The sequence below is a fragment of the Actinoplanes sp. NPDC051861 genome, from assembly GCF_040681145.1.
Taxonomy (GTDB): Bacteria; Actinomycetota; Actinomycetes; order Mycobacteriales; family Micromonosporaceae; genus Actinoplanes.
In genome coordinates, this window is sequence record NZ_JBFAYE010000001.1 from 461,224 (window position 1) to 516,873 (window position 55,650).

At 70.8% G+C, this 55,650-nt stretch carries 56 protein-coding genes and 1 pseudogene (1 of these 57 only partly in view); 26 read left to right on the forward strand and 31 right to left on the reverse strand.

Annotation, left to right across the window (positions count from 1 at the left end; genetic code table 11):
* The 3 genes in view from AB0M02_RS02430 to AB0M02_RS02440 are tightly spaced (at most 35 nt apart) and all read left to right on the forward strand, a layout consistent with a single transcriptional unit that may run on beyond the window.
* Positions 1 to 186, forward strand: the end of a protein-coding gene (locus tag AB0M02_RS02430; RefSeq protein ID WP_364220200.1) for a TetR/AcrR family transcriptional regulator. The gene continues 540 nt to the left of window position 1, outside the view; 186 of the gene's 726 nt are visible here — the last part of the coding sequence; the start codon falls outside the window, past its left edge; its stop codon occupies positions 184 to 186.
* Between the two features lie 35 nt (positions 187 to 221).
* Positions 222 to 1,004, forward strand: a complete 783-nt coding sequence (locus tag AB0M02_RS02435; RefSeq protein ID WP_364220203.1) for a methyltransferase domain-containing protein — start codon at positions 222 to 224, stop codon at positions 1,002 to 1,004.
* On the forward strand, positions 991 to 1,905 hold the full coding sequence (locus AB0M02_RS02440; RefSeq protein WP_364220206.1) for a MerR family transcriptional regulator: 915 nt from the start codon (positions 991 to 993) through the stop codon (positions 1,903 to 1,905). Before AB0M02_RS02435 ends, AB0M02_RS02440 begins: the two co-directional genes overlap by 14 nt.
* On the opposite strand, the gene AB0M02_RS02445 is transcribed toward AB0M02_RS02440, so the two are convergent.
* The gene (locus tag AB0M02_RS02445; RefSeq protein WP_364220209.1) at positions 1,869 to 2,420 is read right to left on the reverse strand and encodes a helix-turn-helix domain-containing protein; all 552 of its coding nucleotides are present in this window, start codon (positions 2,418 to 2,420) and stop codon (positions 1,869 to 1,871) included. The two genes, AB0M02_RS02440 and AB0M02_RS02445, sit on opposite strands and share 37 nt — an antisense overlap.
* 39 nt (positions 2,421 to 2,459) lie before the next feature.
* Between AB0M02_RS02445 and AB0M02_RS02450 the strand changes: the two genes are divergently transcribed.
* Entirely contained in the window at positions 2,460 to 2,963 is a 504-nt protein-coding gene (locus tag AB0M02_RS02450) for an N-acetyltransferase family protein (RefSeq protein ID WP_364220212.1), read from the forward strand.
* Between the two features lie 51 nt (positions 2,964 to 3,014).
* Here the strand turns inward: AB0M02_RS02450 and AB0M02_RS02455 are convergent, their stop codons facing one another.
* From AB0M02_RS02455 to AB0M02_RS02485, 7 genes are all read right to left on the reverse strand, one after another.
* Positions 3,015 to 4,007, reverse strand: a complete 993-nt coding sequence (locus tag AB0M02_RS02455) for a succinate dehydrogenase/fumarate reductase iron-sulfur subunit (protein WP_364220215.1) — start codon at positions 4,005 to 4,007, stop codon at positions 3,015 to 3,017.
* Positions 4,007 to 5,902 carry a fumarate reductase/succinate dehydrogenase flavoprotein subunit gene (locus tag AB0M02_RS02460; protein WP_364220217.1) on the reverse strand — a complete coding sequence of 632 codons (1,896 nt, stop codon included), beginning with the start codon at positions 5,900 to 5,902 and terminating at the stop codon, positions 4,007 to 4,009. Before AB0M02_RS02460 ends, AB0M02_RS02455 begins: the two co-directional genes overlap by 1 nt.
* 10 nt (positions 5,903 to 5,912) lie before the next feature.
* Positions 5,913 to 6,701, reverse strand: a complete 789-nt coding sequence (locus tag AB0M02_RS02465) for a hypothetical protein (RefSeq protein ID WP_364220220.1) — start codon at positions 6,699 to 6,701, stop codon at positions 5,913 to 5,915.
* Positions 6,702 to 6,905: 204 nt separating this feature from the next.
* Positions 6,906 to 8,366, reverse strand: coding sequence for a metallopeptidase TldD-related protein (locus tag AB0M02_RS02470; protein ID WP_364220223.1), 1,461 nt, complete (start codon positions 8,364 to 8,366; stop codon positions 6,906 to 6,908).
* Between the two features lie 34 nt (positions 8,367 to 8,400).
* A complete protein-coding gene (locus tag AB0M02_RS02475) occupies positions 8,401 to 9,837 on the reverse strand; it encodes a TldD/PmbA family protein (RefSeq protein ID WP_364220226.1) in 1,437 nt (478 codons plus the stop codon).
* Positions 9,838 to 9,868: 31 nt separating this feature from the next.
* Positions 9,869 to 10,396, reverse strand: a complete 528-nt coding sequence (locus tag AB0M02_RS02480) for a Uma2 family endonuclease (RefSeq protein WP_364220229.1) — start codon at positions 10,394 to 10,396, stop codon at positions 9,869 to 9,871.
* A 36-nt stretch (positions 10,397 to 10,432) separates the two neighbouring features.
* Positions 10,433 to 12,175: a prolyl oligopeptidase family serine peptidase gene (locus tag AB0M02_RS02485; protein ID WP_364222490.1), complete on the reverse strand. Its 1,743-nt coding sequence runs from the start codon at positions 12,173 to 12,175 to the stop codon at positions 10,433 to 10,435.
* A gap of 112 nt (positions 12,176 to 12,287) precedes the next feature.
* On the opposite strand from AB0M02_RS02485, the gene mshB reads away from it, so the two are divergent.
* The 3 genes from mshB to AB0M02_RS02500 all read left to right on the forward strand — a co-directional run bounded on the left by mshB (position 12,288) and on the right by AB0M02_RS02500 (position 14,232).
* The gene (gene mshB, locus AB0M02_RS02490) at positions 12,288 to 13,196 is read left to right on the forward strand and encodes an N-acetyl-1-D-myo-inositol-2-amino-2-deoxy-alpha-D-glucopyranoside deacetylase (protein WP_364220232.1); all 909 of its coding nucleotides are present in this window, start codon (positions 12,288 to 12,290) and stop codon (positions 13,194 to 13,196) included.
* Positions 13,193 to 13,702 (forward strand): hypothetical protein, encoded by a 510-nt coding sequence (locus AB0M02_RS02495; protein WP_364220235.1) that lies wholly within the window; start codon positions 13,193 to 13,195, stop codon positions 13,700 to 13,702. Before mshB ends, AB0M02_RS02495 begins: the two co-directional genes overlap by 4 nt.
* A gap of 62 nt (positions 13,703 to 13,764) precedes the next feature.
* Complete coding sequence (locus AB0M02_RS02500; RefSeq protein ID WP_364220237.1) at positions 13,765 to 14,232, forward strand: hypothetical protein; 468 nt, start codon at positions 13,765 to 13,767, stop codon at positions 14,230 to 14,232.
* A 1-nt stretch (position 14,233) separates the two neighbouring features.
* Here the strand turns inward: AB0M02_RS02500 and AB0M02_RS02505 are convergent, their stop codons facing one another.
* A complete protein-coding gene (locus AB0M02_RS02505) occupies positions 14,234 to 15,193 on the reverse strand; it encodes a GNAT family N-acetyltransferase (RefSeq protein WP_364220240.1) in 960 nt (319 codons plus the stop codon).
* Positions 15,194 to 15,278: 85 nt separating this feature from the next.
* Between AB0M02_RS02505 and fdxA the strand changes: the two genes are divergently transcribed.
* From fdxA to AB0M02_RS02525, 4 genes are read left to right on the forward strand one after another with little or no spacing between them, the layout of a single operon-like run.
* Positions 15,279 to 15,605, forward strand: coding sequence for a ferredoxin (gene fdxA, locus AB0M02_RS02510; RefSeq protein WP_364220243.1), 327 nt, complete (start codon positions 15,279 to 15,281; stop codon positions 15,603 to 15,605).
* Positions 15,602 to 16,708, forward strand: coding sequence for a succinyldiaminopimelate transaminase (gene dapC, locus AB0M02_RS02515; RefSeq protein ID WP_364222493.1), 1,107 nt, complete (start codon positions 15,602 to 15,604; stop codon positions 16,706 to 16,708). Before fdxA ends, dapC begins: the two co-directional genes overlap by 4 nt.
* Positions 16,709 to 16,712: 4 nt before the next feature.
* Positions 16,713 to 17,372: an SIMPL domain-containing protein gene (locus tag AB0M02_RS02520; protein ID WP_364220246.1), complete on the forward strand. Its 660-nt coding sequence runs from the start codon at positions 16,713 to 16,715 to the stop codon at positions 17,370 to 17,372.
* Between the two features lie 50 nt (positions 17,373 to 17,422).
* Positions 17,423 to 18,670, forward strand: a complete 1,248-nt coding sequence (locus AB0M02_RS02525) for a DUF4407 domain-containing protein (protein ID WP_364220249.1) — start codon at positions 17,423 to 17,425, stop codon at positions 18,668 to 18,670.
* A gap of 98 nt (positions 18,671 to 18,768) precedes the next feature.
* Here AB0M02_RS02525 and AB0M02_RS02530 read toward each other — a convergent pair whose 3' ends face one another.
* The 10 genes from AB0M02_RS02530 to AB0M02_RS02575 form a co-directional block, all read right to left on the reverse strand.
* The gene (locus AB0M02_RS02530) at positions 18,769 to 19,788 is read right to left on the reverse strand and encodes an SDR family oxidoreductase (RefSeq protein ID WP_364220251.1); all 1,020 of its coding nucleotides are present in this window, start codon (positions 19,786 to 19,788) and stop codon (positions 18,769 to 18,771) included.
* Positions 19,789 to 19,825: 37 nt separating this feature from the next.
* Complete coding sequence (locus tag AB0M02_RS02535; protein ID WP_364220254.1) at positions 19,826 to 20,425, reverse strand: hypothetical protein; 600 nt, start codon at positions 20,423 to 20,425, stop codon at positions 19,826 to 19,828.
* Positions 20,426 to 20,763: 338 nt separating this feature from the next.
* The gene (locus AB0M02_RS02540) at positions 20,764 to 21,372 is read right to left on the reverse strand and encodes a hypothetical protein (RefSeq protein WP_364220257.1); all 609 of its coding nucleotides are present in this window, start codon (positions 21,370 to 21,372) and stop codon (positions 20,764 to 20,766) included.
* On the reverse strand, positions 21,369 to 21,653 hold the full coding sequence (locus AB0M02_RS02545) for a hypothetical protein (protein ID WP_364220260.1): 285 nt from the start codon (positions 21,651 to 21,653) through the stop codon (positions 21,369 to 21,371). The genes AB0M02_RS02540 and AB0M02_RS02545 overlap by 4 nt, the downstream gene beginning before the upstream one ends.
* A 20-nt stretch (positions 21,654 to 21,673) precedes the next feature.
* Positions 21,674 to 21,805 carry a hypothetical protein gene (locus tag AB0M02_RS02550; RefSeq protein ID WP_364220263.1) on the reverse strand — a complete coding sequence of 44 codons (132 nt, stop codon included), beginning with the start codon at positions 21,803 to 21,805 and terminating at the stop codon, positions 21,674 to 21,676.
* The gene (locus tag AB0M02_RS02555) at positions 21,795 to 22,250 is read right to left on the reverse strand and encodes a hypothetical protein (RefSeq protein ID WP_364220266.1); all 456 of its coding nucleotides are present in this window, start codon (positions 22,248 to 22,250) and stop codon (positions 21,795 to 21,797) included. Before AB0M02_RS02555 ends, AB0M02_RS02550 begins: the two co-directional genes overlap by 11 nt.
* Positions 22,251 to 22,360: 110 nt before the next feature.
* Complete coding sequence (locus AB0M02_RS02560) at positions 22,361 to 22,852, reverse strand: hypothetical protein (protein ID WP_364220269.1); 492 nt, start codon at positions 22,850 to 22,852, stop codon at positions 22,361 to 22,363.
* Between the two features lie 438 nt (positions 22,853 to 23,290).
* A complete protein-coding gene (locus AB0M02_RS02565; RefSeq protein WP_364220272.1) occupies positions 23,291 to 24,040 on the reverse strand; it encodes a methyltransferase in 750 nt (249 codons plus the stop codon).
* A gap of 113 nt (positions 24,041 to 24,153) precedes the next feature.
* Positions 24,154 to 25,245, reverse strand: a complete 1,092-nt coding sequence (locus AB0M02_RS02570) for a MerR family transcriptional regulator (RefSeq protein ID WP_364222496.1) — start codon at positions 25,243 to 25,245, stop codon at positions 24,154 to 24,156.
* Between the two features lie 46 nt (positions 25,246 to 25,291).
* Positions 25,292 to 25,891, reverse strand: coding sequence for a LysE/ArgO family amino acid transporter (locus AB0M02_RS02575; RefSeq protein WP_364220275.1), 600 nt, complete (start codon positions 25,889 to 25,891; stop codon positions 25,292 to 25,294).
* Positions 25,892 to 25,962: 71 nt separating this feature from the next.
* Here AB0M02_RS02575 and AB0M02_RS02580 point away from each other — a divergent pair, with 71 nt between their 5' ends.
* The gene (locus AB0M02_RS02580; protein WP_364220278.1) at positions 25,963 to 26,784 is read left to right on the forward strand and encodes a LysR family transcriptional regulator ArgP; all 822 of its coding nucleotides are present in this window, start codon (positions 25,963 to 25,965) and stop codon (positions 26,782 to 26,784) included.
* Position 26,785: 1 nt separating this feature from the next.
* On the opposite strand, the gene dapD is transcribed toward AB0M02_RS02580, so the two are convergent.
* Positions 26,786 to 27,733, reverse strand: a complete 948-nt coding sequence (gene dapD, locus AB0M02_RS02585; RefSeq protein ID WP_364220280.1) for a 2,3,4,5-tetrahydropyridine-2,6-dicarboxylate N-succinyltransferase — start codon at positions 27,731 to 27,733, stop codon at positions 26,786 to 26,788.
* 48 nt (positions 27,734 to 27,781) lie between these two features.
* Between dapD and dapE the strand changes: the two genes are divergently transcribed.
* Positions 27,782 to 28,855, forward strand: coding sequence for a succinyl-diaminopimelate desuccinylase (dapE, locus tag AB0M02_RS02590; RefSeq protein WP_364220283.1), 1,074 nt, complete (start codon positions 27,782 to 27,784; stop codon positions 28,853 to 28,855).
* A 2-nt stretch (positions 28,856 to 28,857) separates the two neighbouring features.
* Here dapE and AB0M02_RS02595 read toward each other — a convergent pair whose 3' ends face one another.
* Entirely contained in the window at positions 28,858 to 29,076 is a 219-nt protein-coding gene (locus AB0M02_RS02595; RefSeq protein ID WP_364220286.1) for a hypothetical protein, read from the reverse strand.
* A 173-nt stretch (positions 29,077 to 29,249) separates the two neighbouring features.
* Between AB0M02_RS02595 and AB0M02_RS02600 the strand changes: the two genes are divergently transcribed.
* The 4 genes and pseudogenes from AB0M02_RS02600 to AB0M02_RS02615 form a co-directional block, all read left to right on the forward strand.
* Positions 29,250 to 30,029 (forward strand): TIGR00730 family Rossman fold protein, encoded by a 780-nt coding sequence (locus tag AB0M02_RS02600; protein WP_364220289.1) that lies wholly within the window; start codon positions 29,250 to 29,252, stop codon positions 30,027 to 30,029.
* A gap of 1 nt (position 30,030) precedes the next feature.
* Positions 30,031 to 30,582 (forward strand): TIGR00730 family Rossman fold protein, encoded by a 552-nt coding sequence (locus AB0M02_RS02605; RefSeq protein WP_364220292.1) that lies wholly within the window; start codon positions 30,031 to 30,033, stop codon positions 30,580 to 30,582.
* A 29-nt stretch (positions 30,583 to 30,611) separates the two neighbouring features.
* A complete protein-coding gene (locus AB0M02_RS02610) occupies positions 30,612 to 34,412 on the forward strand; it encodes an ATP-dependent DNA helicase (protein ID WP_364220295.1) in 3,801 nt (1,266 codons plus the stop codon).
* Positions 34,413 to 34,446: 34 nt separating this feature from the next.
* A pseudogene (locus AB0M02_RS02615) lies at positions 34,447 to 38,244 on the forward strand (ATP-dependent DNA helicase); the annotation flags it as partial.
* A 23-nt stretch (positions 38,245 to 38,267) separates the two neighbouring features.
* On the opposite strand, the gene AB0M02_RS02620 reads toward AB0M02_RS02615, so the two are convergent.
* Entirely contained in the window at positions 38,268 to 38,672 is a 405-nt protein-coding gene (locus AB0M02_RS02620) for a pilus assembly protein CpaE (RefSeq protein WP_364220298.1), read from the reverse strand.
* A 224-nt stretch (positions 38,673 to 38,896) separates the two neighbouring features.
* On the opposite strand from AB0M02_RS02620, the gene AB0M02_RS02625 reads away from it, so the two are divergent.
* Complete coding sequence (locus AB0M02_RS02625) at positions 38,897 to 39,100, forward strand: cold-shock protein (protein ID WP_030442529.1); 204 nt, start codon at positions 38,897 to 38,899, stop codon at positions 39,098 to 39,100.
* 304 nt (positions 39,101 to 39,404) lie between these two features.
* Here AB0M02_RS02625 and AB0M02_RS02630 read toward each other — a convergent pair whose 3' ends face one another.
* Entirely contained in the window at positions 39,405 to 40,121 is a 717-nt protein-coding gene (locus AB0M02_RS02630) for a lysophospholipid acyltransferase family protein (protein WP_364220301.1), read from the reverse strand.
* Between the two features lie 100 nt (positions 40,122 to 40,221).
* Here AB0M02_RS02630 and AB0M02_RS02635 point away from each other — a divergent pair, with 100 nt between their 5' ends.
* On the forward strand, positions 40,222 to 41,061 hold the full coding sequence (locus AB0M02_RS02635) for a hypothetical protein (RefSeq protein WP_364220303.1): 840 nt from the start codon (positions 40,222 to 40,224) through the stop codon (positions 41,059 to 41,061).
* Here the strand turns inward: AB0M02_RS02635 and AB0M02_RS02640 are convergent.
* Genes AB0M02_RS02640 through AB0M02_RS02655 form a run of 4 tightly spaced genes read right to left on the reverse strand, consistent with a single transcriptional unit; the run spans position 41,058 to position 44,201 of the window.
* Positions 41,058 to 41,915: an ABC transporter permease gene (locus tag AB0M02_RS02640; protein WP_364220306.1), complete on the reverse strand. Its 858-nt coding sequence runs from the start codon at positions 41,913 to 41,915 to the stop codon at positions 41,058 to 41,060. The genes AB0M02_RS02635 and AB0M02_RS02640 overlap by 4 nt on opposite strands.
* Positions 41,905 to 42,696 carry an ABC transporter ATP-binding protein gene (locus tag AB0M02_RS02645; protein ID WP_364220309.1) on the reverse strand — a complete coding sequence of 264 codons (792 nt, stop codon included), beginning with the start codon at positions 42,694 to 42,696 and terminating at the stop codon, positions 41,905 to 41,907. The genes AB0M02_RS02640 and AB0M02_RS02645 overlap by 11 nt, the downstream gene beginning before the upstream one ends.
* 21 nt (positions 42,697 to 42,717) lie before the next feature.
* Positions 42,718 to 43,779: an ABC transporter substrate-binding protein gene (locus AB0M02_RS02650; protein WP_364220312.1), complete on the reverse strand. Its 1,062-nt coding sequence runs from the start codon at positions 43,777 to 43,779 to the stop codon at positions 42,718 to 42,720.
* 8 nt (positions 43,780 to 43,787) lie between these two features.
* On the reverse strand, positions 43,788 to 44,201 hold the full coding sequence (locus AB0M02_RS02655) for an Rrf2 family transcriptional regulator (RefSeq protein WP_364220315.1): 414 nt from the start codon (positions 44,199 to 44,201) through the stop codon (positions 43,788 to 43,790).
* Between the two features lie 198 nt (positions 44,202 to 44,399).
* Between AB0M02_RS02655 and AB0M02_RS02660 the strand changes: the two genes are divergently transcribed.
* From AB0M02_RS02660 to AB0M02_RS02675, 4 genes are read left to right on the forward strand one after another with little or no spacing between them, the layout of a single operon-like run.
* A complete protein-coding gene (locus AB0M02_RS02660) occupies positions 44,400 to 45,710 on the forward strand; it encodes a pitrilysin family protein (RefSeq protein ID WP_364220318.1) in 1,311 nt (436 codons plus the stop codon).
* Positions 45,707 to 47,026, forward strand: coding sequence for a pitrilysin family protein (locus AB0M02_RS02665; RefSeq protein WP_364220320.1), 1,320 nt, complete (start codon positions 45,707 to 45,709; stop codon positions 47,024 to 47,026). Before AB0M02_RS02660 ends, AB0M02_RS02665 begins: the two co-directional genes overlap by 4 nt.
* Positions 47,023 to 48,018, forward strand: coding sequence for an NAD(+) diphosphatase (gene nudC / locus AB0M02_RS02670; RefSeq protein WP_364220323.1), 996 nt, complete (start codon positions 47,023 to 47,025; stop codon positions 48,016 to 48,018). The genes AB0M02_RS02665 and nudC overlap by 4 nt, the downstream gene beginning before the upstream one ends.
* A 58-nt stretch (positions 48,019 to 48,076) precedes the next feature.
* The gene (locus tag AB0M02_RS02675) at positions 48,077 to 48,958 is read left to right on the forward strand and encodes a phytanoyl-CoA dioxygenase family protein (RefSeq protein ID WP_364220326.1); all 882 of its coding nucleotides are present in this window, start codon (positions 48,077 to 48,079) and stop codon (positions 48,956 to 48,958) included.
* 49 nt (positions 48,959 to 49,007) lie between these two features.
* Here AB0M02_RS02675 and AB0M02_RS02680 read toward each other — a convergent pair whose 3' ends face one another.
* The gene (locus AB0M02_RS02680) at positions 49,008 to 49,250 is read right to left on the reverse strand and encodes a mycoredoxin (protein ID WP_106316107.1); all 243 of its coding nucleotides are present in this window, start codon (positions 49,248 to 49,250) and stop codon (positions 49,008 to 49,010) included.
* An 83-nt stretch (positions 49,251 to 49,333) separates the two neighbouring features.
* Between AB0M02_RS02680 and AB0M02_RS02685 the strand changes: the two genes are divergently transcribed.
* The 3 genes from AB0M02_RS02685 to AB0M02_RS02695 all read left to right on the forward strand — a co-directional run bounded on the left by AB0M02_RS02685 (position 49,334) and on the right by AB0M02_RS02695 (position 52,398).
* On the forward strand, positions 49,334 to 51,469 hold the full coding sequence (locus AB0M02_RS02685; RefSeq protein WP_364220330.1) for an ATP-dependent DNA helicase UvrD2: 2,136 nt from the start codon (positions 49,334 to 49,336) through the stop codon (positions 51,467 to 51,469).
* Positions 51,470 to 51,584: 115 nt separating this feature from the next.
* Positions 51,585 to 51,896, forward strand: a complete 312-nt coding sequence (locus AB0M02_RS02690) for a hypothetical protein (protein WP_364220333.1) — start codon at positions 51,585 to 51,587, stop codon at positions 51,894 to 51,896.
* 139 nt (positions 51,897 to 52,035) lie between these two features.
* Positions 52,036 to 52,398, forward strand: coding sequence for a WhiB family transcriptional regulator (locus tag AB0M02_RS02695; protein ID WP_364220336.1), 363 nt, complete (start codon positions 52,036 to 52,038; stop codon positions 52,396 to 52,398).
* Positions 52,399 to 52,689: 291 nt separating this feature from the next.
* On the opposite strand, the gene AB0M02_RS02700 is transcribed toward AB0M02_RS02695, so the two are convergent.
* From AB0M02_RS02700 to AB0M02_RS02710, 3 genes are all read right to left on the reverse strand, one after another.
* Entirely contained in the window at positions 52,690 to 54,036 is a 1,347-nt protein-coding gene (locus tag AB0M02_RS02700; RefSeq protein ID WP_364220339.1) for an AarF/ABC1/UbiB kinase family protein, read from the reverse strand.
* Between the two features lie 27 nt (positions 54,037 to 54,063).
* Complete coding sequence (locus tag AB0M02_RS02705; RefSeq protein ID WP_364220342.1) at positions 54,064 to 55,170, reverse strand: hypothetical protein; 1,107 nt, start codon at positions 55,168 to 55,170, stop codon at positions 54,064 to 54,066.
* A gap of 208 nt (positions 55,171 to 55,378) precedes the next feature.
* Positions 55,379 to 55,540, reverse strand: coding sequence for a DUF5679 domain-containing protein (locus tag AB0M02_RS02710; protein ID WP_360204814.1), 162 nt, complete (start codon positions 55,538 to 55,540; stop codon positions 55,379 to 55,381).
* Between the last annotated feature and the right edge of the window lie 110 nt (positions 55,541 to 55,650).

The window sequence follows — 55,650 nt, forward strand, 5'->3', positions numbered from 1 at the left end:
GCCCTGGCCAAGAGCCTGGAGCCCTACCTGGAGAAGACCGCGCCGGACTACCCCGCCTACGACCGTTGGCGGCAAGAGACCGAGCAGATCAACACCGATCCGTACGTGGTGTTCCAGGAGGGCTTCGCCTTCGGGCTCGAGCGCATCCTGGACGGCCTGGAGTTGTGGCTCACCAAACGGGCTTGACCTGGACCCTTGGGTACACCTTTAGCGTCGCCGTCATGACGACCGCGCTCGCTGGTGACTTCGACTACGACACCCACGGCCGGGGCTACGCGCTCCAGCGCCGCCCCGACCCGCGCATCGCCGGCCTGGTCCACGCCGCGCTCGGCGACGCCCGCACGGTCCTCAACGTCGGGGCGGGCGCCGGTTCTTACGAGCCCGCCGATCGCTACGTCCTGGCCGTCGAACCCTCCGCCGCCATGCGGGCCCAGCGCCCGGCTGCCGCGGCACCGGCGGTGGCCGCGGCGGCCGAGGACCTGCCCTTCGACGACGAGTCGTTCGACGCGGTGATGGCCACGGTCACCGTGCATCAGTGGCGGGACGTCGGGCGCGGCCTCGCCGAGCTGCGCCGCGTGTCCTGCGGCCCGGTCGTGGTGCTCACCTTCGACGGCGACGAGTTGGACCGGCTGTGGCTCGCCGAGTACGCCCCCGAGCTCATCGACGCGGAGCGGCGCCGCTATCCCGCGATCGCTCGCATCGCGGAGGCGATCGGCCCGGCCACGGAGGTGATCGAGGTGCCGATCCCGATCGACTGCGTGGACGGGTTCACCGAGGCGTACTACGCCCGTCCCGAGGCCTTTCTCGACCCTCGGGTTCGTGCGGCGCAATCGGCCTGGGGCTTCGTCTCGGCGGCGGCCACCGAGAGGGCGATCTCGTCTCTCTCGGCCGACCTGGCCTCCGGCGAGTGGGAGCGCCGTCACGGCCACCTGCGCGAGCAGCCCTGGTTCCTGGGATCGCTGCGGTTGTTGGTGGGCTTAGGGTCGCGGCATGCGGGTGGGTGAGTTGGCGCGGCGTACCGGGACGACGGTGCGGGCGCTGCGGTATTACGAGGCGGCGGGGCTGGTGGTGCCGAGGCGGCTGGGCAACGGTTACCGGGAGTACGAGCCGGTGGCGGTGCGCCTGGTCCAGCAGATCCGGGAGCTGACCGCGCTCGGGCTGAGCGTCGAGGAGACCCGGCCGTTCGTGGAGAGCCTCGCCGAGGGGAAGGACGCGGACGTCTGCGGGGCGGCGGTCGCCACGTACCGCAGTGCGATCGACGCCCTCCAGGAGCGGATCGGCAAGCTCACCGCGCAGCGCGACGGACTGAACGAGCGGCTCGCGTCGGCGGCCGGGCGGGTGCGGCCGCCGGTCGCCGGTCGGGCCAGCGCTGATCCGGGGGAGCTGGTCGGCGTACGCGTCCCGCCGCTCGACTTCTTCGCTACCGACGGCCGACGGGTGGACCTCGGCGCGCTCGGCCCCGGGCGCAGCGTCGTCTTCGTGTACCCGCTCACCGGCCGTCCCGGCGTCGACCTGCCGGACAGCCTGCTCAACATCCCCGGCGCGCGGGGCTCCACCGAGCAGGCTTCCTGGTTCCGTGACCACCACGCCGAGCTGCTGACGGCGGGCGCCGAACGGGTTTTCGGGCTCTCCGCTCAGTCGTCCGGTTATCAGCGCGAGCTCGTGCATCGCCTGCGTCTTCCGTACCCCTTGATCCCGGATCCCCGGATGGCCCTGGCCGCCGCACTCGGCCTGCCCACCTTCGGCGCCGGCGACATGGTCCTCTATCGGCGCCTCACGCTGGTCATCAGCGACGGCCGGGTGGAGCACGTCTTCCATCCGATCGCGAAACCGGCGATGCACGCGCAGGAGGTCATGCGCTGGCTTTCTCAGCGCGACCGGCGCGGGCTGAGAACGACCAGATAGCGACACGGCCGGTCGGTCACGTTCTCATAGGCGCACGGGACCGGCGCCCCGAGCTCCAGGCAGTCGCCCCGCTCGAGGTCGTGCCGCACGTCGCCCTCCTGGAAGCGCAGCCGCCCGTCGAGCACGTAGATCTGGTGGTGCGCCACCGCATAGGAGTCAGCGGGATAGGCAACCCGCGCACCCGCCGGCAGCTCCACCTCCACGAGCTGCACCGCTCCGCCCGCCGGCGAGACCGACCGCCGCCGATACCCGGTCTCCGGATCCACCCAGACCGTCTGGTCGGCGAGGCGGGCCAGGCGCGGCGACTCACCCTCGGTGCGCGCGAACAGCTCGGAGAGGGTCATCCCCAGCGCGGCGGCCAGGCGCCCGAGCAGCGCGGCGGTCGGCTGCGCCTCGCCCCGCTCGATCTTGCCGATCATCGCGCGCGAAACCCCGGAGCGGTCGGCCAGGGCATTCACGCTCAGCTCTTTATCGGTACGCGCGGCGTGCAGCGTCGCGGCCAGCCTGTCCAACATGCCTGTCACTATAGTGTCAGTCGCGGCTACTATTTCGCCATGTCGTTGACGATCAGGGACGCCACGCCGGCCGATGCCGCCGCCTGTGCCGCCATCTATCGGCCATACGTCCTGGACACCGCGATCACCTTCGAGACCTCGCCGCCCACCCCGGCCGAAATGGCCGAGCGCATCGCCGCAGCACACGCCTGGCTGGTCGCTTGCCTGGCCGACGACGTCATCGGCTATGCGTATGCCGGCCCGTTCGCGACCCGGGCCGCCTACCGCTGGTCCTGCGAGGTGAGCGTCTACGTCGATCGTGAGCGGCGCCGAACCGGGGCCGGTCGCGCGCTCTACGGTGAGTTGCTGCCCCGCCTCACCTCGCGCGGTTTCCAGGTCGCCGTGGCGAAGACCACTCAGCCCAACGAGCCGAGCATGGCACTGCACGCCGCCTTCGGCTTCCAGCTGATCGGCACACATCCCCGGATCGGCTTCAAGAACGGCGCCTGGCACGACGTGGCGATCACGCAGCTGAACCTGGCCCCGCGAACCGACCCGACATGACGCCGGGCGGCACTCCGCGAAGGAATGCCGCCCGGCGTCGTGGGGCTGAGGTCAGTCGTCGTCCTTGCCCGGTTTCGGGTGGTGGTAGGTGACCTGCTCGGGCGCCAGCGGGAACGTGATGTCCTCGCCGAACGGGGAGAGGCCGCCCTGGGTGGGTGCCACGAGTTCGGCGATGTCCAGGTGGCCGTCCGGGCCGACCGGAGCGTTCTCCGGCAGGCGTGAGCTGGGCAGGTCCGGGTTCACGTTCGGGCTGCCGGGAGTGTGGCGGGAACCCGGCCGGCCGCTGTCGAGCTCGTCGCGGCGGAAGATCTTGCGGCCGAGCCAGACGATCGGGTCGTAGCGGCGGTCGACCACGCGCTCCTTCATCGGGATGATCGCGTTGTCAGTGATCTTGATGTGCTCGGGGCAGACCTCGGTGCAGCACTTGGTGATGTTGCAGTAGCCCATGCCCTGCTCGGCCTGCGCGTACTCCTTGCGGTCCGTCCGGTCGTCGAGCGGGTGCATGTCCAGCTCGGCGGCCCTGATGAAATACCGCGGGCCGGAGAACTCGGCCTTGTTCTCCTCGTGGTCGCGGACCACGTGGCAGGTGTTCTGGCAGAGGAAGCACTCGATGCACTTGCGGAACTCCTGGCTGCGTTCCACGTCGACCTGCTGCATCCGGTATTCACCCGGAGCGAGGCCGGGCGGCGGCGCGAACGCCGGGGTCTCCCGCGCCTTCTCGTAGTTGAAGGAGACGTCGGTGACCAGGTCCCGGATCACCGGGAACGTCCGCAGCGGCGTGATCGTGACGGTCTCGTCCTCGGTGAACGTCGACATCCGCGTCATGCAGCCGAGCCGCGGCTTGCCGTTGATCTCCATGGAGCAGGAGCCGCACTTGCCGGCCTTGCAGTTCCACCGGCAGGCCAGATCGGGTGCCTGGGTGGCCTGGAGCCGGTGGATGATGTCGAGGACGACCTCGCCCTCGTTCACCTCGACCTCGAATTCGCGCAGGTCGCCACCGGCCGCGTCGCCCCGCCAGACCCGGAATCGCCGTTTGGTGCCCATCACTCCGCCTCCAGCTCGGCGAGTTCCTCGTCGGTCAGGTACTTCGACAGCTCGGTGCGGTCGAACAGGTTGATCAGCTCGTCGCGCATCCGCGGCACCGGCTTGCGCTCCAGGTGCACGTCGCCGCTCTCGTCGAGGGAGCAGACCAGGTTGAGCTTGCGCCACTGCGGGCTCATCTTCGGGAAGTCCTCGCGGGTGTGCCCGCCGCGCGACTCCTCGCGCTCCAGCGCCGCCTTGGCCGTGCACTCCGAGACGACCAGCATGTTGCGCAGGTCGAGGGCGAGGTGCCAGCCGGGGTTGTAGCGACGGCCACCCTCGGAGGCCACGTTTGCCACCCGCGCCCGCAGCTCCTGCAGGCGCTTGAGAGCGTCGCTCAGCTCACCCTCGCGGCGGATGATGCCGACCAGGTCACCCATCACCGCCTGAAGATCTTGCTGCAATGTGTACGGGTTCTCCCCGTCCGAGCGCACCAGCGGAGCGAGAGCCACCTCGGCCGCCGCGGCGACGTCCACCTTCGCCACCTTCGGCCGCTTGGCGAGCGTCTCCACGTACGCCGCCGCGTGCTCGCCCGCCCGCTTGCCGAACACCAGCAGGTCGGAGAGCGAGTTGCCGCCCAGCCGGTTGGAACCGTGCATGCCGCCGGACACCTCGCCCGCGGCGAACAGACCCTGCACCGTGCCGAGCGCCGCACCGGTGTCCGGCTCCACCTCGACGCCACCCATCACGTAGTGACAGGTCGGCCCGACCTCCATCGCCTCCTTGGTGATGTCGACGTCGGCCAGCTCCTTGAACTGGTGGTGCATCGACGGCAGCCGCCGGATGATCGTCTCGGCCGGCATCCGCGTCGACACGTCCAGGTAGACGCCTCCGGCCGGGCTGCCGCGGCCCGCCTTGACCTCGCTGTTGATGGCCCGGGCGACCTCGTCACGGGGCAGCAGCTCGGGCGGGCGCCGGTTGTTGTCGGGGTCCGTGTACCAGCGGTCGGCCTCCTCCTCGGTCTCCGCGTACTGCTTGCGGAAGACGTCGGGGACGTAGTCGAACATGAACCGCTTCTGGTCGGAGTTGCGCAGCACGCCGCCGTCGCCGCGGACCGACTCGGTGACGAGGATGCCCTTGACGCTGGGCGGCCAGACCATGCCGGTCGGGTGGAACTGCAGGAACTCCATGTTGATCAGCGTCGCCCCGGCGCGCAGCGCCAGCGCGTGGCCGTCACCGGTGTACTCCCACGAGTTCGAGGTGACCTTGTAGCTGCGGCCGACGCCGCCGGTGGCCAGGACCACGGCGGGCGCCTCGAACAGCAGGAACTCGCCGGACTCGCGGTAGTAGCCGAACGCGCCGGCCACCCGGTCGCCGTCGAGCATCAGCTCGGTGATCGTGGTCTCCTGGAACACCCGGATCCGGGAGTCGTAGCTGCCGAACTCCTTCAGATCCTCCTGCTGCAGCGAGACGATCTTCTGCTGGAGGGTGCGGATCAGCTCCAGGCCGGTGCGGTCACCGACGTGCGCGAGCCTCGGGTACTCATGGCCACCGAAGTTGCGCTGCGAGATCTTGCCGTCCTTGGTCCGGTCGAAGAGCGCACCGTACGTCTCCAGCTCCCAGATCCGCTCCGGCGCCTCCTTGGCGTGCAGCTCGGCCATCCGGAAGTTGTTCAGGAACTTGCCGCCCCGCATGGTGTCCCGGAAGTGCACCATCCAGTTGTCTTTGCTGTTCACGTTGCCCATGGCGGCGGCCGCGCCACCCTCGGCCATCACCGTGTGCGCCTTGCCGAACAGCGACTTCGAGATGATCGCGGTGCGCTTGCCGGCCATCCGGGCCTCGATCGCCGCGCGCAGGCCGGCGCCGCCGGCCCCGATCACGACGACGTCGTACTGGTGTCGTTCGATCGTTGTGCTCATCGCTGGCCCCTCAGTTGATGATGCGCAGGTCGGAGAACCAGTCGGCGGCCAGACCCATGATGTAGAAGTCGGTCAGGGCCAGCGTGCCGAGCGTGATCCAGGCCAGCTGCATGTGCCGCGTGTTCAGCTTGGACACGAATGTCCAGAAGCGGTAACGCACCGGGTGCTTGGAGAAGTGCTTGAGCCGCCCGCCCGCGATGTGCCGGCAGGAGTGGCAGGACAACGTGTACGCCCACAGCATGATCACGTTCACCCAGAGGATCACGTTGCCGAGCCCGAGGCCGGTCGTCTGCGCCCGGACCGCGTCCCAGGTGTTGATCACCGAGATGATCACGGCTGCGTAGAACGCGTACCGATGGGCGTTCTGGAAGATCAGCGGGAAGCGGGTCTCGCCGCTGTACTTCTTGTGGCCGTCCGGCACCGCGCAGGCCGGCGGCGACAGCCAGAACGACCGGTAGTACGCCTTCCGGTAGTAGTAGCAGGTCAGCCGGAAGAGCAGGAGGAACGGCAGGGTGAACGCCGCCTCCGGGATCAGCCAGAAACTGGGTAACGGGGTGCCGAACTCCGCCGCAGGGCCGCACGCGTCCGTGATGCAGGGCGAGTAGAACGGCGTCAAATAGTGGTATTCCTCCACGAAGAACCACTTGTGCATGAAGACCCGGACGGTGGCGTAGGTCACCCAGGCCGTCAGACCGAGAAAGGTGACCAGGGGTGCCAGCCAATAGCGGTCGGTGCGCAGCGTTTTTGCCGCGATCGCCGCGCGTGCCTGGCCGCCGCCCGGCCTCGTTGCCGTCGTCATTGCATCTCCCGGAGAGTGCCGTCTCAGGTGCACCGTCGACCCGTCGCAGGGCACAGAGATGCCCCACGTCAGCGGTCGCGCGGCGACAGTGATGTGGGGCACACGTTACGCCGAATGTCCGACAGATTGCCCACGGGGCTGCCTAGCGCGTCACAAAATCGCCATCCCGGTCAATGTTGATCTCCACCGATGCGCTAGCCGGCATCAGCCGGAAGCATTACCCGTGACGTTCCACGAGGCCAGATGCAGTGCCGGTGCGGCATAGCGCGAGCGGCCCCAGGACTCGGGCAGGAGCACGCACTCGGAGCCGATCCCGAGCACCTGGCCGGGGCCCAGCGCCTGCGGATAGGACTGGGTGAAACGCAGGTTGCCGACCGCCGAGACCACCTCGCCGTCCTCGACCAGCCACACCCCGTTGCGGGTCAGGCCGGTCACCACCAGGCTCTTCGGGTCGAGCACCCGGGTGTACCAGAGGTCGGTGACGAGCAGGCCCCGCCGCATCCGGGCCACCAGCGGCCGCGCCGACTCGGCGACCGACCCGCCGGCGTCGCCGCTCGGTCGCGCGGCCGGCAACTCGGCCGACTCCAGGCGCAGGTTGCCGGCCTGCGGGCCCCATGAGCGGGAGAACGCCGACGCGTGCCCGGTCGACTCGGTCCCGGCCTGCGCGGCCGACGTCCGGTCGTGGGTGACCGCGCTGGTCACACCCTCGCGGACCAGCACCAGCGACCGCCGCGGCGTGCCCTCGTCGTCGAACGGCAGCCCCGGCGCCGGCTCGCCGCGGCTGCCCAGCGGGTCGTCCACGATGGTCACCGACGGGTCGAACTGCTCGACACCGATCTCGGCGAAGGACTGCCGCTGCGCCCACGACTTGCCGTTGAAGCCGAAAGTCGCGAGGTTCTCCATCAGGTCCTTGACGGCGTCCGGCTCGAGGACCACCTCGTATCTGCCCGGGGTCAGCTCGACCGGCTCCCGCGACGCCCTCGCCTTGGCCGCCGCCCGCGCGCCGAGGACCGCGCCGTCGATGTCGGAGAGCCGGGCCGCGGCCAGCCGGGCCACCCCGTCAGCGCCGTCAGAACGTGCGATGCCGTCCATGGCAGCCTCGGCGGCCCGGCCCTCGACGGCCTGACCTGCGGTGTTGGCGAAGGCGGCGGAGACGTGGGCGGTCCGGCAGTATCCCGCTGTCTCCAGCCCGCCGGCGGCCTCGACGAACGCGCGGACCCGCTCGGCGCGCTCGGCCGGGTCCGCCCGCGAGGTCGCCTCGTCGAAGCCGAACGCCAGCCCGGAGTGCTCGCCGGAACCGGGATGACCGGCCGAGACGTGCAGCGCGGCCGGCGGCGTCACACCCGGCCAGCCGGGGTCGGCCGGGCTGACCCGGGCCGCCGCGACGGTCCGCGCGACCAGGGCGCGCAGCCCGTCGGGCCCGGTCACCGTGGTGGAGCCACCCACGGTCCGCCCGTCCAGGTGCAGCCGCAGCCGCACACCGGTGGACGCCGACGCCACGTTCTGATGGATCATCGAGGTCGCGAACCGGGTCAGAGCCTCGGCGTCGTGCCGCACCACGACCTCGGCCTGGGCGGTCCGCCCGGCCAGCTCCCGAACCAGCTCCACAACCTTCGCCGCGATGTCCAGCTCGGCACCGGCCCGCCCACTCGACCCGCCGCTCATCCGCGCACTCCCGGCTCGCTCTCGGTCCGCCCGCTCATCCGCGCACTCCCACTCGCACGCCCTTGAACCGGGCCGGTGCGGCTGGATGCCCGGTGTGCCCGATCTGGCCCGGTTGGCCCTTGCCGCAATTCGGCGTGCCCCAGGCGATGATCTCGTTGGAGAGCATGTCCATCGACTGCCAGAACCGCGGCCCGATCCCGGTGTAGGTCGGGTTGCGCAGCATCCGGCCCAGCTTCCCGTTCTTGATCTCGTAGCCGATCTCGCAGCCGAACTGGAAGTTCAGCCGGCGGTCGTCGATCGACCAGGACCGGTTGACGTCCATGAACACGCCGTCGTCGGTGGCCGCGATGATCTCGTCGAGAGTATGCGGTCCCGGCTCGAGCCCGACATTCGTCATCCGGACCATCGGGAGCCGCGACCAGCCGTCGGAGCGGACGCTGCCGCCGTAGTCCAGGCCGGCCAGCGCCGCCGAGTCGCGCCCGGCCAGCACGCCGACCCAGATGCCGTCGCGGACCGCGTGCCGTTTCACCGCGGGGCTGCCCTCGTCGTCGAAGCCGAAGCTGCCCAGCCCGCCCGGAAAGCCGGGGTCGATCGTGACGTTCATCAGCTCGGAGCCGTAGCGCAGCGAACCCAGCCGGCTCAGGTCGAGCCAGCTGGTGCCGGCGAACGCGGCCTCCCAGCCGAGGATCCGGTCCAGCTCGATGGCGTGCCCGACCGACTCGTGGATCTGCAGGGCCAGCTGCTCACCGCCGAGCACGAGGTCGGTCTCGCCGGCCGGGCAGAGCGGCGCGGTCAGCAGGGCACGGGCCTCCTCGGCCATCCGCGGCGCGTTGCCCACCAGGTCCAGCTCCTCGACGAGCTCCCAGCCGCGCGTGCCGAACTGCCCCCGGTGCGACGGCCAGGACCGCCGCTGGATCTCCCCGTCGCCGAACGCGATCGCGGTGACCCCCGCTCCGCACTCGCGGATGTGCTGCTCGATCCGGTGCCCCTCGCTGGAGACGAACCACTTGCGGGTGTCCCAGATCGCGTAGTTGGCCTCGGCCTGGTCGGCGCCGGCCTCCCGTGCGGCGGCGGTCGCGCGGACCAGCAGGTCACCCTTGTCCGAGAGGGGGACGGACAGCGGGTCGATCACGCAGTCGCCGGCCCAGCTCGCGGTCACGGCCGTGGCAGGGACCAGGTCGATCGGCCGTCCCGGCACAAGAGCACTGGCGGCGGCGATCTGAGCGGCCCGGTGCCCGGCCGCACGTGCGGATGTCTCAGCCACATCGGGTACGGCATAGAAGCCCCAACTCGACCCGACCAGAGCCCGCACGCCCAGGCCCGCGCTCTCGTCCGAGCTCAGATCCTCGATCGCACCGTCCCGCGCCGACATCGCCTCGGTCCGCCGCACCATGACACGCGCATCCGCATAACGCGCCCCCGCGTCCAGCGCGGCCCGCACCGCCGCCTCCGCCTCGTCGAAATGCCCCATGTCCCGACCCTAAGCGCCGGGTGCGACAGTTTCAGGACGGCGGCAACAGATCCGCCGGATCGATGGAGACGTCCACAGGCTCAGTCAGCCGCAACGGCACCCCGGGCGCTGCGGTCGAGTGCTCGCGGTAACTTTCGCCGTCCAACTGGAACAGCTGCATCGTCCCGGACTTCGGATCCACCAGCAGATACCACGGGATACCGGCGGCTGCGTAGTAGTGCTTCTTCAGCACCTGGTCGGTCGTGCTGTTGGACGGCGACAGAATCTCGCACACCAGCCGCACCGCCGACGCGTCGACCACGAACTCATCCAGGTCGATGTCCGCGGCGATCACGAGATCGGGGATGGTGATGCGATCCGTGCCGCACCGCACGTTCACCGCTCCGAGAATGTGCAGACCCGCGGGGGGCAGGGCCGCTCTCAAACTGGCGGAGACGTGTTGATGCCGTGGTGTGCCGCGCGGCGTGATGTGAAGACTTCCGTCGAAGAGTTCGATGCGCTCCGACGTCTCGCCGAGGGACAGGAAGCCCGATTCTGTGAAGAGCCTCTGGTCAATCACGATGGCATACTAGTCGCCCAGCAACCTTTCCAGCGACTAGTTCAGTCGAATGAAGGACAGCTCCTCCTCGGGGGACGCGGACGGGGTCGAGGGGAAGCCGGGCAGGGAGGCGCCGACCAGGAGGACGTTGGGGGAGGTGCCGGCCTCGATGAGGCTGTGGTGGGCGTAGACGTCCGCGTCGGCGCGGTCGCCCAGGTAGCGCTCGGCTATCGGGGCGGGCAGGTCGGTCCAGTTCAGGACCGGGTCGTGGGCTACGGCTCGGTGGAAGACCTCGGGCATGCGCAGGACGGCGAGGGCGGCGAGCCAGCCGCCCAGGCCGTGTCCGCGGGCCGCCACCCGGGTCAGGTCCAGGTCGGGGTGTTTGCCGACGAGCGCGGTCAGGGCGTCGGCCTGGTCGGCGAGCACGAGGTCGGCCAGGCGCCGGTGCACGACCTTCTCGAAGCTCGGTGCGACGCCAGGCGTACCCCTGGAATCTGTACTGACGACGGCGAAGCCGGCGTCGGCCCACCACTGCCGTTCGCGCCACGCCGAAGCCCGCGCCCAGACCTGCTGGTGTCCCGGCCCGTCGCCGAGGGTGACCAGCACCGGAAGCCTGGTCCCCGCGATGTGGCCGGCGGGATAGAGCACGCCGGCGGGCAGGCGGCGATCGGTGACGCGCTCGAGGACCGGCTCCGGGCGGTACGGCGGCTCGGGCGCGCACGTCCGCAACGTCGCCACCGGGGTCTCCCCGCGCCACACCTGGATCCCGGAGACCAGCAGGTCAGCGCCGACCGTCACACCCTCCGGGCCGCACTCCACCGGTAGCCGGCTCACCTCGGGGCCGCCGCCGCCCAGCGAGGTGCGCACCCGGAACACCTCGTTCACCGCCGGATCGCCCAGGCTGCCCTCGACGATCAGGTCCGGTGACCCGGCCGGGCCGCCCTCGCGGGGCAGCATGCCGGCCACCCGGCGCACGTAGAGGCTGGGCGGGGTGAGCAGGCTGCCGTCGGCGAACAGGCAGCGCGCGTCGAAGCCGTCGTGCGCGAGTTCGCCGCCGACCAGCACCCGGCCGTCCGGCAGGTGACGCGGCGTGCCCGGCACGGGTTCCACCCAGCGCGCGTCGGCGAGTTCCGCGTGCACCTGGGTCTCCCCGGTACGCGGATCCACCGACAGCACGAGGCCGTGCTGCTGCATCCGGCGCAGGACGGTGATCAGTGGGCTGCCGCCGCGCCAGTGCACCTGGGCCAGGTACGGATAAGTCTCCCGGTCCCAGTGCACGTCGACCCACCCGTCGTCCAGGTCGAGCAGGTGCAGGCTGGACGCCTTGGCGGTACGCACCGCGAGCACCTGGCTCCCGTCCGGCGCCCACCACCAGCCGCGGGTCCGGCCGAACTCGGCGGCACCGGCACCGGCCACACCCCAGGAGATGGTGCCGCCGTGCTCGCGCCACGCGTTGCCCGGTTCACCGGCGAGCAGACGGTCGCCGTCCGGCCCGACCACCCGCAGCGACGCCGGACCGCCCGGATCGGTGACGTATCCGATGTTGACGCCCGCCGGGTCGGGGCGGGGATCGTGCACCGGCCCGGCGGTCGGCACCGCGGTGACCGTGCCGTCGGCCAGGTCGGCCCGGAACAGCTCACCGGCGCGGGTGAACGCCACCGTGCGCCCCTCGCGGTCGGTGGCGTACGAGTCGACCGGCCCCGAACCGACCAGGTGCTCCGAGCCGGTCCCGAGGTCGAGCCGCCACAGCTCGCCGGAGCGCCGGAACAGGATCCGTGTGCCGTCGCTGCCGATCGTCACGTCGTACGGGTACTCCACGCCCCACAGCATCGCTGATCAAGACGTCCCCGCGCGGGGCAAACCGCGGGCTCGTCGAGCGAACTGCTCGGTGGTCGCGCGTACAGTATCGGCCGTGACCGCTAGCCAAGAGCTGCCCGCGCGCCGACTGCTGCTGGTGCACGCCCACCCCGACGACGAGGTGATCGGGACCGGCGCGACCATGGCGCACTACGTCTCGACCGGTGCCCACGTGACGCTGGTGACCTGCACCCTCGGCGAGGAGGGCGAGATACATGTGCCCGAGCTCGCCCAGCTGGCCGCCGGGCAGGCCGATCAGCTGGGTGGATACCGGCTGGTGGAGTGGCAGCGGGCCTGTGCGGCGCTGGGTGTCACCGACCACCGGATGCTCGGCGGCGCCGGGCGCTACCGGGACTCCGGCATGATGGGCCTGCCGACCAACGAGCACCCGCGCGCGTTCTGGCAGGCCGACCTGGACGAGGCCGCCGCGCACCTGCTGGAGATCATCCGCGAGGTGCGGCCGCAGGTCATGATCACGTATGACGACAACGGCTTCTACGGGCACCCGGACCACATCCAGGCGCACCGGGTCGCGATGCGTGCCGCCGAGCTGGCCGGCCCGGACGCGCCCGCCAAGATCTACTGGACGGCGATGCCGCTGAGCGTCCTGCACGACGGCATGGAGGCCTTCCGCGAGTCGGCGAACAATCCGTTCGCCGAGGTGCGGAGCGCGGGCGATCTGCCGTTCGGCACTCCGGACGACGAGATCGCCGCGCGGATCGACGGGACCGACCACGACGCGAAGAAGACCGCGGCGATGCGCGCCCACGCCAGCCAGATCCCGGACAACTCCTGGCTCTACGGGATCGCCGGCGACTTCGGCGGCGAGTTCATGGGCGTGGAGTACTACACGTTGGTCAAGGGCGAGCGCGGCGCCGGCACCGGGCCGTTCAAGTGGGAGGACGACCTGTTCAGCGGCCTCGACATCGGTGAGCCGCTGGCCGCCGACGCGGCGACCCGATGACCGCGCCGATGACCGCGGAGCAGGAGCAGGAGCAGGAGCGCGAGGCCCCGGCGGCGGAGAAGCGGGAGCCGTGGCCCGGCTGGGAGACCGTCCTGCGGGTCGCCGGCGTCACGATCGCGGTCGTCGCGACCGTGGTCACCGCGATGATCGAGCTGGAGCTGAGCGCGCTGCGCAGCGGCGGCTTCGTGGAGCTGTTCCACGGCCGCTCGCCGTGGACCGGCAGCGGGGCCGCGATCCCGCTGGCGGTCCCGGTCGCGGTCGGCGCCAACTGGGCGATCTCCTGGTTCGCGGTGGCCACCACCGGCCGGCGCTGGTCGGTGGGCCCGCCGTGGGCCCTCTGGACGCTGCTGATGCTGGCCGCGGCCGGCACCCGCACCGCCGAGGGGGACTACCTGCTCGGCGGCGAGAACTGGACGGCCCTGGTGATGATCCTGCTGGGGAGCCTCACGTTCGCGGTGTACTCGTACCGTCTCATTCTCAAGCCGGTGCCGAAGCGTCTCCAGTAATCCCCACACGCGGTCCGGTGGCGCTACGATCCCGCCCACACTCGCATTTTGGGGAGGCCGAGATGAGGCATCAGCGCTGGTTCCGGATCACGGTTCTGGCGGTCGCACTGTTCGCGATCAACGCCGTGGCGCGCCTGGTGGTCCGGATCGGCTTCGACGATTCCGACACCGCGCAGAACTGGGCCACGATCGTCATGTTCGTGCTGGTCGCGCTCGTGCTCGGAGTCCTCACGTTTATCCGGTGCCAGCGGGTGAAGCCGAGTGACTGGCTGCCCGACGTCGGGTTCGGCGCGCTCGGCGGCATGCTGCTGACGGTGCTGATCGGCCCGTTCGTGAGCGGCAACGGCCCGTTCGCCAACGGCGCCGGTGACTTCTTCGCGCAGATCTGGCTCTACAGCGGCTGCGCGATCGCCGGCACGCTTCTCGGTTACTGGCTCGCCGTGATGCTGGGCCGCGACTACCGGTCCAAGGCGCTGAAGGCGTACACGCAGAATCGCGCCGCCCGCCCGCGCAAGATCGTCCGCCGCTGAATCACCGGGGCGCTTCCCTGGTCAGATAGGTGTGGTGGGTGCTGAAGCCCACCCGGCCGTACAGCGCGACCGCTGCCGTGTTCCGCTCCTCCACCTGCAGATAGGCACGCGTGGCGCCGCGCTGCGCCGCCCATCCGGCGACGGCGCGGACCACGTGCTGCGCCAGGCCGCGGCGGCGTGCGGCGGGCGCGGTCTGCACCAGCGAGAGCCCCAGCCAGCGATCAGGTCCGGTCACCGCGCCCCGGGCGACCGCGAGAAGGTCACCCTGGGCGTCGCGCACGGAGACGAAGACCTTTTCGGGTACGCCCGTCAGAATGCGGATCGCGGCGCCCGGCAGGATCCCCTTGTGCTCGGCGACCATGGCGTACCAGGAGTCGGTGGGCGAGTCGGCCAGGTCCACCGGCGGCAGGTCGGTGCGCGCGGGCGCGGCCAGGATCGGCGCGAGCGGCGCGGTCTGCACGAGGGTCAGCGGCCGCGCGGTCCAGCCCCGCTCGTCGAGAGCCGCGTTGACCGGCGCGGCGAGGGGGAGCGGCGTGTTGATCAGGGGTTGCTGGCCGCGCTCGTCGTACCACCGGGCCACCGCGTCGATCGCGGCCTCCAGGGGCCGGTCCGGGTCGCCCACGGCGAGCGCCGAGTTGGCCCGGCCGGTCCAGTTGTCCGCCGCGCGCAGGATCCACCCGCCGAGCCGGGACCGGACCGGGGCCGGCCAGGCCTCGTCCGCCGCGAGTTCGAGCGCGATCACCTCGGCCGCACGGGGACGGCGAGCCGGTGGGACCCGCTTGGCCCGGTGCACCTCGCGCAGCGGCACACGCAGGGTTCCCTTGTCGGTGGCGAGTGTGAGATCGGTCTCCGTGAGGTCGACGAGTTCGCCCAGCGCATCCGTGAAGAGCGTGCGCTCTCCGGTTACGCCTACAATTCGCCGTACCACCACCCGGTGTCCCACATCCTGCTGTCGGAGCACGCATTACCTCCCTAGGCGGGGAATACTAGGCTCTGCAATTCGTCGTGCGCGGTCCCCGCGGCGTGGCTTTCGAAGGGAAAGACCCGTGACCTACATCATCGCTGAGCCCTGCGTCGATGTTCTCGACAAGGCATGCATCGAGGAGTGCCCGGTCGACTGCATCTACGAGGGCAACCGGATGCTCTACATCCACCCCGATGAGTGCGTCGACTGCGGGGCCTGCGAGCCGGTCTGCCCCGTGGAGGCGATCTTCTACGAGGACGATGTCCCGGACCAGTGGAAGGACTACACCAACGCGAACTACGAGTTCTTCGAGGATCTCGGTTCGCCCGGTGGCGCCTCCAAGGTCGGCAAGATCGACAAGGACACCCCGTTCGTCGCCGGTCAGGCGCCGCGCGGGGAAGGGCACTGAACGCTCTGTCGTCGGCTCTGCCGGACTTCCCCTGGGATCTGCTGGAGCCGGCCAAGGCGCTCGCCGCGGCCCACCCGGACGGCATCGTGGACCTCTCGGTCGGCACGCCGGTCGACTCGGTCCCGCCGCTCGTCCGGCAGGCCCTCGCCGATGCTTCGGACGCGCCCGGATACCCGCTGACCGCGGGCACCCCGCGGTTGCGCGAGGCCATCGCGGGATGGCTGGCGCGGGAGTGCCGCGCATCCGGTGAGCTGGGCGTGCTGCCCACGATCGGCTCGAAGGAACTGGTCGCCTGGCTGCCCACGCTGCTCGGCGTGGGCCCCGGCGACGTGGTGGTCATCCCGTCCGTCTGCTACCCGACGTACGAGGTGGGCGCCCGTCTGGCCGGCGCCGAGGTGGTCCGGTCCGACTCGCTCACCGCGCTCGGGCCCGACCGTCGGATCAGGCTGATCTGGGTCAACTCGCCGTCCAACCCGACCGGTCGCGTGCTGCCCGCCGAACACCTGCGCAAGGTGGTCTCGTGGGCCCGCGAGCGCGGCGTCGTGGTGGTCAGCGACGAGTGCTACGTCTCGCTCGGCTGGGAGTCCACACCGGTCTCGGTGCTCTCGGACGAGGTCACCGGTGGCGACTACACCGGTGTCCTGGCCGTCCACTCGCTCTCCAAACGGTCCAACCTGGCCGGTTACCGTGCCGGTTTCGTCGGCGGCGACCCGGCGCTGGTCCGCGAGCTGCTCGCGGTCCGCAAACACGCCGGGATGATCGTGCCGGCTCCGGTGCAGGCCGCCATGGTCGCGGCGCTCGGCGACGAGGAGCACGTGGCCGAGCAGCGCGCCCGCTACGCGGCCCGCCGCGACACCCTGCGCACCGCCCTGGTGAAGTCCGGGTTCGAGATCAGCCACTCGGAGGCCGGTCTCTACCTGTGGTCCACCCGGGACGAGGACTGCTGGACCACCGTTGACCGGCTCGCCCGCCGCGGCATCCTGGCCGCACCGGGCGCCTTCTACGGTCCGGCGGCGCAGCGGCACGTGCGGATCGCCCTGACCGCGACCGACGAGCGGGTGGCCGCGGCCGCCGACCGGCTCGCCGAGCCGTTCGGGGACTGACGCCGTGGCGAGCCCGATCGTGGTGGTGCACGGCGAGGCACACCGGGAGATGCCGCCGGAACAGGCGGTCTTCTCCGTCGTGGTGTCCGCCGCTGACCGCGATCGGGCGGTCGTGCTGTCCCGGCTCTCCCAGCGAGCCGCCGACGTCGGCGCGATCCTGGACCGCTACGGCCCCGTGGTCGAGCGCCGGGAGACCGCGGGCGTGCAGGTCCACCCCGAGTTCAAACGGCGCGGCGAGCGCGTCACGTCGTACGCTGGAAGTGTCTCGACGACGGTGACCGTGACCGATTTCACCGCGCTCGGGTTGCTCCTGGCCGATCTTGCCGCCCAGGAGCTCGCCTCGATCTCCGGACCCTGGTGGCAGCTGCGCCCGGGAAGCCGGGCCGGTGCCGATGTGCGCCGCGCCGCCGTCGCCGACGCCCTGACCCGCGCCCGGGAGTACGCGTCCGCCGTCGGCAGCGAGATCGACCGGATCGTGGAGATCGCCGACGTCGACGCGACCGCGCCGCACCCGATGATGCGGAGTGCGTTCGGCGCTGCCGAGGCCGCCGACACCGGGACCGGTTTCGATCTCTATCCGCAGCAGCAGACCGTCGAGGCCCGGGTCCTGCTGCGTGTCACCATCACCGAGCCGACCGTGCTGGGCCGAGGCGCCACCGGCTGATCCGCCGATTTCGCCACCGTGCGGGTGGGTCGTCGGCGAGACTCGACGCCATGCGCAAGGGCCTCGGGCACCTGCTGCTGCGGGTGGCCAACGTGAATCCGCGAAGTGTGTCCACACACTCGGACCGCGTTCTCTATCGATCTGTCGGCGTGTTCATCCTGCTCTACTTCGTCTACGCGACGGTGGGCGGTGCCGCGTTCATCGACGCCAGCACCGGATACGCCCATCCCTGGTACCAGTGGGTCGTCGGGCCACTGGTGGCGATGGGGGTGGTGGCGTACGACCGGGCCGTGGTGGGCCGGGTGGCGATCAGCTACGACCGGCTCGACTCGGCGGACCCGCGGCACCTGCTGCGCCGTCCGACCCTCGGCCTCTACCTCGGCCGGCTCGGGCTGGCACTCCTCTTCGCCGTGGTGATCACCGAGCCGCTGATGCTGGCCCGGTACCGAGGCGAGATCGACGCCCGCCTCGCCGCGGTGCAGAGCGCCCAGCTGGACGCGCTCGATTCCGGCGGTGCGGTCGCTCTCTACCGGGCCCGGCTCGCCGAACTCCGCAGGGAAGCGGGCGCAGACGACGACGCGGTGCGGTCGCTGACCGACCGGGCATCCTCGAAGCGTGACGACGCGCGGCTGCTGTACCGGCAGGCGCTCGCCGACTCCGAGGGTTCCGGTGTCACGCACAGCCCCGGCTGTCCGCGCGGCGGTTACTGCTACAACCTCGTGCAGCGGTCGCGCCTGTTGGACGGCGAGGCCGCGGCACTGGACCGGCAGGCCACGGCGCTGCACGATCAGCAGGGTGCGGCCCGCTCCGCGCGGGCCGCGGAACAGGCCCGGCTGGGCGAGCAGATCGGCGCGGCGCGGGCTCAGAACGCTTCAGTGGTACGGGCGGACGCCGGCTTCGGCGCCCGGACAGCGGCCATGTGGCACCTGGTCACGGCGGACTTCTGGGGAGTCGGCCTGTTCTACTTGGGCATCGCGTTGCTGCTGGTGGCGCTGGACTGCGCGGCTATCGGGCTCAAGTTCGTGTCGCGGGGCAACATGTACGAGCGGCACGAGGCGCGGATCGCGCGGCTCCGGGAGCACGAGGCGTACCTGATTCACGAGCGCGAGATCCACGATGCTCGGACGTACGGTGACGCCACCGCCAAGGTGATCGCGGACGGGATCGAGGCGGCCAGTCACGACGGGCGGCTGACCCGGACCGCCACGGAACGTGCCCGAGCGGTCCTGACCCACGCGGTCGTGGTCGATCCCAACGCGGTGGACCGGCCTGTCCCGCGTCACCGCATCAACGCGTAAATCTCATCGGCGGGCCGCCGCGTTCATCGGCTGGCCGCCTTCATCGCCGGGCCGCCGCGTTCATCGCCGGGCCGCCTTTCATCGCCGGGCCGCCGCGTTTATCGGCGGGTCGCGGCCCAGGCGGCGCCCGCCGTCACCAGCAACCCGCCGGCGACCGAGGCCAGCAGGCCGTGGTGCTGCGACGCCCACAACTGCAGGCTGCGGCTCTTGGCCTGATCGTCGAAGGCGCCGTGCGCGCCCGCGTCCCCGCCGCCCCGGCCGTCGGCAGGTGAGCCGTCGGCCGGTGACCAGAGGTTGGCCGGCTCATGCGGGTCGCGGGCCTCGTCGGTCTGCTGGCTGCCGTACCCCTGCCAGGCCAGGTACCGGTCGAGCAGCCCGGGAGCGACGGCGTTCGCGGCCAGGGTCAGCGCGGTCGAGCCGCCGACCCAGTACTCGCGGCGTTTCGGGTGATCGGCGGCGTACAGCACGGCGCGGGCCGCCACCTCCGGCTGGTAGATCGGCGGCACCGGCTGCGCCTCGCGCGGCAGGCGGGACAGCACCCAGCGGAACTGCGGGGTGTTCACCGCCGGCATCTGCACCATCGTCACGTGGACGTTGCTCTTCTCGTGCAGCAGTTCGACCCGTAGCGACTCGGTGAAACCCTGCACCGCGTGCTTGGCACCGCAGTAGGCGCTCTGCAGCGGGATGCCCCGGTACGCCAGCGCCGACCCGACCTGCACGATCACGCCGTGGTCGCGGGGCCGCATCCGGGACAGGGCGGCGCGGGTGCCGTGCACGTAGCCGAGGTAGGACACCTCGGTGGTCCGCGCGAACTCGTCCATCCCGATCTGCTCGAACGGGGCGAAGACGCTGGAGAACGCGTCGTTGACCCACAGGTCGATCGGGCCGAGTTCCTTCTCGATCCGCTCCGCGGCGGCGTCGACCGCGCCGAAGTCGGCGACGTCCACCTCGATCGGGAGGGCGGTGGCGCCTGTCTCGCGTACATCCTCTGCCGTAGCCGCAAGGCCTTCCCCACCGCGAGCGAGCAACGCGACCGCATCGCCCCTCGCCGCCAGGCGGCGGGCCACCGCCCGCCCGATTCCGGCGCTCGCACCGGTCACCACCGAGATCCTGCTCATGGTCTCCAGATATGACCGGTCGCGCCGCGCGGAAACCTCAGGGCCGCTCGGCCCGCGCCTGCACCGGAACCGTGTAGGTCGCGTCACGGCACGCCGGTGGCCCCCCGTGCCGCACCGTGATGGCCCGGTGCAGCACGAATGCGCCGATCGTGTTCTTCGGCACCTCCCAGGAGACCGCGAAGCTGCCCTCGGTGAGCTGCACCGGCGGGTCGACGCAGCCGGTGTCCCGGTGCGTCTCGTCCGCGATGACCGGCCCCGCGCCCTGCCGGATCGAGGTCACCCGGATCGGCACCGAGTGCTGGTTGGTCACGGTCACCGTGAGGTCGCCGACCTCACCCGGCCGTAGCGTGTGGCTCGCGCTGGAGCTCCCGCTCAGCGCGAGTTCGAAGACCGTACCGGCCACCTCGCTCGGTGCCTCCGGCCCGTTCCACCGCCAGTACGCCCACGCCGCACCCGCGTTCGCCAGCAGCGCCGCGATCGCCGCCGCGGTCAGGATCATCCGGGCGCGACGGTCGAACCGGCGCCGCGGCGCACCCGGCCGGTGCACCTCCCACGTCGGTTCCTCGTGGTCGGCGGCCCGCAGTTCAATGTGCGCGCCGGCCTCGGAAAGGCTGGGCAGGACGTCGCGCTGATTCACGACGTGGTCTCCGCGGTGCCAGCCGCGGCGGTAAGGCTCGGTTCGGGCATGCGGCTTGCTCCTCCTCGAAGGCCGGCGTGAATGATGCCTGTTCGGCGCTCATACAACGTTCCCTGATAGAGATGTCCGATGTGATCGGTTTTCCGTACGCCCTTCCGGCGCATAAATCGGACAGGTCTGCCTAAACGGCCTACCCCTGCCGAGTGACGGAATCGGACACCGCCGTTGCCTTCCGTTCATGCCTGTGAACTGCGGCAAGCACCCGGTCCTGCCGGGATGCCCGCCTAGCGCTGCGCGCCCGCCTGCCCAAATCCGCGCCGGTCGACCGCTGGTCCGGCTCAGCCGATTGTGGCCGCCGTGGTCTCCTCCACCGGTGTCGCTGTCGGGGTGGCTGTTACCGCTTCCGTCGGCGCTGCCGATGTCGTGGGCGACGCCGAGGGCGTCGGACCCGCCTGGGCCGCTGCGATCGCCGGCTCGGTCTGTGCCGGCTGAGGGGCCTTCTGACTGGCGGCCTCCTCGCGTTCCTGCTTACCGCGGCGCACCTGAACCGGCTCGCTCGCGGGACCGGTCCAGTGCGCTCCGGCGGTGGCGTGAACGACGTAGGACCACTCGCCCTTCCCCTGGGGAGCCTTCTCGTCGAGGCAGGTCAGCCTGGTGGACGGCACTGTGCAGGCGACCGCCCGCGCGTCGGCGGTCAGGCGAGTCACCACATAACCCCCGACCGGCGCTCCGGACGAGAATGTCGCCTTCGGCCAGGAGATCTGGACGTCCTTGCCGGACAGCTCCGCGCTGGGCGTCCCGACTCGCGGCATCTTCTCGGTGGCGGCGGTACCCCGGCCCGAGCTCACCGGCACGCTCCAGCTCGCCCAGGCGGTCAGCCCGGCGCCGAGGGCCAGGCTGACTCCCACGCCTCCGGCCAGCACAGCGGCCTTCCCCGCGCGCCTCATCGCTTCACCCGCGTCGCGGTTGCGGTGATCGCCAGGTGGAACGTAGTCCTCTGACACGCGTCGGCAGCCGTGTTCGGCATCGCGACCTCCAGCTCGCCGGGCGTCTTCCGGCCGCGCGCGGGCACGGTGATCGGCAGTTCCCCGAGAAAGGATCCGACTCGCAGGTTGGTCGCCGTCGGCTTGCAGGCGCGGTCCGAGGTGGACACGAGCCGGGCACCGAGCCGTCCGACGCTGATCGGAAACGGATAGGGGTTCACCACGGTCAGCCGAGTGCGCCTCACGGCGCCCGGATGAAGATCTTTCACCGGCGTCGCCTGACGTCGAACGCGAAGGCCACGTCGGAGGCTTCAGACGTACGCGAACCGGCCGCGACCCACACGCACACCACAGCCGCGGTCGCCGCCACGACCCGCCGCAAACGTTCAACTCGCATCGCTCCTCCCGCTCGCGGTCAGCGGGATGGTGAAGGCACCGCCCTGGCAGGCGGAATCCGAACTGTTCGTCATCCGGACGGAACCAGGGAGCAGGAACTCCCTGCTTGACCTCGCCGGAATCCGCCACAGGACGGTGAAGTTGTTCGCGGTGAGCGAGACGCCGGTGTTCAGGCAACCCGCATTCCGATGTGCCTCATCCACCGTTGTTCCACCCGGTCCCGGCCGGACCGAGCTCACGCGCACCGGGAAGGTGTTGTCGTTCTTGACGGTCACCCGCAGGTCGGACTTGGCGCCTGGATAGAGCGGAACGTCGGGGTGGGGGAGCCCGGCGAGCCGTAACTCGACACCCGAGCCCACCGTCGTTGTCGAGATCTGCGATCCGCTGATCTGCCAGACAGCCCATGCCGCCCCGCCGGTCGCCGCCAGCACTGCGATGGTGACCACCGCGAACAACGGTCGAGCGCGCATCGATGATCTGGACACGTTGCCGTTCCTGTCTGTGTGGAGGGGCGCGGAAGGAGGGCGCCATGACAGCGCCCTCCTCGTCGAGATGATCAGGAAGCGGCGCTCACCGCGGCGACCGTGACCGGGATGGTGAAGTTGACGCCCTGGCAGCCGTTCTGGGGGTCGGCGATCATCTTGAGCGCGTCATCGAAGGTGATCGTCGCCTCGTCGGTCGCCGAGCCCGCGGCGCCTAGCGTCGGCAGACTCGCGGGCTGGTCCGCGTCCTCGTTGGCGACGACGTTGTTGTCGGCGCACACCGTGTCGGCCACCGCATTCGTGATGGTGCCGATCGAGACGCTGGTGATTTCGGCGGGAAACGCATTGGTGTTGGTCACCGTGAAAGCGACATCGTTCGTGCTGCCGGGGCCGAAAGCCGGGGTCACAGTGATGCCGCTGACGCTCAGCTGTGCCGCCGAGCCCGCCGTCGCCGCCGCTGATCCGGTGCCGGAGAGCAACCAGGCCGCGTAGGCCGCACCGGCTCCGGTGACCGCGATGACGCCGGCGGTGACGAAGGCAGCGGAACGCTTGGTGAACTTGCGCATGGGATTGTTCCTCCTGGAACGGGACAGCGTGCAGTCACCCCGGTTCGGGGTGCACGTCGTTAGTCGGGTGTCACCGGGAGCCCTCAATGCGTCCCCGGCGCTGCGACAAAGATGACCGACCGCGCATTTCCCGGCGATCGGTCTTCCTGCCGGGCTGTTGCGTGCGTTCCGGTTACCACTGGGGAGTGACGGGAGCCGTCAGTCCGGCCCGGCACGGTCCGATCCCGACCGGCCACAACGGGCGTTCACGTGCATGGATGTCCACATGCACGCCGAACCCGTGAACTCAAGCGCGACCTCTCGTCGCGCTCTCCGGAACGGCCGTGGAGAAGCTTGAAACATGAAGCTTTAATGTGAAACAAAACGGTGTGGCAGAATAATTTCCGTGCAGCAAACACCAACGGATTAACGGGCGATCCCCTGAAAGAGGCTTGCGCCTTATGCCTCTGTCGGCCGGGCCGCCTGCACGAGGAATCGGTGCGCCCGCGCGGTGAACTCGCCACGCGCCCGGATCGTCGCCGAGAGCCGGGCCAGTGCCCGCTCGTAACGCTGCGGCGTGAAGTCCCGGATCTGCCACGGCACCGTGCGCAGCTGGTGGACCACCGCGGAGATGTCCCGGAACACGACGAGCGGGTGCTCCTCGCGCACGTCCGTCACCCGCAAGCCGGCCGCCTCCAGCGCCGCCACCGCGACGTCCGCGTCCCAGCGGCGCGGGTGCGGGGGTGGCGCGCCCAACTCGACGTTGAGATCCGCCAGGTCGTCGCTGCCGACCTGCTGGGTGAGCAGGACGCCGCCCGGCTTGAGCAGGCGGGCGATGTCGGCGGCGGGCAGGCGGCCGTGCCGGCTGAGCACCACGTCGAACTCGTCCTCGCCGGCGGGCAACTCGGTGAGCACGGAGACGCCGAACGGGGCGAGCCGCTCCCGGGCGGCCGGAGTGTTCCGCGCCCAGCTCTCCACGGCCACCGTGTAAGGCGGAAGAGGCGCCAGCTCGGCGAGCAGCTCACCGCCGCCCGTGTCGAGATCCAACAGGCTGAACGCGCGGCGCAGCAGGGGCCGGGCCAGCTCCGGGAACGACCACGACGGCTCGGACGCCACGGCCAGGCCGTCCAGCCAGGCGAATTCCCACCCGGTCATGGAGGCGCCGGTAGCCGCGGCGTTGAGTTCGTCCTCCTGCCGGTTGCTGCGCACGTTGGGAAAAGTAGCCGGGCCTCGGCCCGAGGAGCGACTCCATCCCGCGTCCCATACGGGACCGGTGCCGGACTGTGGCTGAACGGTTACCAGAAAAGCTCTGGATGTGACGGTCAGCACCGAACCGGCATCAGGATCGAGAACCGGTCCGTCTCACCCGGCGCGCGCACTGCCAGCGGCCGCACCGGGCCGTCCAGCTCGAGGACCAGCTGCCCGGAACCGCCGGCGTCCAGCGCCTCGAGCAGGAACTCGCGGTTGACCGCGACGTGGCTCTCCGCGTCGGCCCGCCAGTCGTCCTCGGCCGCCAGACGCACGCCGCCCGCGGGGTCCAGCCCGAGGATCGAGACCGCGTAGGCCGCGCCCTCGTGCTCACGGGCGACGACCGGCGCGGCGGCGAGTCTCTCCCGCAGGTCAGCCGCGTCGACCGCGACCCGCCGGGTCTCCGGGCCGGGCGGGTTGAGCAGACGGCGATAGTCCGGAAAGTCGATCTCAACGGGCTTGTCCTCGACAACGCGGTCGCCGGCCCGAGCCGAATCCCGGTCGCCGGCCTGCGCCGAATCCCGGTCGGCGGTTCTCGCTGACACCCGGTCGCCGGCGAGGTCGAGGACGATGAGACCGGCGGGCAGCCCGCGCAGCTCGTCGGTGAACGTCAGCGGCAGGAAGTGCCGGCCCGGCGGTCCCTCCACCCGCGCCGGTGCGGTGGCGACGGCCAGGCGGAAGCGGTCGGTGGCGACCAGCGTCAGGACGTCCTCGGCGGTCTCGAACAGCACACCGGCCGGGATCACGTCACCGGCTGCCGCGGCGGCGAAGCGGACGGCGTCGAGGGCGGCGAACAGGTCACCGGCGGCCACTGTGACTCTGGTCATCAGGTTCTCCTCCAGGTCGAGCAGGGCGTGCAGCCGGAGGAGCTCACGACGGGCATCGGCGAGGCCGGCCTCCAGTCTTTCCCGATGCAGATCGAGCTTCACCCGTACCGAAGAGGGGTTGGAAAGGTCTTGGACCGCCTGCGCGATCTCTGCGACTGGCATTCCCACTCGTCGGAGGCCGGCGACCAGCCGGGCAGCTTTGATCTGTTCCGCGGAATATCGGCGGTAGCCGGTGACCGGATCCACCACGGCCGGGACCAGCACGCCCGCGCCGTCGTAGAACCGCAGCGCGCTGACGCTCAGCCCACTGGCCCGGGCCACCTCGCCGATGCCACGCATGTCGCTCCTCACCCGCCTCACTCTGATGTCTCACCCAGGGTGAGAGTCAAGCCTGAACCACAAGCGTGACGCCGATCGCAGCCATGACCACGGCGATCAGGCCGTCCAGCACGCGCCAGGCCGCCGGGCGGGCCAGCAGCGGGGCGAGCCGGTGGGCGCCCGCGCCGAGTGCGGTGAACCAGACCAGGCTCGCGGCGGCCGCGCCGAGACCGAAGGCCCAGCGGTTCGCGTGCTGCTGCGCCACCGAGCCGAGCAGCAGCACGGTGTCCAGGTAGACGTGCGGGTTCAGGTAGGTGAGGGCGAGGCAGGTCAACAGCGTTGCGCGGAGGGTGGCCGGCGCCTTCCCGGCCGGGTCGAGCGCCTGCGGGCGCAGGGCTCGGCGGGCGGCGAGCACCGCGTACCCGAGAAGGAAGGCGGCACCCACCCAGCGGATCCCGGTCACCAGCGCGGGCTGGGCGTTGAGCACGGCGCCGAGGCCGGCGATGCCGGCAGAGATCAGGGCAAGGTCGGAAAGGGCACAGGTCAACACCACAGGGAGTACGTGTTCCCGACGCAGTCCCTGCCGGAGCACGAAGGCGTTCTGTGCACCGATCGCGATGATCAATACGGCAGACGCCGCAAAACCGGCTAAAGCGGAGGCGAGCATGTCTCGACGCTACGGCCGGATACTCGTGCACTCCAGCTAATCATTCTCACGATGGATTAGCGTTGCTTAACATGGACCAGGTTCAACTGGAGACCTTCCAGGCCGTGGTGGATCTCGGCAGTTTCGAGGCGGCGGCCCGTGCGCTGCACGTCACACCGTCGGCGGTCAGCCAGCGGATCAAGGCTCTCGAACAGTCCGTCGGCCAGGTCCTGGTGCGCCGGTCGAAGCCCTGTGTCGCGACGACCGCCGGCCAGGCGCTGGTCCGCTTCGCCGGGCAGGTCGCGCTGCTCGAGCGGGAGGCCCTCGATCAGGCTCGCGGCGACACCCGGCTGTCGATCGTGGTGAACGCGGACTCGCTCAACAGCTGGTTCCCGCCGGTGCTGCTCGGGGTGCCGGATGTCACCTTCGAGGTGCACACCGACGACCAGGACCACACCGCGGAACTGCTCCGGGCGGGCACCGTGATGGCGGCGGTGACCGCCGAGCACGTCGCGGTGCAGGGCTGCCGGGTGGAGAGGCTCGGCGTGATGCGGTACCTGCCGGTCGCGGCGCCCGGTTTCGACGTCACCGACCTGAGCCGCGCGCCGATGCTGCTCTACAACCGCAAGGACCGGCTCCAGCACAGGTTCCTGGGTGCCCGGCCGGAGCCGCCGATCCACTACGTGCCCGGTGCGGCCACCTTCAACGAGGCCATCCGGCTGGGACTGGGGTGGGGACTGGTGCCGGAACAGAACGCCCGGCCCGATCTCGAGACCGGGCGGTACGTGGACATCCGCCCCGGCGAGTACCTCGACGTGCCGCTCTACTGGCAGTACTGGCGGATCGAGTCGGAGACCCTGAACACGCTCACGGCCGCCGTGAAGACGGCGGCCGCGGCGTCGTTGCGTACCTGAGTCAGTCGTTGGTGTGCAGCGCGCTGTTCAGCTCGATGCCGGTGCCCTTGCGCGGGCGGGCCTCCAGGGCGCCGGAGACCGAGTTGCGCCAGAACAGGAGATTGTTCACACCGGAGAGCTCGATGGCCTTCACCACACGCCCGTCGGGCAGCGTGATCTTCGAGGCGGCGGTGATGTAGGTGCCCGCCTCGACCACGCAGTCGTCGCCGAGCGAGATGCCGACACCCGCGTTCGCGCCGAGCAGGCTGCGCTCGCCGATGCGTACCTTCTCCTTGCCGCCGCCGGACAGCGTGCCCATGATCGACGAACCGCCTCCGATGTCCGAGCCGTCGCCGACCACGACGCCCTGGACGATGCGGCCCTCGACCATCGAGGTGCCCAGCGTGCCGGCGTTGAAGTTGACGAATCCCTCGTGCATGACCGTGGTGCCGGCGGCCAGGTGGGCGCCGAGGCGGACCCGGTCGGCGTCGGCGATCCGGACACCCGACGGCACCACGTAGTCGATCATCCGGGGGAACTTGTCCACGCCGTAGACGGCCAGCTGACGGCCGGCCGCGCGCTCCAGGAAGCGCAACTCGTTGACCCGCTCGGGCGGGCACGGGCCGGCCGAGGTCCAGGCCACGTTCGCCAGCTTGCCGAAGATCCCGTCCAGGTTCAGCGCGTTCGGCTGGACCAGGCGGTGCGAGAGAAGGTGCAGCCGCAGGTAGCCCTCGGAGGCGTCGGCGATCGGGTCGGCGAGCGACTTGATCGCCACACGGACCTCGACGGTGCTGAGGCCGGGGAGCAGCTTGGGGCCGGTCAGCCCGGCAGGGAGAGCCGGGGCGTCGGCGGGCTCCTCGCCCAGGCCCAGGAATCCGGCCGGGAACCAGGTGTCCAGAACCTGTCCGTCGGCGGTCACGGTGGCGAGGCCGATACCCCAGGCGGGTGAAGTCGAGAGCGCGGTTTCCACGGTGCAGACCCTACTAGAACAGCTACGGCGCCCCGGTATGGTGCGGACATGGCCAACCCGCTTACCCCGGACGTGCTGGTCGACCCGGTCGTGCTGACCCGCGCCCTGGTCGACATCGAGTCCGTCTCCCGCGACGAGAAGGTGATCGCCGACTGCGTCGAGGAGGTCCTCCGCCAGGCCGGTCACCTGACCGTGCGCCGGCACGGGAACACCGTCATGGCCAAGACCAAACTGGGCCGGGCCCAGCGGATCGTGCTGGCCGGACACCTCGACACGGTGCCGATCAACGACAACTGGCCGTCCACTGTCGTCGACGACCTGATCTACGGCTGCGGTACGTCGGACATGAAATCCGGTGTTGCCCTTGCGCTGCACCTCGCGGTCACGCTGCCCGACCCGCGCTACGACATCACCTACCTCTTCTACGAGGCCGAGGAGATCGAGGCCGAGTTCAACGGGCTCAACCTCGTGGCGGAGAGCCACCCCAAGTGGTTGCAGGCCGACTTCGCGGTCCTGCTCGAACCGACGTACGGGCTGGTCGAAGCGGGCTGCCAGGGGACGATGCGGGTGCGCGTGCACACCCGTGGCCGGCGGGCGCACACGGCACGGGCCTGGCGTGGGGTGAACGCGATCCACGCGGCGGGCGAGGTGCTGCGGCGGCTCGAGGACTACCACCCGCGGACGGTGACGATCGACGGGTGTACGTACCGGGAGGGGCTCAGTGCCGTACACATCGCCGGTGGCATCGCCGGCAACGTCGTCCCGGACGAGTGCGCGATCGACGTGAACCTGCGCTTCGCGCCGGACCGCTCCGAGAAGCAGGCCTTCGAGCACCTCAAGGAGGTCTTCGAGGGGTACGAGATCGAGATGACCGACTCGGCTCCCGGCGCGCTGCCCGGCCTGAAGGCGGCGCCCGCCCGCGAGTTCCTGGCCGCGATCGGCATCGAGCCGTCCGGCAAGCTGGGCTGGACCGACGTGGCACGGTTCGCCCAGCTCGGCATCCCCGCCCTCAATTACGGCCCCGGCGACCCGTCCCTCGCGCACGCGCCGGACGAGCACGTCGAGATCGGGAAGATCCGCGACGGCGCCGCGACGTTGTATCGCTGGCTGGCGGCTGACTAGGCCTAGGCCTGGGGGACCGCCACCCGTCCGATCGCACGCTGCGGGACCACGGCCATCGCGGCGGGCAGGTCGAGGGGCAGGTCCCGCGGCGGTATCTCCATGGTCGCCTCGGGATCCACGGCCGACTGGGTGTCGCGTGCCGCGAGTCTCTCCTCGACCACGAGGCGGATCCGGCGCTGCATGCGGCGCTGCATCTTGAGGCGCTCGTATCGGTTCGTCACAGTGGCTGCTCCTTAGCCGGGAGCCCGGTGATGCCAGGTCGGTAACAGTACAGACGTGCTGGCGCTACTGTCGGTTGCTTCAATCTGGCAAAAAGGTCTGCGCGTCGCAATCCTCTTACCGAAACGCAGCCGGTTATTCACCAGGTACTGACCGTCCGCACTACCTTGGTTGCATGACGGAGAGCACCAACGGGCGACCGAACCCCGGGCCGGAACGTCATCGCGGCGCGGTCACGTTGCGGCGTGACTCCATCCCGCCGAGCACCGCCGACCAGAAACTGCTCGACTCCCACAACCGGGGCGAGTGGAAGACCAAGGACGCCTGGCGGGCGCTCCGGATCCTCTCCGAGTTCGTCGAGGGCTTCGACACCCTGGCCGACCTGCCGCCCGCGGTGAGCGTGTTCGGCTCGGCGCGCAGCGGCCCGGACAGCTACGAGTGCGAGCTGGCCGAACGCCTCGGCGCCGCGCTGGCCGAGGCGGGCTACGCGGTGATCACCGGCGGCGGACCGGGCGTCATGGAGGCGGCCAACCGGGGCGCCACCGAGGCGGGTGGCATGTCCGTGGGCCTCGGCATCGAGCTGCCCTTCGAGCAGGGCCTCAACGACTGGGTCGACGTCGGGATCGACTTCCGCTACTTCTTCGTCCGCAAGACCATGTTCGTCAAGTACGCCCAGGCGTTCGTGGTCCTGCCCGGCGGCTTCGGCACGCTCGACGAGCTGTTCGAGGCCATCACGCTGGTGCAGACGAAGAAGGTGACCAGGTTCCCGGTGATCCTGATGGGCGCCGAGTACTGGGGCGGGCTGGTCGACTGGCTGAAGCGCCGGATGCTCGACGAGGGCAAGATCAGCGCCATGGATCTCGACCTCATCCAGATCACCGACGACGTCGACGAGGCGGTGCGGATCATCGTGGACGCCGACGCGGCCCTGCACGACACCAACGGGACGCGGTGACGTGGCTGCCGTCTGCGTCTTCTGCGCCTCGTCGACCACTCTCGAACAACGCTGGCTGGACCTCGCCACCGAGACCGGCCGCCAACTCGCCGAGCGGGGGCACACCCTGGTCTCCGGCGGCGGCTGCGTCGGCATGATGGGTGCGGTTGCCGACGGCGCCCGGACCGCCGGCGGGCACACCCTCGGCATCATCCCGCAGTGCCTGGTCGACCTGGAGGTCGCCGACGTCGCGTCGGACGAACTGGTGGTCACCACGGACATGGGCGCCCGGAAGAACCTGATGATCGACCGTTCGGACGCGTTCCTCACCCTGCCGGGAGGCCTCGGCACACTGGACGAACTCTTCGAGGTCTGGACCACCGCGACGCTCGCCGTGCACAACAGGCCGATCGTCCTGCTCGACCCGGACGGTTTCTACGACGGCCTCCTGCGCTGGCTCGGCACGCTGGTCGACCAGAAGTTCGTCCGGCCCGCCGGGATGGAGATGATCCAGATCGCCCGATCGGTTCCGGCCGCGCTCGACCTCATTGAGGACACCCTCGGCGAGCAATAACGTCGTACCGGCGTGCTCTCATAGATGCCGTGAGCACGCCGGCCCCCCAGTCCCCGGTGCGCCGGCCGGCCTATCGCCTGGTTCGGCGCCCCCGCGCGGCCGTGCCCGGGCTCCCGGCCGACGAGACGCAGCGCCGGGTCACCGAGCACACGGCCGGCCCGCTGCTGGTCGTCGGCGGTCCCGGCACCGGCAAGACGTCGGTCCTGGTCGAGGCGGTCGCGGCACGCATCGCCGACGGCGCCGACCCGGAGCGGATCCTGGTGCTGACCTTCGGCCGTCGCGGGGCCGCGGCTCTGCGCGACCGCATCGAGGCACGCATCGCCGACGACCCCGGGCGCATCGTGCACGAGCCGTTGGTGCGGACCTTCCATGCGTACGCGTTCGGCCTCCTCCGCCGGGCCGCCGCCGAGCGAGGTGAGCCGTCCCCGCGCCTGCTCACCGGTCCCGAGCAGGACCTGATCATCCGCGAGCTGCTCTCGATCGTCGGCGACCCGGAGGCGACCGACACGATCGGCTGGCCCGAGGGTCTGCGCTCGGCCCTGCCCACCCGAGCCTTCGCCCAGCAGCTCCGCGACCTCATGCAGCGCGCTGCGGAACGCGGCGTCGGCCCGGTCGAGCTGGCCCGCCTGGGCGAACGCCTCGGCCGCGACGACTGGCCGGCCGCTGCCCGCTTCCTCCGGGAGTACGTCGCGGTCCTCGCCCTGCGCGACGTCACCACCCGAGGCTCCACCGCCTACGACCCGGCCGAGCTGGTCCGAGCCGCCTCCGGGCTCCTCGCCGACGAGCCCGACCTGCTGGCCGCCGAGCGCCGCCGCCTCGAGTTCGTCTTCGTCGACGAACTCGCCGAAACCGACCCGGCCCAGATCGAGCTCCTCTCCCAGGTCGCCGGCGGCGGCAAGCCCCTGGTCGCCTTCGCCGACCCGGACTCCTCGGTCTACGCCTTCCGAGGCGCCGACCCCGAAATCGTCTCCCGCTTCCCCGACCTCTTCCGCACCGCCGCCGGCAGCCCGGCCGCCGCGATCGCCCTCCACACCAACTACCGAGCCGTTCCGCCCCTGCTCACCGCCACCACCCGCGTCGCCCGCCGCATGCGCGGCCCCATCGGCCACCGCCCGATGTTCCCCCCAACACCGACAGATCCAGCAGCCCCACCTGCCTCCGCCGATCCGCCTGGGGAAACCGCGGCGGCGGAGTTGTTCGGGCCCAGGGCGGAGGCGGTGGTTCGGACGTTTCGGTCACCGGCGGCTGAGACGGCCTATATCGCGCATGCGCTTCGGGAGGCGCACCTGCTGCACGGGGTGCCCTGGTCGCGGATGGCGGTGCTGATGCGGTCGACGATTTTGCAGCAGCCGTCCGTGCAGCGCGCCCTTGCCGCGGCCGGGGTGCCGACCGTGACGCTCGCCGAGGATCTGCCGCTGCACCTGCAGCCGGCGGTCGCGCCGTTCCTGCTGCTCCTGCGCTGTGCGCTCGACCCGCAGGTGCTCGACGAGGAGGCCGCCGTCGCGCTGCTGCACTCGGCGCTCGGTGGGGCCGACCCGCTGGCCGAGCGGCGGCTGCGCCAGGGTCTGCGTGCGCTCGCGCTGGCTGCCGGCGACCGGCGGCCGTCGGGCGAGTTGTTGGTCGACGCGGTACGCGACCCGGCCGGCCTGGACATGGTCGAGCGCCGCTGGGCCCGGCCGGCGCAGACCATCGCCCGTCTCCTGGCCGTCGTGCGCGACGCCGCCGCCGAACCCGGCGCCACCGCCGAGGACGTGCTCTGGACCGTGTGGCGGGCGAGCGGCCTGTCCGACCGGTGGTACGCGATGAGCACCCGCACCACCCCCATGCCCGACCAGCGTGAAGTGGGTCGGGCCCGCCAGTGGCGTGCCGAGGCCGCCGACCGTGACCTCGACGCGATCGTGGTCCTGTTCGATGCGGCCGCCCGTTTCGTCGACCGGTTGCCCGGCGCGCGCACCGAGGTCTTCATCGACCACGTCCTCGGCCAGGATTTGCCCGCCGACTCGATCGCGCCGAGCGCCGACCGTGGCGAGGCGGTCCGGCTGCTCACCGTGCACGCCGCCAAGGGCCTGGAGTGGGACGTGGTGGTGCTTGCCGGCGTGCAGGAGGGCATCTGGCCGGACCTGCGTCTGCGTGGAAGCCTGCTCGGTTCGGAACGCCTCGTTGACGTGCTCGCCGGCCGCCCCGCCAGCGGCGCCGCGGCGATCGTGGCCGAGGCGTCCGCGCTGCTCGACGAGGAGCGGCGGCTGTTCTACGTGGCGGCTACCCGGGCACGGCGACGCCTCGTGGTGACCGCCGTGGCCTCCGCGAGTGCCGGCGGTGCGGGCGGTGAGGAGCAGCCGAGCCGCTTCCTGAGCGAGCTGGCGATTCCAGTGCCGCGCTTCGGTGAGGGCCCGGAAGCACCGCCACCAGCCGATCCACCGGACCCCGACCCCTGGGACACCGGCCCACCCGACGACCCGAACAACACCCCCGGCCCGTCGGACAGCACGGGAGCGGCGGCGACAGAGGATGCGTATCCCGACAAAACGCTGCAAAGCGACCCGGGGCGAGGTGCGGAGGATGGGGCGCCGCGAGGCGAGGACGACGAGGCGGCGCGGGAAGAGGCGGCGCGGGAAGAGGCGGCGCGGGAAGAGGCGGCGCGGGAAGAGGCGGCGCGGGAAGAGGCGGCGCGGGAAGAGGCGGCGCGGGAAGAGGCGACGGAAGCGAGAGAGGCAGAGGGAGCAGAAGGGGCAGAGGGAGCAGAAGGGGCAGAGGGAGCGGAAGAGGCACGGGCAGGGGAAGAGGCAGGGGAGCCAGACGACGAGGCCGACCCCGAACTCCCCGTCGGCCGGGCGCCCCGAGCCCTGACCCTCGCCTCGCTGGTAGCCGAACTCCGTACCGTAGTAATCGGAGCTGAGGAAACGCCCAGCCGGCGCCGTGCCGCCGCCGCTGAGCTCGCCCGCCTCGCCGCCGCCGGTGTCCCCGGCGCGCACCCCGACGAGTGGTGGGGACTTCGCCCTCTCTCCGACGACCGCCCACTGGTCGACGAGGGTGACCCGGTCAAGGTCACACCGTCGTCGATGGAGAGCGCGCTGCGCTGCAGCCTGCGCTGGCTGCTGGAACGGCACGGCGGCGCCGCACCCGCCGGCCCCGCGCAGGGCATCGGCAACCTGGTGCACGCGGCCGCGATGCTCGCCGAGGACGCGAACGCCGATCGGGAGAAGCTGGTGGAGTACGTCTCCGCCCGGTTCGACTCGATCGAGCTGGCGGCGCGCTGGCTCGCCGGGCCGGAGCACGAGCGGGCCCAGGGCATGGTCGACAAGCTCCTGCGGTGGCTGGCCGTGAACCCGCGGCGGCTGCTCGCGATCGAGCACGAGTTCACCGTGCGGCTGGAGGACGAGCGGCTGCCGATTCAGCTGACCGGACGGGTGGACCGGCTCGAGGTCGACGAGGACGGCCGGCTGGTCGTGATCGACCTGAAGACCGGGAAGACCACCGCCGTCTCGGCCGCCGATGTGGCCGAGAATCCGCAGCTCGCGGGCTATCAGGCTGCGGTGGACGCGGGTGCCTTCGCGGACTACGGCACGGATAGCGGCGGGGCGGCCCTCGTGCAGCTCGGCCCGGGCAAGGAGGCCCGGGAGCAGATGCAGGTGCCGCTCGCCGACGCCGTCGACCCGCAGTGGGCGTACGCGATGGTGCGCCGCACCGCCGAGACCATGGCCGCGTCGACGTTCTCCGCCGTGGCGAACAGCCGGTGCCGGGTCTGCCCGGTCCGCACCAGCTGCCCGATCTCCGGCAAGGGCCGCCAGGTCGTCGAACCGGGCCCGCAGCGACCGGACGACCGACGATGACGACGACGAGAACGCCAGGACCGGACGAGCGCCGATGACGACCACCGAAACCCCGCGGCCGCGTCGCCGCGCCGATGCCGGCCCGCGTTACACCCCGCGTGAGCTGGCCCGGATGCTTCGTCTGCCGCCACCCACCCCGGAGCAGGAAGCGATCATCGCTGCCCCGATCGAGCCGCTGCTCGTCGTCGCCGGCGCCGGGTCCGGCAAGACCGAGACGATGGCCTCGCGGGTGGTGTGGCTGGTCGCCAACGGGTACGCCCACCCCGGCGAGATCCTCGGCCTCACCTTCACCCGCAAGGCCTCCGGCGAGCTGGCCCACCGGGTCCGTACCCGTCTCGGCCAGCTGATCCGCCGCCTCGGCCGGGACGACGCGTTCGCGGGTGAGGCGACCATCTCGACGTATCACGCCTACGCCGCACGGGTCGTCACCGAACACGGGCTCCGGGCCGGGTTCGAGCCGTCCGCACGGCTGCTCACCGAGGCCGCGCGGTGGCAGATCGTCGATTCGCTCGTACGCTCGTACACCGGAGAAATGACCGGCCTGAACCGCGCCCCGGGCACGGTGACCGACGACGTGCTCGCGCTCTCCTCCGAGCTGGCCGAGCATCTGGTCAGTCCCGGTGACCTGGCCGCCTGGACCGGCCGATTCTTCGCCGACGTCCAGGAGTACCCGGGTCGCGTCTACAAGGACGTCTCCGAGATGCTGCGGCGCCAGCAGCACCGGCTCACGCTGCTACCTCTGGTGCGACTTTACGAACAGCGCAAACTCGACGTCGAGGCGATGGACTTCGGCGATCAGATGGCCCGGGCCGCGCTGGTGGCCCGCGACCATCCGGAGGTCGGCGAGATCGAGCGCGGCCGGTTCCGGATCGTGCTGCTCGACGAGTACCAGGACACCAGCCACGCCCAGGTCACGATGCTGAACAACCTGTTCGGCGGCGGGCACCCGGTCACCGCGGTCGGCGACCCGTGCCAGTCGATCTACGGTTGGCGTGGTGCTTCGGCCGGCACCCTGGAGCGGTTCCCGGACGAGTTCACCGACCGCGAGGGCCGCCGCGCCTGGGTGCGCAGCCTCACCCGCAGCTGGCGGAACCGGCCGGAGATCCTGCGGGTGGCGAACACGCTCGCCGCCCCGCTTCAGGCGCAGGTCGGCGTGTTGCAGGCGGCCGAGCGGGTGGCCGAGGCCGTCGGCGGGCGCACGGTGACATGTGCGCTGCTTCCGACGTACGCCGACGAGGCCGACTGGATCGCCGACTCGATGCTGACCGCCTGGCGGCTCGTCGCCGGCATGCCGACCGTCCTGCCCGAGGAGATCCCCCTCGAACGCCGGCCGACCAGCGCCGTTCTCGTGCGGGTGCGCAGCCAGATCCCGGTCATCGAGGAGGCTCTGCGGGCCCGTGGCCTGCCGGTCGAGGTGGTCGGGCTCGGTGGTCTGCTGGACACCCCCGAGGTACGCGACGTCGTGTGCACACTCCGGGTGCTCGCCGACCCGACCGACGGCGCCTCGCTGTTGCGGCTGCTCACCGGCGCGCGCTGGCGGATCGGCCCCCGTGACCTGGTCGCTCTGCACCGGCGCGCCCGGTCGATCGCCGCCGCACGAACCAGGCCGGCCGAGGACGCCGAAGCCGTCATGTCCGACCGTCTGGACGACGCCACGCTGGTCGAGGCGATGGCCGACCTCGGCATGCCTCAGCAGTACTCGACCGAGGGCTATGCGCGGCTCCGGGCGTACAGCAGTGAGCTGAGCGCCCTCCGGCAGCGCCTGGACCAGCCGCTGCCGGATCTGCTGGCCGACATCGAACGCACGATGGGCCTGGACGTCGAGGTCGCGGTCCGTGGCTGGGCGGCCGGGGACGCCGGTCTGGCCCGCGGGCACCTGGACGCGCTCGGCGACGCCTCCACCCGGTACACCAGCGAGAACGAGACCGGCACCCTCGCCGGCTTCCTGGCTTTCCTGGCCGCCGCCGAGGAGGAGGAACGCGGCCTGGAACCCGGCCAGGTCGACGTGGTCGAGGGCGCCGTGCAGATCCTCACCGCACACGCCGCGAAGGGCCTGGAGTGGGACGTCGTCTCCGCCGCCGGCCTCTGCCGTGGCGTCTGGCCGGGCCTGTCCCGCAGCTCCGACCACTATCTGGGCGGCATCGGCGTGCTGCCGTTCCCGCTGCGTGGCGACTCGTCCGGCCTCCCCGATCTCGATCTCAGCGACGCCGTCGAGCAGAAGGACGTGGCGGCGGCGGTCACCGCGTTCGGCCGCGCCTGGCGTGAGCACGACGAGCGGGAGGAGCGCCGGCTGGCCTACGTCGCGGTGACACGCCCGCGCCGGCTGCTGCTCTGCTCCGGTTACTGGTGGGGCGACGGCGTGAAGCGACCCCGCGGCCCGTCGGTCTTCCTCGACGAGATCCGCGCGGCCTGTGCGGAGGGCGCCGGCGTGGTCGACGTCTGGACTCCCGAGCCCGCCCCCGACGAGTCCAATCCCAGCGACCGCGTGGTGTCCAACGCCGAGTGGCCCTCCGATCCCCTGGGCATTCGCCGTCCCGCGATGGCAGCCGCCGCCGACCTCATCCGCCGCATGATCGAGAACCCGGACGCCTCCGTGGCCGAGGCTTTCGCCGACCTGGCGTCGTCGGATCCGGACGTCGGAGCCCGGGCCGGCCTGGCTGCCGATCTGGCTGGTCTCGCCGGTCCAGGCCGCATTCCCCATCAAACCCCTTGGGATGTACGCCCAAACGACACCCGCCACGACCAGCCCACCCCATCCGCCCCGCCCCGGGAGACCACTCCCGCCGGCAGCGACCGCGTGCCCACCCAGCCCACCGCCGCCACCACAGACGTGCCGGACCGCGCGGAACAGCCAACCGGCGCCACACCAGCCGCTCCCACGCCCGCCGCTCCCACGCCCGCCGCTCCCACGCCCGCCGCTCCTATGACGGCCGATCCCACGGCGGCTGGTCCCACGGTGGGCGACGGCGTGGCGTCCGGTCCCACGACGGGTGGTCCTATGACGGGTGGTCCCACGACAGGTGGTCCCACGGCGGGCGGTCCCACGGCGGGCGGTCCCACGGCGGGCGGTCCCACGGCGGGCGGTCCCGGGGTGGATCGGGCTGGGAGGGGGGTGGCGGCTGAGGAGGCGGATCGGGTGGCGGAGGCTGAGGATCCGGATATTGCTCGCTGGCGGCGGGAGGCTCGGCTTCTGCTGGCGGAGCGGGAGGAGCGGGCCCGGCACGACGGGCCGATCGAGGTGGCGCTGCCGCCGCACCTGTCCGTTTCGCAGCTCGTGGTGTTGCGCCGCGACCCGCAGGCGCTGGCACGGTCGCTGCGCCGTCCGCTGCCGCACCGGCCGGCGCCACAGGCACGACGGGGTACCGCCTTCCACGCCTGGCTGGAGCAGCGATTCGGCTCGGCCCGGCTGATCGACATCGACGAGCTGCCCGGCGCGGCCGACGACGGTGCCGCCGGTGACGAGGAACTGGCCGCCCTGCAGGACGCGTTCCTGACCGGCGAGTGGGCCGACCGGACCCCGATCGAGGTCGAAGTGCCGTTCGCCACAACCGTCGCCGGTGTGGTGATCCGCGGGCGGATGGACGCGGTCTTCGCCGACCCGGGCGACCGCTTCGACGTGATCGACTGGAAGACCGGCCGGCGTCCCTCCGGCGCCGAGGCCGAGGCCGCCGCGGTGCAGCTGTCCGCGTACCGGGTCGCCTGGGCGTCCCTGGCCGGCGTGCCGATCCACCGGGTGCGGGCCGGCTTCCACTACGTCGGCGAGCAGGTCACCGTCCGGCCCGCCGACCTCATGGACGCCGCCGCCCTCTCCGCGCTCATCGAGGAGATCCCCGCCGAGTCCCTCTGACGGCCGTGTCAGGCAGCGGCCGCCAGGAGATGGAGCAGAGCCGCAGCGTACGTGTCCTCAGCAGTGCCACCACGGAACGTGTGGGACTGGCCGAGGAGCTCTACGCGTACCTCATAGGTGTTGTTCTTATGATGCAGTGACCGGAATGTCGCGCCCAGGAGCTTGCGCAGCTGGTCCTCGCGCGGCAGCCAGATGGTCTCCTCGATCTCGACGTCGTCGAGCGCCCACTCCGTGGTCCCGTTGAAGCCGATGATCCGGCCTTCCGGGCGGTCATGGACCTGGACAGTCATGTTGCTGAGCACGAACAGTTCGTCGTCCAGGTCACGGTCCGGGATCGCGAACCGGTCACCGAGACGGGGCTTCCAGGTCAGTCCGGCGGCTTTGAGCTGCCGCGCTACTTGTACGCCGAGCACTTCGGGGCCTCCTCGACCATGCTAGGCTCGTCAGCGTTGTCAGTTTGGTTCCCAAGTACTCAGGAGCGCCTGTGGGGAAGTCTGCCCCAGGCGCTCTTTGTCGTAACCCGGGTTTCTCCGGTACGGGCGATCAGTACGGCGACACGAGCCCCGCAGAATGCGGGTCTTACTATCTCGTTCCCGTCCATAATGGGCGGGAACGATCGACCGTCGAGGAGACGAGCATGGTTACCGGCGTTGTGAAGTGGTTCAACGCGGACAAGGGCTTCGGGTTCATCACCCCCGACGACGGCGGCGCCGACGTCTTCGCCCACTTCTCCGCGATCCAGATGTCGGGCTACCGCAGCCTGGAGGAGAACCAGCGGGTCGAGTTCGAGGTGACCCAGGGCCAGAAGGGCCCGCAGGCCGCCAACATCCGCGCTGTCTGAAAATCACAACTCATCGCCGACCGCCCCGGGTGGCCGGCAACGCTTGAAGATCGGCGCCGTACCCCTCCGGGGGTGCGGCGCCGTTCGCGTCCCGGGCGAGCAAATCTTTGGGCCCCGGGCCCGCCCTCAACGTAGGTCTTGGGCGTCTGGGCCCGCGGGTGGCCGGCTGGCGCGCCCAAGGTCCTGAGCAGGTCCAGATCTTGGGCGTCTGAGCCGGTAGCCGGCGGGAGGGACCAAGATCCGAGCAGGGCGAAGGGCGGACGGGAGCCGGGGCGAGGGCGGAAACGGGGAGCTGTGGTGGGGGTCAGACGGGGGCTGCGGTGGGGGGCAGGGGAGCGGTGCCGCCGAGGTGGGCGGGGAGCCACCAGCGGTCGTCCGGGCCGGAGGGCTTCTCCGGGTAGGCCTTCTGGACGGCGTCGAGGAGGCCTGTCAGTCGCTCCTTGAGCAGCGCCGTGACCGCCTCGGGGGTGGCGCCCTCGGGCATGTGGACCGCCTCGCCGATCTTGATGAGGACCGGCACGTGGCGCTTCGTGAGCTCCTTCTTGCGGCCCTTGGTCCAGAGCCGGTGCGGGCCCCAGACGGCCATCGGGATCAGCGGGACGCCGGCGTCCTGCGCCATCCGCGCGGCGCCCGACTTGAGTCCCTTGATGGTGAACGACTCGCTGATCGTCGCCTCCGGGAAGACGCCGACCACCTGGCCGTTGCGCAGCGCCTCGGTGGCCTCGCGGAACGCCGCCGTGCCGGCCTTGCGATCGACCGGGATGTGCCGCATGCCGCGCATCAGCGGGCCGCTCACCCTGTGGTCGAAGACCGACTTCTTCGCCATGAAGCGCACCAGTCGCTTGGCCGGCTGCGCGCCCAGGCCGCAGAAGATGAAGTCGAGGTAGCTCGAGTGGTTGCTGGCCAGCACCGCCCCGCCGCTTGAGGGGATGTGCTCGCCGCCGTCAACTTGGATCTTCAGGTCGAGCACGCGGAACATCGTCTTGGCCAAGGCGACGACCGGGGGATACACCAGTTCCATGGCAGCACGGTAGCCGAGTTTCCTGGGAAAGGCGCGGGTCGCTCACCGAACACCGGGAGGCGTACCGGGTTGTGGGACGGTCGTGGTGTTCACTGGATTCATGACCCAACAGTGGTCCTCGGGGATGGTGGGCGCTCTCGGCGTACCCATGAAGGCGCCTGAAGAGCCACAGGCGCCCCCGCCTGATGGACCACGACGGCGTCGGCGGCAGCTGCTGATCTTCGGTGGCGTGGCCGGTGCGATCCTCGCGGTCGGCCTCGCCGTCCTGCTGGTGGTGCTGCTCAGCGCGGACGGTGACCCGTTCGACGACCGTGCGCCCGCCCCGGCCGATGTGCGGCCGCCGCTCGCGATGGCCTGCCCGGCGCCGACCGGGTCACCGAGCGCGGCGCCCACCCAGGCTCCCAGCGCACCACCGTCGGCGACCGGGGAGCGGACCGTCGACGAGGAGGCCGGCATCTCCTACCGGAAGTACCCGGCGCCCTGGGTGACGTGGGACGAGGTGTGGCGTGCCGGGACGCTGGAGGTGCCCTACAAGGTCGGCCAGCACTTCGTGACCGAGGTGTACAGCGGCGGGCGGTATCACGCCTCGATCCTGTCCGCGGCGGTGCCGGCGGCCGACAACGACGCGGTGTCGCTGGATCTGGAGTGTGTCGGGCGGCAGGTGGCCTCGGACGCACGCGCCGAGTACTACCCGCAGCCGAACCGGATGGAGCCGATCCGCGACGAGGTGACCACGCTCGGCGGGCGGCCCGCCTGGGTCAGCGAGTTCCGGCTGCGGTTCCAGGCGCCCGGTCTGACCGCCACCGAGGAGCTCTCCGCGGTGGCGGTCGTCGACGTCGGCAAACCGACGGCGGCCGTGCTCTACGTGTCCGTCCCGGGGACGCACAAGCAGTTCGACTACGTGGTCGAGGACGTGCTGGAGTCCGTCCGGCCGCTCTAGTTGCCGGTCAGGCCCCACCGCTTGCGCAGCGCGTTGTCCGCGGCGTTGAACAGCAGGTCGATCAGGATGCCGATGATCAGCACCACGATGATGTAGCAGATCACCAGCGAGGCCTCGTGCAGGTCACGGGCCTGCTGCATGCGTACGCCGACGGACAGCGCGCCCGGCACGATGACCAGCAGCTCACCGGCCATCAGGCTGCGCCAGGAGAACGCCCAGCCCTGCTTGAGACCGGAGATGAACGACGGCAGCGACGCCGGCAGGATCAGGTGCCGGTACTTGGCAAGCCCTCTCATGCCGAGCACCTGGCCGACCCGCAGCCAGGTCCGCGGTACGTAGTCGATGCCGCTGATCAGGCCGTTCGCGACCGACGGCGCGGCGCCGATGATCACCACGAACATGATCGCGCTCTCGCTGATCTGGAAGAGCAGGATGGCCAGCGGGAACCACATGATCGACGGCATGGTCTGCAGCCCGGTGATCAGCGAGCCGATCGCGGCGCGCAGCGGTGCGAACCGGGAGACCGCCGCGCCGATCACGGTGCCGATCGCGACGGCGAGCAGGAAGCCGGTGAACGCCCTGGTCAGGGTCAGCCACACGCCGCTCCAGAAGTCCTCCGTGGTGATCAGGTCGCCGAGGTCGGCGAAGACCGTCCGCGGGCCGGGCAGCACGTACTCCGGCTTCCATTCGGAGAGCACGACGATCTGCCAGATCGTGATGACGATCGCCACGGCGAGCAGCTTCGGCCAGGCGCCGCTCCAGATCCGCTTGCCGAGGGCGCCCTTGTCGCGGTTCGGGGCGAGCTCCAGAGCGTCCAGGCCGCTGATGGTGTCGGCGGCCACTTCAGTTGGCATGACGGGCGACCTCCGCACGGAGCCGGTCGGTGATCTCGGCGGCCTGCGCGGCGACCTCGGTCGAGTCGATGCGCCGCGGGCGCGGGTGGGAGATCTTGAAGTCCTCGATGACCCGGCCGGGCCGGCTGCTCAGCAGGATGACCCGGTCGCCGAGGCGGACCGCCTCGCGGACGTTGTGCGTCACGAACAGGACCGTCAGGTTCTGCTCGCGCCAGATCCGCTCCAGCTCGTCGTGCAGGATGTCGCGGGTCATCGCGTCGAGCGCGCCGAACGGCTCGTCCATCAGCAGGATGTCGGCGTTCTGGGCGAGCGCGCGGGCCAGGGCCACGCGCTGCCGCATGCCGCCGGAGAGCTCGTGCGGCCGCTTGCCGCCGAAGCCGCCCAGCCGGACGATCTCCAGCAGATCCCGCGCCCGCTCCTTGCGGTCGGCCCGGCCCACGCCCTGCAGGCGCAGCGCCAGCTCGACGTTGCCGGCCACCGAGAGCCAGGGGAAGAGGGCGGCTTCCTGGAACATCAGGGCGACGCGCTTGCCGTCGATGTCCAGGGTGCCGCCGCTGATCTGGTCGAGCCCCGCCACCAGCGAGAGCAGCGTGCTCTTGCCGCAGCCGGACGCGCCGAGCAGACAGACGAACTCGCCCTTGCTGACGCTCAGCGACACCTTGTCGAGGGCGAGCAGCGCGTTGGCGCCCGACCCGTACTGCTTCGAGACGCCGTCAAGGCGCACGACCGCGTTGTCGCGGCCGGCGCCCTGTGCGACGTCCGTGGTCTCGGCGAGGCTCACGGAATCCTCCTCTGCGGCTTATCAGGCCGCGGCGTCACTGACCTCAGGCTGGCCGTCAGCCTTGAGGACCTCGTTGAGCAGGGTCAGGTCGTAGATGCCCTTGAGGTCCACCGGCTTGAGCAGGCCGACCGACTCGGCGTTCTTCGCGCTGGTGTAGAGCGAGGACGCGATCGGGTCGTGGGTGAACTTCAGGTTCGCGAAGGCGGCCTTGAGGATCTCGTCCTTGAGCGGCTTGCCGGAGAGCTTGCCGATCTGCTCGTTCGCGGCGGCCTGCGCCTCGGCGTTGTTGGTCTCGATGTACTTGACCGACTTGACGTGGCCCTGCAGCAGCTTCTTCACCGTGCCCGGGTACTTCTTCAGGAAGTCCTGGCTGACGATCAGGTGGGTGGTGACGAACTCGCCGTTCGGCCACAGGGTCTTCTCGTCGACCAGCAGCTTGCCCTTGGACTCCTGGATCAGGCGGCTCAGGTTGGGCTCCGGCACCCAGGCGCCGTCGATCGCGCCCTGCGCGAACGCCTGCAGCGCGGTCGCGTTGTCCTGCGGCAGTACCGAGACGTCGCCGCCGCCCTGCTGGTCGGCGTTCAGGCCGTTCTGCTTCAGCCAGGCGCGCAGCGCGACGTCCTGGGTGTTGCCCAGCTGCGGGGTGGCGATCTTCTTGCCCTTGAGGTCGGCCGCGGAGTTGATGCCCTCCTTGACCACCAGGCCGGCGCCGCCGGAGGTGCTGCCCGCGATGATCTTCAGCGCGGAGCCCTTGGAGGTGGACCAGCCGTTGATCGCCGGGTTCGGGCCGATGTAGGTGGCGTCGATCGCGCCGGAGAAGAGCGCCTCGATCGCGGCCGGGCCGGCGTTGAAGGTCTTCTCCTCGAGCTTGGTGCTGCCCAGGGCCTCGGTGAAGAAGCCCTTGTTGACGCCGACCAGGGCCGGTGCGTGGGTGATGTTCGGGAAGTATCCGAGGCGGATGGCGGGGGCCTCGGCGCTCGGCGCCGCCGTCTCGTCGTCGGAACCACCGCAGGCGGTGAGGGCGGTCGAGGCCAGCACAGCGGCCGTGGCAAGGGCGAGCGCACGTATGGTGCGGGAGCTCATGCTCACTCCTAATTTCGTTTCACTGAGATGTTGGAGAGTTCGGCCAGGGTCTTGTGGTCGACCACACCCTCGATGGCCGCCTCGACGGCGATCCACACGTCGTGCAGCGCCGTCGCCGCACCGTGGTAGGTCGCCGTGGACGTGGGCAGCCCTCGGACTGTGGTGAGGGCACCCCCGACGGCGCGTACGACATCGCCGACGGTGATCTCCTCGGCCGATCGGGCCAAGGCGTACCCGCCGTCCACGCCGCGGTGGCTGTGCAGCAGCCCGGCGCGGCGCAGGTCCAGCAGAATTCCCTGCAGGAAGCTCAGCGGGATGTCCTGGGCGGCCGCCAGCCCGGCGGCCTTGACCAGGCGAGGGTGCTCGGCGGTGACCGCGAGCATCGCGCGTACGGCGTAGTCCGTGCGAGCCGAGACATACACGACGCGCGCCCTCCTCCGCTGAATCCTTGCATTGCCTATCTGTTGGATGGGAATGATGTATCAGATAGGTTTAGTGAGTCAAGGCGGGGCCACCAAGGATTGGGATTCGGGACATTTACTCCACGTCATCTGAGCGTCGTCGGAGAGTGAGCGAAGCGACTACGGCGCGGATCGACGTCGACACGCTAGATTCGTACCGTGGCGCCCAGAATCAAGATCCCCGCGACGAAATATCCGGTCGAGCGATTCACCCTCGGCAATGGTCTGCGCGTGGTCCTGTCCCCGGATCGCAGCGCCCCGGTGGTCGGTGTGGCCGTCGTCTACGACGTCGGCATCCGCAGCGAGCCGGAAGGCCGGACAGGGTTCGCGCACCTCTTCGAGCACCTCATGTTCCAGGGCTCGGCGAACCTGGAGAAGCTCGCCCACTTCCGGCACGTGCAGGGTGCCGGCGGCAGCTTCAACGGCTCCACTCACCTGGACTACACCGACTACTTCGAGGTGCTGCCGTCCGGCGGCCTCGAGCGCGCGCTGTTCCTCGAGGCCGACCGCATGCGCGGGCCCCGGCTGACCGAGGAGAACCTGCGCAACCAGGTCGACGTGGTCAAGGAGGAGATCCGGGTCAACGTGCTGAACCGGCCGTACGGTGGCTTTCCCTGGCTGAAGCTGCCACCGGTGATGTTCGAGACGTTCCCCAACGCACACGACGGATACGGCTCGTTCGAGGATCTGGAGAGCGCCACCGTCGAGGACGCGCAGGGCTTCTTCGACCGCTACTACGCCTGCGGCAACGCGGTCCTGTCGGTGGCCGGTGACTTCGACGTCGCCGAGGCGACCGCGATGATCGAGCGCCACTTCGGCGACGTGCCGGCCCGCCCCGCACCGGCCCTGCCCGACTTCTTCGAGCCCGACCTGACCACCGAGAAGCGGGCGTCGTACACCGACCGGATCGCCCCGCTGCCCGCCGTCGCGGCCGGCTGGCGGGTGCCCGACCCGATCGGCGCATTCGAGGAGTACCTGCCGTTCGCGGTGCTCGCCGAGGTGCTCACCGACGGCGACGCCTCCCGCCTGGTCGAGCGGCTGGTCCAGCGCGACCGCGCGGCCACCACGATCGGCGGCTACCTCGGCTTCATGGGCGACGAATATCAGGTACGCAACCCGACCGCCCTGCTCCTGCAGGCGCACCTGCCCCCGGGCGGCGACGCCGACAAGGTCCTGCGGACCATCGACGAGGAGCTCGACCGGCTGACCACCGACGGCCTCAAGGAGGGCGAGCTCGCCCGGACCCAGGCCCGGATGGCGACCCGCCTGCTGCACGAGACCGACGCGGTGCTCGGCCGCGCCCTGCCGATGGCCGTCCTGGAGCTGCAGCGCGGCCGGCCGGGCCTGCTCAACGACCTGCCGAAACTGATCAGCGAGATCGGCGACAAGCAGATCGTCACCGCGGCAGCGGCCCTGCGGCCGGAGCGCCGTGCGTCCGTCGAAGTGATCCCCGGAGGAGCCGGAGCATGACGAGCAAGACCCTGCCTGATCTGGTGCCGGACGCCGAGCTCAACCTGCCCCCGGAAGCCGAGCGCACCCTGCCCAACGGGCTGACCGTGATCGCGATCCGGCGTTCGGCGGTGCCCCTGGTCGAGGTGCGCCTGCGCATCCCGTTCGGCCGGGCGCCGCTGGCACCGGCGACGCTGCTCTCCCAGGCCCTGTTCACCGGAACCAGCGCCATGTCGAGCATCGACATCGCAGCCGAGCTGCAGGCGGTGGGCGGCAGCCTGGTAGCCGGCCTGGACCCGGACCGCCTGCTGATCAGCGGCAACGCCCTGTCCGACGGCCTGAGCCGGACGCTGGAGCTGCTCGCCTCGGTGCTCACCGACGCGACATATCCGGCGGAGGAGGTGTCCACCGAGCGCGAGCGGCTGGTCGACCACATCCAGGTCGCCCTGAGCCAGCCCGCGCACCTGGCCCGGGTGGCCTTGCAGAAGAGGATCTACGGCACCCATCCGTACGCGGTGCAGACCCCCGAGCCGGAGGAGGTCCGCGGCGTCGAGAACGCCGCGCTGCGCGACCTGCACGACGCACGGCTCCGCCCGCAGGGCGCGATCCTGGTCCTGGTCGGCGACATCGACCCGGACCAGGCGATCGACACGGCGGAGAAGACCCTGGGCGGCTGGACCGGCTCGGCACCCGACGGCTCGATCGAGCCGACCCCGCTGATCGAGACCGGCCCGCTGCTGCTCGTGGACCGGCCCGGCTCGGTGCAGTCGTCGTTGCGGCTGGCACTGCCCGGCATCGCCCGGACCGATGCCGACTACCCGGCCCTGACCCTGGCGAACTACGTCTTCGGCGGTTACTTCTCGTCCCGCTGGGTGGAGAACATCCGCGAGGACAAGGGCTACACCTACGGCTCGCACTCGCTGGTCGAGCACTTCGTGGCCGGCTCCGCCTGGCTCGCCGCGGCCGAGGTGGCCACCGAGGTGACCGGCCCGTCGCTGCTGGAGACGCTCTACGAACTGGGTCGCATCGCCAGCCTCCCGCCCGGTGAGGAGGAGCTGGAGCAGGCCCGCCGGTACGCACTGGGAACGCTCCGCCTCGGCATGTCCACCCAGGCCGGCCTCGCCGCCCTGGCCAGCATGTACGCCGGGTTCGGGCTCCGCCTCGACCACCTGCGCGAGCACGCGGCGTCGCTGACCGCGGCCACCCGTGACGAGGTCGCCGCCGCGGCGGCCCGGTACCTCGCACCGTCCCGGGCGGTGATCGTGGTCCTCGGCGACGCTGACAAGATCGAGTCGCAGTTGTCCGTACTGACGGCCGTGGAGCGCAGCGCAGAGTGACCGAACCGGAACAACCCGATCTGGGCGAGCAGCCCGGTACCCCACCGCTGGCCCGCACCACGCTGGACCGGGCCGCGCACCGGCGCAAGGACGAGCAGTGGCTGGCCGCGGCCTGGGACCGCGGCCAGGTCCTCGTCGTCGACCTGGCCAAGGGCGGCCGGGCGCTGGTCGGCGACCGGCCCGACGGCCGCGCCGCGCTGATCCTGCTGCCGTCGGCCGAGGCGCCGGACGCCGAGCGCTGGTTCCTGGGCGTCGACGTCGACGGCACCCCGGTCTGGACCATGAACGCCCCGCTCGTCCCGGACGGCGACACGCGCGGGGTGACCCTGCGCGAGATCGGTCATCTGCTCGACGACCGGGACGCCGGGCTGTTCACCGCGGCCGCCGCGCTGGGCAACTGGCACATCAGTCACCTGTTCTCGCCGCGGACCGGGAAGCCGACCGTGGCGGTCGAGGCCGGCTGGGCCCGTGCCGACTCCGACGGCCAGCTCATGTGGCCGCGTACCGATCCGGCGATGATCGTATTGGTGCACGACGGTGCCGCCGGGCCGGGCGGGCGCTGCCTGCTCGGGCACAACGCCGCGTGGGGCACCGGGCCGGACGGGCTGCTGCGGTTCTCGTGCCTGGCCGGGTACGTCGAGCCCGGCGAGTCCGCCGAGGCGGCGGTGGCCCGGGAGGTACGCGAGGAGGTCGGCATCGGTCTCGCCGCGCTGCACTACGAGGGCAGCCAGTCGTGGCCGTACCCGGGCTCGCTCATGCTCGGCTTCCACGCCGTCGCTGACCCGGCGCAGCCGCTGATCCTGGACCCCGAGGAGATCGACGAGGCGCACTGGTTCACCCGCGACGCGATCGCCAAGATGATCGCCGGTGGCTACGTCCATCCGGACTCGGGTGTGCCGATGAGTCTGCCGATGGCCTCGTCGATCGCCTTCTATCTGATCGAGAAGTGGTTGCACGACGGACTTAAGGAAAAAGAAAAAATCTCCGGTTAGGTGGCAACCAAGTCGAGGGTTCATCGCGTCTTGGTTACAAAGACCGAGAGGGGAACCGATGACCCAGGTGGAAGCCCCGGCGTGGACGCCGATGACCGCCGAAGAGCGGGAGGCGTTCGAGCGCGACGGCTACATCGTCGTGCCGTCGGTGCTGAGTGAGAGCGAGATCGAGGTCGGGCGGACCGCGATCCTCGAGGCGTACGAGAAGGGCAAGCGAGAGGGAAAGCTCGGGCCGACGGGGGCTCTGCACCAACTCTCCCCGATTGCCGGGGTCCCCGAACTGGCGTTCCTGCTCGACCATCCGAAGGCGTTCAAGTACATCTGGTCGCTGCTCGGGTGGAACATCCACGTCTACCACTCGCACATCGACGTGCACCCGCAGATTCACGAGAAGCAGAAGGACTGGTGGCACTGGCACCAGGACGGCGGCCGGCAGAACCGGGAGATCGAGACCGACCCCCGCCCGCGCCTGTCCGTGAAGCTGGCCTACTGGTTCTCGGACGTGAGCGAGACCGGCCGGGGCAACTTCACCGTCCTGCCCGGTAGCCACAAGACCAACTGGCTGCCCGGCCCGCCCAGCCGCGGCGTGACGTGGCCGCAGCCCGAGGGCGCGATCCAGATCACGGCGAACCCGGGAGATCTGGTCGTCTTCGACCGCCGCATCTGGCACGCGCGGTCGGACAACTACTCGCCGATCACCCGCGTCGGCGCCTTCTTCGGATACACCCCGCGCTGGATCGCCATCCGCGACGAGGTCGGCGACCTGCCGAACCGGCCGGAGTGGGCGAACCTCAACGACGTGCAGAAGCAGCTGCTCGGCGGCTTCGGCGACGGTGACGGCGACCACCAGTGGGGCCACTACCCGGAGACCACGCCGCTCTACGGCGCGCTCAAGGAGCGCGGCCTGCTCGACTCGAGCATCCCGGCGCTGATCCCGTAAAACGAGGAAAAGGGCCGTCCCGGCATCGGGACGGCCCTTTCTCGCACGATTACGCCGCGATGGCGGCCAGGTGCTGCTTGACCTGAACGATCGACGGGTTGGTCAGCGCCGAACCGTCGGCGAACTTCAGCGTCGGAACGGTCTGGTTGCCGCCGTTCACGCTCCGCACGAACGCGGCCGAGGCCTCGTCCTGCTCGATGTCCACGACGTCGTACGCGATGCCCTCCCGGTCGAGCTGGCTCTTCAGGCGGTGGCAGTACCCACACCAGGACGTCGAGTACATGGTCAGCATCGGTCACGGCTCCTTCGAAACAGGTCACACAGCGGTGCGGCTGAGAAGCACAACGCCCGCCGGGGGTGTCATGATTCCCTACCGTGCGGACTGATGGGGTGCTGGCCGGGCTCGACCCGGAGCAGCGGACGGCGGTGACCGCCCCCGCCGGGCCGGTGTGCATCCTGGCCGGCGCCGGAACGGGCAAGACCAGGGCGATTACCCACCGGATCGCGTATCGAACGTCGAGCGGCGAGATCAGCCCGAGGCATGTGCTCGCCGTCACCTTCACGGCCCGCGCCGCCGCCGAGATGCGCGCCCGGCTGACCGCGCTCGGCACCACCGGCGTGCAGGCCCGCACGTTCCACGCGGCCGCCCTGCGCCAGGTGCGCTACTTCGCGCCCCGGCTGCTGGAGGGCCGGGGCATGCCCGAGCTGCTGGAGAGCAAGAGCCGGATCGTCTCGCTCGCCGCCACGCGCGCCGGGGTGCGGGTCGACCGCAACGGTGCCCGCGACCTGGCCGGTGAGATCGAGTGGGCCAAGTCATCGTTGGTCGAGCCGGGGGAGTACACGGTCGCCGCGGCCAAAGCGCTGCGCGAGCCGCCGCTGGAGTCCGCCAAGGTGGCCGAGGTGTTCGCGGCGTACGAGCAGTTGAAGCGGCGCCAGGGCGTGATCGACTTCGAGGACATGCTGCGGGCCGCGGTCTGGGGTATCGAGGAGCACCCGGACGTCGCCGAGCAGATCCGCGCGCAGTACCGGCACTTCGTCGTCGACGAGTACCAGGACGTCAACCCGCTTCAGCAGCGGCTCCTCGACGCGTGGCTGGGCGGCCGGGACGACCTGACGGTGGTCGGCGACGCGAGCCAGACGATCTACTCGTTCACCGGTGCGACGTCGGGGTACCTGATCGACTTCCCTCGCCAGCGGCGTGGCGCGGTGGTGGTCCGGCTGGTCCGTGACTACCGGTCGACACCGCAGGTGGTCGGGCTGGCCAACGCGGTGATCCGGCAGGCGCGCGGCACTGAGGCGAAGCTGCGGCTGGAGCTGGTGGGCCAGCGGCCGACCGGGCCGGAGCCGGAACTCAAGATCTTCCCGGACGAGCCGGGCGAGGCGGCGGCGGTGGCGCGGCGGTGCCAGGAGCTGATCGCGGCGGGCACGCCGGCCAGTGAGATCGCGGTGCTGTTCCGGACGAACGCGCAGTCGGAGGCGTACGAGGAGGCGCTCGCCGAGGCCGAGGTGCCCTATGTGGTCCGGGGCGCCGAGCGGTTCTTCGAGCGGTCCGAGGTGCGCCAGGCGATGGTCGCGCTGCGTGCCGCCGTGCGGTCGATCCCCGGCGAGACCCCGTTGGTCGAGGCGGTCGTGGAGGCACTCTCGGCGACCGGCTGGAACCGGCACCAGCCCCCGCCGGGTGGCGCCGCCCGGGAGCAGTGGGAGGCGCTCGCCGCGTTGGTGACGCTCGCCGAGGAGCACGCGGCCGCGCCGGAGATCCTGCCGATCGGCGACGCCGGGCGGGTGCAGCGGGACGTGTCGCTCGCCGCCTTCAACGACGAGTTGGCCCGGCGCGCGGAACAGCAGCACGCGCCGACTGTGGCAGGCGTCACGTTGGCCTCACTGCACTCGGCAAAGGGCCTCGAGTGGGACGCGGTCTTTCTGGTGGGGCTCGCGGACGGGACGCTGCCCACGACGTACGCGAAAACCCCCGACCAGCTCGAGGAGGAGCGCCGCCTGCTCTACGTCGGGGTGACCCGCGCCCGCCACGCGCTCTGGCTCTCCTACGGCCAGTCGAGGGCACCCGGCGGCCGTCCCCGGCGGCCCTGCCGCTTCCTCCCGCAGCTGGAGCGCTCCGGCGCGAGCGAGCGCCCGGGTGATCGGAGTCGGAAACCCGACCGCCGCCGTACACAGATCGCGTCCTGCCGGATCTGCGGTGCCACCCTGCTCGCCGGGGCCGACCGGAAGCTGGGCCGCTGCCCCACGTGCCCGTCCGACCTGGATGAGGACCTCTACGAGCGTCTGCAGGTCTGGCGCGCCGGCACCGCCGCGGACCTCAAAGTTCCTGCGTACGTCGTGTTCACCGACGCCACCCTGGTGGCCGTCGCGGAACGCCGCCCGACCGGACCGGCGCAATTGCTCGCGATCGCGGGCATCGGACCGCGCAAACTCGGTCAGTACGGCGAGGCGGTCTTCGCTCTGGTGGCCGGAGCGAGCCCTGATGATCTTGCTCGAAAAAACTTTGAAAACTAGTCCGTTAATTCGTTTGCCTCCTCGTGTAGGGCAGGCATAGCCTCAGTTCACACCTTGGCGAGCACTGGGTTCGCCGAGATCAAGTACGAGTGCAGTTCTGGAGGAGGTGGCAACGATGAAGCTCAACACCACGATGCGTCCGTCGATGCTGCCGACTGCTGTCTGCACCCTGCTGCCGTCAAACCTGCTGCCCTCCGCTCCGATGCCCGGCACCGCCGCTCCGGTGGCACTGCTGGCTGCAGAGCGAGTGTGGGCGCCGCAGGTGCACCAGGTCCGGATCCAGGTCCAGGCCGAGCTGGGCGAAGCGGCTCTGGTGCTCGTCGATGGCAACAAGGGGACCACTGGGTTCAAGGGAAGCAACTCCATCTCCAGCAAGCGCTACACGGATGGTGGCAGCGGCACCCCGCCTCGAGGAAGGCCGGTCTGATAAACCAGACCTCCGGCTCACCTCGAGGCCGCGGAACCCGTAACCGGGATCCGCGGCCTAAATTTTTGCCGGCTCACAGGCCGGTGCGCGAACGAAGTGCGATCCAGAAGATCGAGAAAGAGAGAGGTGACCGGGCTTTATGAGTCTGGCGCTGGCCCCGATCGACATGAACGTCGAGCTCGAGGCAAACCTGCCCTGTCGGAAGTTCGACCCGGACCTGTGGTTCTCGGACTCCCCGGCCCAGCTGGAGCTGGCCAAGTCGCTCTGCGGGGACTGCCCGCTGCGCGTCGAGTGCCTGGCCGGTGCGGTCGAGCGGAGCGAGCCCTGGGGTGTCTGGGGCGGCGAGATCTTTGAGCGCGGTGCTGTTGTTCCGCGCAAGCGGCCGCGTGGCCGTCCCCGCAAGGCCGACGTCGCTCGCGACGCCGAGCTTGCTGTCGAGGTCGAGGAGCGGCTCGCCGCGAACGGCCTGGACTCCCGCAACTCTGTCCGCCTGGCGGCCTGAGATGACCACCCTCCCCACCCACGTAACCGAGATCCGGAAGCCGAGTACTGAGATGAACACTGATGGAGCCAAGATGAGACTCATTCAAGAGGCGCTCTCCCGGGCCCGAATGCGTCGGCCTCAGAGCGACCACGCACCTGAGGCTTACCGTTCTGCCCGCCGCATCGCCATGGAGGCCCGTCACCGGGCCGCTCGCGAACTCGGCGTCTGAGACTCCTACCTAGAAGACCCGCTACCTGGGAAATGAAAGAGGGCCCATCCGTCGATACGGATGGGCCCTTTTCGTTCTGATCAGGAGACCGGCGCGAAGCCGGGCAGCCACTTCTGCAGGATCTCCCGGTACGGCGCCTCCGCCTCCAGCTGGCACAGCACGCCGATCGAGCCCAGCGTCACCCGGTGGATCAGCAGGTAGGACGGCGGCAGGTTGAGCTTGCGGCTCAACTGGTACGCCGGTGAGCGCGGACTGGCCAGCCGGGTCGCCTCGGAGCGCAGCCAGCTGCGGCTGAAGCGGAACCGCTCCACCGCGATCGGCTCGATCATCGGCAGCAGGAACTCGAGGACCGCCTCCGCGTCGATCTCCTCGTCCCGCTTGATGAAGTTCTCGTCGCGCAGCCCGTCGACCACGGCCTGGGCCTCGCCGTCGAGGGCGAGCCGCACCAGACGGCCGATCGGCTCCGGATGCCCGCCGGGGAGCCGGGCCACCGCGCCGAAATCGATCACGCCGAGCCGGCCGTCCGGAAGGATGCGGAAGTTGCCCGGGTGCGGGTCGGCGTGCAGCAGGCCGGCCCGCTGCGGCGCGGAGAAGTGCAGGACCGCCATGAGCCGGCCGGCCTCGTCGCGCTGCTCGGGCGTGCCGTCGGCGATCACCCGGGCCAGCGGGTCACCGTCCACCCACTCGGTCACCAGGACCTGCGGCGCGGACGCGACCACCCGGGGCACGAAGATCTCCGGGTCGTTCTGGAAGGCCGCGGCGAAGGCCCGCTGGGTCTCCGCCTCCATCTCGTAGTCGAGCTCCTCGGTGACCCGCTCCCGGAGCTCGGCCAGGAGCGGCTTCACGTCGATCCCCGGCTGAATGATCTTGAACATTCCGGCCAGCCGGGACAGCTGTTTCAGGTCCGAGATCAGGGCGTCGCCGGCACCCGGGTACTGCACCTTCACGGCGACCGCCAGCGTCTTCGGCCGGGCGTTGCGCCGGGCCGGCGGCAGTTTCCAGACCGCGCGGTGCACCTGGCCGATGCTGGCCGCGGCGGCCGGGCTGTCGTCGAACTCGGCGAAGTTGTCGCGCCAGTCCGGGCCGAGCTGCTGTGCGAGCGCCTTGTGCACGTTCGCCACCGGCATCGGCGGCGCCGCCTCCTGCAGCTTGGTCAGCGCCTGCCGATAGGGCCCGGCCATCTCGTCGGGCAGCGCGGCCTCGAAGACCGACAGGGCCTGACCGAACTTCATCGCCCCGCCCTTGAGTTGGCCCAGGACGCTGAAGAGCTGCTCGGCGGTGCGCTGCTGAATGTCCGCGGAGATGACGTCGGTGGCGATCCCGACTGCCCGTTTCCCCAGGCCAAGAGCGGTGCGCCCGGCGAAGCCGAGTGGCAGTGCGGCGAGCTTGGCCGTCCGGGAGGCCGCGCGGCGCGGTATGTCGGTCACCAGATCATTGTTACCGACGTCCGGGCGTTACTCCGCCCGTCGGCTGGTGGTTTGGTGCTTATGCGGTGAAGGTCCTGTGAAGGTCCGCCTCCGTCGGTGGCAGTCGCAGTAGGCGTGCGGCGGCCAGGTCCGGCGCCGGAACCGGCCGGGAGCGGAGATCTCCACGGCCGCGCCGAGCGTCTCCGGAGTGCGCCCGTCCAGGTAGGCGAGGGCCTCACCGGCCGCGAACGCGGTGGCCGCCAGCAGAGTGGCGACGGCGCACGGTTCCGTCGCGTCCGGGCTCGGCGGGGTCAGCGCGCCGGGCCAGCCCGAGTCCCGTTCTCGGCGGTGCAGGTCGACGCAGTTGAGACACGGAACCCCGCCCGCCGGCACCAGCGGGCCGATCACCGCGACACCGTCCCGGATGGCCACCACGAGGTGTGGCTGGCGGCGTGCGGCGTGCCCGGCGGCGATCAGCGCGGTCGGCTCGTCGTGGGCGAGCTGAACGACGAGGGAGGCGGCGATCCGGCGTACCCCGCGCACGTCGGTGGCGGGGGCGGTGCGCAGGATCGCGTCGGCGACGGCGGTGCGCCGGGGACTGCCCACGTCGGCAGGAGTCAGCGGCCCGCCGGTCAGTTCGTCCGGGCCGACGGTGCCGGACAGGTCGGGGTGCACGTTGCCGACGCCGGCCTGGGCCAGGGCGATCGCGACGGTGGCGCCCAGACGGCCGCGCCCGCTGATCACGACACGAGCCGCGCCGCGGCGGCGCAGGATCCGGGCCGGCTTCTCAGAGGTACGCGAAACGCAGTCCAGCGCGATCGCGGCCGCCTCGCCGGCCAGCTGATGGCGGGTCGCGGTGGACAGCGCGGGCGGCAGCAGTGCGGCGGACGGCAGGACGAGTCCCGCGTCGTGAAGCAGGTCGAGCAGTGCCCTGGTCTCCTCCGGCGGCACGCCGAGCTCGGCGGCGCGCAGCAGGACCGACCGCTCCGACCGGTTGCCGTCCAGCAGGTCCAGGACCTGAGCGGTCCGTGGATCGGGCAGGTGCAGGAGCACGGCGTGCGCTGGATCCAGCCCGATCTGCAGCTCACCGGGGCTCCGCCAGACGCGCGGAAGCCCGGGGATAAGGGTGGGCCTGGGCAGCGGTGTCCGAGTCATGCTGACAGGGTGTCACCGGGGCGCTGCGGAGAGACGTTGTTATCCACAGGCTCCGGGGATCGTGACTCCGTGTTGTCCACAGCTTGAGGGGAGTTATCCACAGGCTGGGTGGAGTCCCCTTTAACTCAACGTGTTTGGGCCGACACGGTTACGGCGTACCCCGAAAAGTTCCGGGGAGGCCGGCTGCCCGGCCTCCCCGGAGCCTTGCTCACGCCTTGGCCTTGCCCAGGATTCGGTTCATCGTGGTCCCGCAGACCGGGCACTTGCCCTTCGCCATGTTCATCCCGGTCTTCGAGACCTCCACGTTGCCCTGGAAGTCACGCTTCTCCTTGCACTTGACGCAGTAGCCGTTATAGGTGTTGTCGGCCACGGTTCCTCCTCGTCGTGTCATCGGCCGCTCGGCCCGGTGTGCCTGATTCGCGGCGGCGGGCGCGAACCTGTTCTGCGGCGCTGGACCGCTCGCGGCCACGCGGATGTGGC

Bases quoted from the DNA above. Each gene is read 5' to 3' on its own strand.
- AB0M02_RS02435 (WP_364220203.1), top strand. From the start codon at position 222: ATGACGACCGCGCTCGCTGGTGACTTCGACTACGACACCCACGGCCGG.
- AB0M02_RS02440 (WP_364220206.1), top strand. From the start codon at position 991: ATGCGGGTGGGTGAGTTGGCGCGGCGTACCGGGACGACGGTGCGGGCG.
- AB0M02_RS02445 (WP_364220209.1), bottom strand. From the start codon at position 2,420: ATGTTGGACAGGCTGGCCGCGACGCTGCACGCCGCGCGTACCGATAAA.
- AB0M02_RS02450 (WP_364220212.1), top strand. From the start codon at position 2,460: ATGTCGTTGACGATCAGGGACGCCACGCCGGCCGATGCCGCCGCCTGT.
- AB0M02_RS02455 (WP_364220215.1), bottom strand. From the start codon at position 4,007: ATGGGCACCAAACGGCGATTCCGGGTCTGGCGGGGCGACGCGGCCGGT.
- AB0M02_RS02460 (WP_364220217.1), bottom strand. From the start codon at position 5,902: ATGAGCACAACGATCGAACGACACCAGTACGACGTCGTCGTGATCGGG.
- AB0M02_RS02465 (WP_364220220.1), bottom strand. From the start codon at position 6,701: ATGACGACGGCAACGAGGCCGGGCGGCGGCCAGGCACGCGCGGCGATC.
- AB0M02_RS02470 (WP_364220223.1), bottom strand. From the start codon at position 8,366: ATGAGCGGCGGGTCGAGTGGGCGGGCCGGTGCCGAGCTGGACATCGCG.
- AB0M02_RS02475 (WP_364220226.1), bottom strand. From the start codon at position 9,837: ATGGGGCATTTCGACGAGGCGGAGGCGGCGGTGCGGGCCGCGCTGGAC.
- AB0M02_RS02495 (WP_364220235.1), top strand. From the start codon at position 13,193: ATGACCGCGCCGATGACCGCGGAGCAGGAGCAGGAGCAGGAGCGCGAG.
- AB0M02_RS02500 (WP_364220237.1), top strand. From the start codon at position 13,765: ATGAGGCATCAGCGCTGGTTCCGGATCACGGTTCTGGCGGTCGCACTG.
- AB0M02_RS02525 (WP_364220249.1), top strand. From the start codon at position 17,423: ATGCGCAAGGGCCTCGGGCACCTGCTGCTGCGGGTGGCCAACGTGAAT.
- AB0M02_RS02530 (WP_364220251.1), bottom strand. From the start codon at position 19,788: ATGAGCAGGATCTCGGTGGTGACCGGTGCGAGCGCCGGAATCGGGCGG.
- AB0M02_RS02540 (WP_364220257.1), bottom strand. From the start codon at position 21,372: ATGAGGCGCGCGGGGAAGGCCGCTGTGCTGGCCGGAGGCGTGGGAGTC.
- AB0M02_RS02550 (WP_364220263.1), bottom strand. From the start codon at position 21,805: ATGCGAGTTGAACGTTTGCGGCGGGTCGTGGCGGCGACCGCGGCTGTG.
- AB0M02_RS02560 (WP_364220269.1), bottom strand. From the start codon at position 22,852: ATGCGCAAGTTCACCAAGCGTTCCGCTGCCTTCGTCACCGCCGGCGTC.
- AB0M02_RS02570 (WP_364222496.1), bottom strand. From the start codon at position 25,245: ATGCGTGGCATCGGCGAGGTGGCCCGGGCCAGTGGGCTGAGCGTCAGC.
- AB0M02_RS02575 (WP_364220275.1), bottom strand. From the start codon at position 25,891: ATGCTCGCCTCCGCTTTAGCCGGTTTTGCGGCGTCTGCCGTATTGATC.
- AB0M02_RS02580 (WP_364220278.1), top strand. From the start codon at position 25,963: ATGGACCAGGTTCAACTGGAGACCTTCCAGGCCGTGGTGGATCTCGGC.
- dapE (WP_364220283.1), top strand. From the start codon at position 27,782: ATGGCCAACCCGCTTACCCCGGACGTGCTGGTCGACCCGGTCGTGCTG.
- AB0M02_RS02600 (WP_364220289.1), top strand. From the start codon at position 29,250: ATGACGGAGAGCACCAACGGGCGACCGAACCCCGGGCCGGAACGTCAT.
- AB0M02_RS02625 (WP_030442529.1), top strand. From the start codon at position 38,897: ATGGTTACCGGCGTTGTGAAGTGGTTCAACGCGGACAAGGGCTTCGGG.
- AB0M02_RS02630 (WP_364220301.1), bottom strand. From the start codon at position 40,121: ATGGAACTGGTGTATCCCCCGGTCGTCGCCTTGGCCAAGACGATGTTC.
- AB0M02_RS02635 (WP_364220303.1), top strand. From the start codon at position 40,222: ATGACCCAACAGTGGTCCTCGGGGATGGTGGGCGCTCTCGGCGTACCC.
- AB0M02_RS02640 (WP_364220306.1), bottom strand. From the start codon at position 41,915: ATGCCAACTGAAGTGGCCGCCGACACCATCAGCGGCCTGGACGCTCTG.
- AB0M02_RS02650 (WP_364220312.1), bottom strand. From the start codon at position 43,779: ATGAGCTCCCGCACCATACGTGCGCTCGCCCTTGCCACGGCCGCTGTG.
- AB0M02_RS02665 (WP_364220320.1), top strand. From the start codon at position 45,707: ATGACGAGCAAGACCCTGCCTGATCTGGTGCCGGACGCCGAGCTCAAC.
- AB0M02_RS02675 (WP_364220326.1), top strand. From the start codon at position 48,077: ATGACCCAGGTGGAAGCCCCGGCGTGGACGCCGATGACCGCCGAAGAG.
- AB0M02_RS02680 (WP_106316107.1), bottom strand. From the start codon at position 49,250: ATGCTGACCATGTACTCGACGTCCTGGTGTGGGTACTGCCACCGCCTG.
- AB0M02_RS02690 (WP_364220333.1), top strand. From the start codon at position 51,585: ATGAAGCTCAACACCACGATGCGTCCGTCGATGCTGCCGACTGCTGTC.
- AB0M02_RS02695 (WP_364220336.1), top strand. From the start codon at position 52,036: ATGAGTCTGGCGCTGGCCCCGATCGACATGAACGTCGAGCTCGAGGCA.
- AB0M02_RS02705 (WP_364220342.1), bottom strand. From the start codon at position 55,170: ATGACTCGGACACCGCTGCCCAGGCCCACCCTTATCCCCGGGCTTCCG.